Origin of the sequence: Paraburkholderia sp. UCT70 (genome assembly GCF_050434085.1) — a bacterium.
Lineage (GTDB): Bacteria > Pseudomonadota > Gammaproteobacteria > Burkholderiales > Burkholderiaceae > Paraburkholderia > Paraburkholderia tuberum.
In genome coordinates this window covers 1,148,035-1,205,705 of record NZ_JBNPVZ010000003.1, presented here as the reverse complement: position 1 = coordinate 1,205,705, position 57,671 = coordinate 1,148,035, and the positions used below count along the sequence as shown (strand labels likewise).

General features: G+C 61.6%; 41 protein-coding genes and 10 pseudogenes (2 of these 51 only partly in view). 36 read left to right on the top strand and 15 right to left on the bottom strand.

What is annotated here, in order from left to right; all coding sequences use genetic code 11:
• From OKW41_RS23505 to OKW41_RS23495, 3 genes and pseudogenes are all read left to right on the top strand, one after another.
• Positions 1–15: the 3' portion of an integrase catalytic domain-containing protein gene (locus OKW41_RS23505; RefSeq protein ID WP_429447466.1), read on the top strand. It extends 1,494 nt beyond the left edge of the window; only the last 15 of its 1,509 coding nucleotides appear in the window; the start codon falls outside the window, past its left edge; the stop codon is at positions 13–15.
• 483 nt (positions 16–498) lie between these two features.
• A pseudogene (locus OKW41_RS23500) lies at positions 499–801 on the top strand (transposase); the annotation flags it as partial.
• Positions 802–865: 64 nt separating this feature from the next.
• A complete protein-coding gene (locus tag OKW41_RS23495) occupies positions 866–1,585 on the top strand; it encodes an IS6 family transposase (protein ID WP_429574369.1) in 720 nt (239 codons plus the stop codon).
• A 640-nt stretch (positions 1,586–2,225) separates the two neighbouring features.
• On the opposite strand, the pseudogene OKW41_RS23490 reads toward OKW41_RS23495, so the two are convergent.
• Positions 2,226–2,600, bottom strand: a pseudogene (locus OKW41_RS23490) (cupin domain-containing protein).
• 840 nt (positions 2,601–3,440) lie between these two features.
• Between OKW41_RS23490 and OKW41_RS23485 the strand changes: the two are divergent.
• Both OKW41_RS23485 and OKW41_RS23480 read left to right on the top strand, forming a co-directional pair.
• Positions 3,441–3,812 (top strand): hypothetical protein, encoded by a 372-nt coding sequence (locus tag OKW41_RS23485; protein ID WP_429452493.1) that lies wholly within the window; start codon positions 3,441–3,443, stop codon positions 3,810–3,812.
• Between the two features lie 332 nt (positions 3,813–4,144).
• Positions 4,145–5,140 (top strand): dienelactone hydrolase family protein, encoded by a 996-nt coding sequence (locus tag OKW41_RS23480; protein WP_429452495.1) that lies wholly within the window; start codon positions 4,145–4,147, stop codon positions 5,138–5,140.
• Between the two features lie 342 nt (positions 5,141–5,482).
• Here the strand turns inward: OKW41_RS23480 and OKW41_RS23475 are convergent, their stop codons facing one another.
• Positions 5,483–6,172 (bottom strand): transposase, encoded by a 690-nt coding sequence (locus OKW41_RS23475; RefSeq protein ID WP_429574114.1) that lies wholly within the window; start codon positions 6,170–6,172, stop codon positions 5,483–5,485.
• Positions 6,173–6,534: 362 nt separating this feature from the next.
• Here OKW41_RS23475 and tnpA point away from each other — a divergent pair, with 362 nt between their 5' ends.
• From tnpA to OKW41_RS23455, 4 genes are all read left to right on the top strand, one after another.
• Positions 6,535–6,969, top strand: a complete 435-nt coding sequence (gene tnpA, locus OKW41_RS23470) for an IS66-like element accessory protein TnpA (RefSeq protein WP_429571379.1) — start codon at positions 6,535–6,537, stop codon at positions 6,967–6,969.
• Positions 6,966–7,310, top strand: a complete 345-nt coding sequence (tnpB, locus tag OKW41_RS23465; protein WP_429571380.1) for an IS66 family insertion sequence element accessory protein TnpB — start codon at positions 6,966–6,968, stop codon at positions 7,308–7,310. Before tnpA ends, tnpB begins: the two co-directional genes overlap by 4 nt.
• A 30-nt stretch (positions 7,311–7,340) precedes the next feature.
• Positions 7,341–8,909 (top strand): IS66 family transposase, encoded by a 1,569-nt coding sequence (tnpC, locus tag OKW41_RS23460; RefSeq protein ID WP_429571381.1) that lies wholly within the window; start codon positions 7,341–7,343, stop codon positions 8,907–8,909.
• Between the two features lie 692 nt (positions 8,910–9,601).
• Positions 9,602–9,907 (top strand): hypothetical protein, encoded by a 306-nt coding sequence (locus OKW41_RS23455; protein ID WP_429574113.1) that lies wholly within the window; start codon positions 9,602–9,604, stop codon positions 9,905–9,907.
• Between the two features lie 123 nt (positions 9,908–10,030).
• On the opposite strand, the gene OKW41_RS23450 is transcribed toward OKW41_RS23455, so the two are convergent.
• The 8 genes from OKW41_RS23450 to OKW41_RS23415 form a co-directional block, all read right to left on the bottom strand.
• Positions 10,031–10,615, bottom strand: a complete 585-nt coding sequence (locus OKW41_RS23450) for a TlpA disulfide reductase family protein (RefSeq protein WP_429574112.1) — start codon at positions 10,613–10,615, stop codon at positions 10,031–10,033.
• The gene (locus OKW41_RS23445; RefSeq protein ID WP_429574111.1) at positions 10,605–11,660 is read right to left on the bottom strand and encodes a transporter; all 1,056 of its coding nucleotides are present in this window, start codon (positions 11,658–11,660) and stop codon (positions 10,605–10,607) included. The genes OKW41_RS23450 and OKW41_RS23445 overlap by 11 nt, the downstream gene beginning before the upstream one ends.
• A gap of 138 nt (positions 11,661–11,798) precedes the next feature.
• On the bottom strand, positions 11,799–12,167 hold the full coding sequence (locus OKW41_RS23440) for a DUF2946 domain-containing protein (RefSeq protein ID WP_429574110.1): 369 nt from the start codon (positions 12,165–12,167) through the stop codon (positions 11,799–11,801).
• Between the two features lie 882 nt (positions 12,168–13,049).
• Complete coding sequence (locus tag OKW41_RS23435; protein ID WP_429574109.1) at positions 13,050–13,322, bottom strand: hypothetical protein; 273 nt, start codon at positions 13,320–13,322, stop codon at positions 13,050–13,052.
• Positions 13,323–13,969: 647 nt separating this feature from the next.
• Entirely contained in the window at positions 13,970–14,710 is a 741-nt protein-coding gene (locus tag OKW41_RS23430) for an IS701 family transposase (RefSeq protein WP_429574108.1), read from the bottom strand.
• Positions 14,683–15,402 (bottom strand): IS6 family transposase, encoded by a 720-nt coding sequence (locus OKW41_RS23425; RefSeq protein ID WP_429574369.1) that lies wholly within the window; start codon positions 15,400–15,402, stop codon positions 14,683–14,685. Before OKW41_RS23425 ends, OKW41_RS23430 begins: the two co-directional genes overlap by 28 nt.
• Before the next feature lie 269 nt (positions 15,403–15,671).
• Positions 15,672–16,484 (bottom strand): class I SAM-dependent methyltransferase, encoded by an 813-nt coding sequence (locus OKW41_RS23420; RefSeq protein WP_429574107.1) that lies wholly within the window; start codon positions 16,482–16,484, stop codon positions 15,672–15,674.
• Positions 16,485–17,176: 692 nt separating this feature from the next.
• A complete protein-coding gene (locus OKW41_RS23415) occupies positions 17,177–18,151 on the bottom strand; it encodes an IS5 family transposase (protein WP_429574106.1) in 975 nt (324 codons plus the stop codon).
• Positions 18,152–18,488: 337 nt separating this feature from the next.
• On the opposite strand from OKW41_RS23415, the gene OKW41_RS23410 reads away from it, so the two are divergent.
• Positions 18,489–19,511 (top strand): IS30 family transposase, encoded by a 1,023-nt coding sequence (locus tag OKW41_RS23410; protein ID WP_429448106.1) that lies wholly within the window; start codon positions 18,489–18,491, stop codon positions 19,509–19,511.
• 31 nt (positions 19,512–19,542) lie between these two features.
• Here the strand turns inward: OKW41_RS23410 and OKW41_RS23405 are convergent, their stop codons facing one another.
• Entirely contained in the window at positions 19,543–20,136 is a 594-nt protein-coding gene (locus OKW41_RS23405) for a transposase (RefSeq protein WP_429574105.1), read from the bottom strand.
• 439 nt (positions 20,137–20,575) lie between these two features.
• Here OKW41_RS23405 and OKW41_RS23400 point away from each other — a divergent pair.
• The 12 genes and pseudogenes from OKW41_RS23400 to OKW41_RS23345 all read left to right on the top strand — a co-directional run.
• A pseudogene (locus tag OKW41_RS23400) lies at positions 20,576–20,808 on the top strand (response regulator transcription factor); the annotation flags it as partial.
• Between the two features lie 137 nt (positions 20,809–20,945).
• Entirely contained in the window at positions 20,946–21,428 is a 483-nt protein-coding gene (gene gspG / locus OKW41_RS23395) for a type II secretion system major pseudopilin GspG (protein ID WP_429574104.1), read from the top strand.
• A 25-nt stretch (positions 21,429–21,453) separates the two neighbouring features.
• Entirely contained in the window at positions 21,454–22,656 is a 1,203-nt protein-coding gene (locus tag OKW41_RS23390) for a type II secretion system F family protein (protein ID WP_429574103.1), read from the top strand.
• A gap of 21 nt (positions 22,657–22,677) precedes the next feature.
• Positions 22,678–24,390, top strand: a complete 1,713-nt coding sequence (locus OKW41_RS23385; protein WP_429574102.1) for a GspE/PulE family protein — start codon at positions 22,678–22,680, stop codon at positions 24,388–24,390.
• Positions 24,371–25,240 carry a hypothetical protein gene (locus OKW41_RS23380; RefSeq protein ID WP_429574101.1) on the top strand — a complete coding sequence of 290 codons (870 nt, stop codon included), beginning with the start codon at positions 24,371–24,373 and terminating at the stop codon, positions 25,238–25,240. The genes OKW41_RS23385 and OKW41_RS23380 overlap by 20 nt, the downstream gene beginning before the upstream one ends.
• Positions 25,237–25,767 carry a PilN domain-containing protein gene (locus tag OKW41_RS23375; protein WP_429574100.1) on the top strand — a complete coding sequence of 177 codons (531 nt, stop codon included), beginning with the start codon at positions 25,237–25,239 and terminating at the stop codon, positions 25,765–25,767. The genes OKW41_RS23380 and OKW41_RS23375 overlap by 4 nt, the downstream gene beginning before the upstream one ends.
• Positions 25,764–26,330: a hypothetical protein gene (locus OKW41_RS23370; protein ID WP_429574099.1), complete on the top strand. Its 567-nt coding sequence runs from the start codon at positions 25,764–25,766 to the stop codon at positions 26,328–26,330. Before OKW41_RS23375 ends, OKW41_RS23370 begins: the two co-directional genes overlap by 4 nt.
• 191 nt (positions 26,331–26,521) lie before the next feature.
• On the top strand, positions 26,522–27,043 hold the full coding sequence (locus tag OKW41_RS23365; RefSeq protein ID WP_429574098.1) for a hypothetical protein: 522 nt from the start codon (positions 26,522–26,524) through the stop codon (positions 27,041–27,043).
• 125 nt (positions 27,044–27,168) lie between these two features.
• Entirely contained in the window at positions 27,169–29,304 is a 2,136-nt protein-coding gene (locus OKW41_RS23360) for a secretin N-terminal domain-containing protein (protein WP_429574097.1), read from the top strand.
• 3 nt (positions 29,305–29,307) lie between these two features.
• Entirely contained in the window at positions 29,308–29,868 is a 561-nt protein-coding gene (locus OKW41_RS23355; protein ID WP_429574096.1) for a type II secretion system protein, read from the top strand.
• An 8-nt stretch (positions 29,869–29,876) separates the two neighbouring features.
• On the top strand, positions 29,877–30,266 hold the full coding sequence (locus OKW41_RS23350; RefSeq protein ID WP_429574095.1) for a type IV pilin protein: 390 nt from the start codon (positions 29,877–29,879) through the stop codon (positions 30,264–30,266).
• Entirely contained in the window at positions 30,263–30,889 is a 627-nt protein-coding gene (locus OKW41_RS23345; protein ID WP_429574094.1) for a type II secretion system protein, read from the top strand. Before OKW41_RS23350 ends, OKW41_RS23345 begins: the two co-directional genes overlap by 4 nt.
• A 114-nt stretch (positions 30,890–31,003) precedes the next feature.
• On the opposite strand, the gene OKW41_RS23340 is transcribed toward OKW41_RS23345, so the two are convergent.
• Positions 31,004–32,641, bottom strand: a complete 1,638-nt coding sequence (locus OKW41_RS23340; RefSeq protein ID WP_429574093.1) for a c-type cytochrome — start codon at positions 32,639–32,641, stop codon at positions 31,004–31,006.
• A 512-nt stretch (positions 32,642–33,153) separates the two neighbouring features.
• Between OKW41_RS23340 and OKW41_RS23335 the strand changes: the two genes are divergently transcribed.
• From OKW41_RS23335 to OKW41_RS23310, 6 genes and pseudogenes are all read left to right on the top strand, one after another.
• Positions 33,154–34,716, top strand: a complete 1,563-nt coding sequence (locus tag OKW41_RS23335; RefSeq protein ID WP_429574092.1) for a multicopper oxidase domain-containing protein — start codon at positions 33,154–33,156, stop codon at positions 34,714–34,716.
• Positions 34,717–34,728: 12 nt separating this feature from the next.
• On the top strand, positions 34,729–36,351 hold the full coding sequence (locus OKW41_RS23330) for a multicopper oxidase domain-containing protein (RefSeq protein WP_429574091.1): 1,623 nt from the start codon (positions 34,729–34,731) through the stop codon (positions 36,349–36,351).
• A 27-nt stretch (positions 36,352–36,378) separates the two neighbouring features.
• Positions 36,379–44,637, top strand: coding sequence for an SdrD B-like domain-containing protein (locus tag OKW41_RS23325; protein WP_429574090.1), 8,259 nt, complete (start codon positions 36,379–36,381; stop codon positions 44,635–44,637).
• Positions 44,638–44,681: 44 nt separating this feature from the next.
• Positions 44,682–45,119: a hypothetical protein gene (locus OKW41_RS23320; protein ID WP_429574089.1), complete on the top strand. Its 438-nt coding sequence runs from the start codon at positions 44,682–44,684 to the stop codon at positions 45,117–45,119.
• Positions 45,120–45,151: 32 nt separating this feature from the next.
• Positions 45,152–46,039 carry an outer membrane lipoprotein-sorting protein gene (locus tag OKW41_RS23315; RefSeq protein WP_429574088.1) on the top strand — a complete coding sequence of 296 codons (888 nt, stop codon included), beginning with the start codon at positions 45,152–45,154 and terminating at the stop codon, positions 46,037–46,039.
• 129 nt (positions 46,040–46,168) lie between these two features.
• A pseudogene (locus tag OKW41_RS23310) lies at positions 46,169–47,210 on the top strand (IS110 family transposase).
• A gap of 322 nt (positions 47,211–47,532) precedes the next feature.
• Here OKW41_RS23310 and OKW41_RS23305 read toward each other — a convergent pair.
• Positions 47,533–48,249, bottom strand: a pseudogene (locus tag OKW41_RS23305) (IS6 family transposase).
• Positions 48,250–48,317: 68 nt separating this feature from the next.
• On the opposite strand from OKW41_RS23305, the pseudogene OKW41_RS23300 reads away from it, so the two are divergent.
• The 3 genes and pseudogenes from OKW41_RS23300 to ltrA all read left to right on the top strand — a co-directional run.
• Positions 48,318–48,623: pseudogene (locus OKW41_RS23300) on the top strand (TonB-dependent receptor); the annotation flags it as partial.
• A gap of 88 nt (positions 48,624–48,711) precedes the next feature.
• Positions 48,712–49,691, top strand: a pseudogene (locus tag OKW41_RS23295) (IS3 family transposase); the annotation flags it as partial.
• 546 nt (positions 49,692–50,237) lie between these two features.
• Positions 50,238–51,482: a group II intron reverse transcriptase/maturase gene (gene ltrA / locus OKW41_RS23290; protein ID WP_429574087.1), complete on the top strand. Its 1,245-nt coding sequence runs from the start codon at positions 50,238–50,240 to the stop codon at positions 51,480–51,482.
• A 167-nt stretch (positions 51,483–51,649) separates the two neighbouring features.
• Here ltrA and OKW41_RS23285 read toward each other — a convergent pair whose 3' ends face one another.
• Both OKW41_RS23285 and OKW41_RS23280 read right to left on the bottom strand, forming a co-directional pair.
• Positions 51,650–53,719, bottom strand: coding sequence for a recombinase family protein (locus OKW41_RS23285; protein WP_187639680.1), 2,070 nt, complete (start codon positions 53,717–53,719; stop codon positions 51,650–51,652).
• Positions 53,712–53,903: a hypothetical protein gene (locus OKW41_RS23280; RefSeq protein ID WP_187639681.1), complete on the bottom strand. Its 192-nt coding sequence runs from the start codon at positions 53,901–53,903 to the stop codon at positions 53,712–53,714. The genes OKW41_RS23285 and OKW41_RS23280 overlap by 8 nt, the downstream gene beginning before the upstream one ends.
• Positions 53,904–54,545: 642 nt before the next feature.
• On the opposite strand from OKW41_RS23280, the gene OKW41_RS23275 reads away from it, so the two are divergent.
• The 5 genes and pseudogenes from OKW41_RS23275 to OKW41_RS23255 all read left to right on the top strand — a co-directional run.
• Complete coding sequence (locus tag OKW41_RS23275; protein WP_429574086.1) at positions 54,546–54,947, top strand: hypothetical protein; 402 nt, start codon at positions 54,546–54,548, stop codon at positions 54,945–54,947.
• A 17-nt stretch (positions 54,948–54,964) separates the two neighbouring features.
• Positions 54,965–55,333 (top strand): annotated as a pseudogene (locus tag OKW41_RS23270) (TonB-dependent receptor domain-containing protein); the annotation flags it as partial.
• A 55-nt stretch (positions 55,334–55,388) separates the two neighbouring features.
• Positions 55,389–55,745, top strand: a pseudogene (locus OKW41_RS23265) (outer membrane lipoprotein-sorting protein); the annotation flags it as partial.
• A gap of 26 nt (positions 55,746–55,771) precedes the next feature.
• Positions 55,772–56,611: a hypothetical protein gene (locus tag OKW41_RS23260; protein ID WP_429574368.1), complete on the top strand. Its 840-nt coding sequence runs from the start codon at positions 55,772–55,774 to the stop codon at positions 56,609–56,611.
• A 48-nt stretch (positions 56,612–56,659) separates the two neighbouring features.
• A pseudogene (locus OKW41_RS23255) lies at positions 56,660–57,671 on the top strand (c-type cytochrome) (it continues 582 nt past the right edge of the window).

Genomic DNA, 57,671 nt, shown 5'->3' with positions numbered 1-57,671 from the left:
CCAGCCGAAGTGTAAGTTGCGCAAAAGTTGAAAGTCGCCGGGGGCCGCGCGCTCCGCGCCCGGCAAACCACGAAAGAAGAAAAAAAAGAAAGCGAAAACGACAACAATCCGCCGAGTAACATTCCTTCGTGAGGCAACACGACCGGACGTAGTCATTGTCGCCGCCCAGGCTACCGGGTTCGTCGTGCTGCCGCACTGAAAGCGTCCCCGGCATGATAGGTCCCATAAACCTTGACGTGAAGCAGACAGGAAAGCGTAGTGCGGGAAAACCGCATGCTGCGTTTGACGCGGCGGGAGCTGGAAACGTGACCATGGCAACCGGATTGAGGCCCACCGCGAAAGCGAGGGAGAAGCCACCGGGGCCTACCGTGCGCGCGCCAGTTCTCGACCCTACCTTCGGGGGCCGCGTTTCCGGGAGGGGGCGCGGCTAGCCTCTAACACTACAGCCGTAGTTATTTTTTCCTATACTAGGTTAGTACTACTACCTTGTATAGGACTATGAAAGAGATCGCGAAAGCGTGTGAACATGAAATCGATCTGCTGCACGAAAGACTGGCTGGCCTGTTCAGGCGCGCCGAGCCGCGACAGCGTTCGCTGGCTTATCTGAAAGGTCTGCTGGGCGCGGTCGAACGCAAGAATGGCTGGCAACTCGCAGAATGGATCGGCGAGGCCACACCTGATGGCGTGCAGCATCTCCTCGAGCGGGCGGAGTGGGATCCTGACGCGGCTCGCAATGTCCTTCGCGACTACGTCGTTGAACAGCTCGGCGAGCGTGACGCGGTGCTGATCGTGGATGAGACGGTTCTGGTGCAAACAGTGAATGTGATCGGTTAGAGTGCTGCTTCCCCGATCTCATGATTCGATAATGAGCAAGCTTAAAAACATGGGCGATCTGTTCTCAGGCCGTCACTTCAACCGCGATGTGATCATTCAGTGCGTGCGCTGGTATCTACGCTACAAGCTCAGTCTGAGTGATCTCGTCGAGATGATGGCCGAGCGCGGCCTGTCGCTCGCCCACACAACGATCCTTCGTTGGGTGAAGCGTTACACGCCGGAGTTTGTCAAGCGCTGGAACCGTTTCGGCACGCCTGCGGGAACGTCGTGGCGTGTCGACGAAACGTACCTGAGAGTCCGCGGTAAATGGGTCTATCTTTATCGGGCAGTAGATCGGGCGGGTCAGACGGTTGACTTCCTGCTCAGGGCGAAACGCGACGTGAACGCGGCCAAAGCCTTTTTCAACAAGGCAATCAAACATCAGGGGCGGCCGCCGCAAACCATTACACTCGATGGCTATGCCGCCTCACACCGTGCTGTGCGCGAGATGAAGGCCGACGGCCTGATGCCCGAGGGCACGAAGGTTCGATCTTCGAAATATCTCAACAATCTGATCGAACAGGACCATCGTCATATCAAGTCCCGGACCAATGCCATGCTCGGCTTCAAGCGTTTCAGGAACGCCGCGATCACTCTGGCCGGCATTGAGTTGATGCATCGCATTAGCAAAGGCCAATTCAATCTCGCAAAGCTCGGCCTCAAAGATGCCACTGTACCCACCGTATGGAATGCGGTCCTGTCTTATCGATAAGGTATCCTTTTTATCGAGACCTTTTCGTCCAGACAGCCTATTTGCACCAGAACCCTCTGGTGCCGGTCGAATCCACATGCCTGCCATGACGGCCCCATGACGCCATGTAGACCTCTCGCCGGCGCCCTGGATACCAGTCGGACTGCGTGATAGTTGTTAATACAACTATTCCATCGCGTGTACACCGGAGTCAAAAAAAAGATTGTCCGTATGTGGTGCTGCATACATACGGGTAAAAAAGGAGAATCCGAACCATCCTGAAGAGCCACGACGTTGCTCGGGTAGCTTCACGCGTCCGGGTGGGATTGAAGGCATACCACCACGAGCGAGTCCGGTGTTATCAAGACCAGGGCCCGCCGATTGATAACGGGGACTAGCCGTCGCCAGGAAGAAGGGGCTTCCAATCATTTGCTCGACGCTCATGACGGGATTAAAGTCGCGGCCCGCTCTGCCTGGACGCAACCAACTCTGTCGACATCCAGTCTGTGCTCCGGTGTGCATCCGAAGTGGCCCCCTCGACCGGTTCAGGGCGGCTCGACCGTGGGATACAGCGCGCATCCACGGCTCGGACCTCACCTTCTCGAGCACGACTTAACCGCGACGGCTCGGGCTCGCGCCCCTGCCAAAGGGAACCACGACGTCAAAGTTGAACCACGGCGAGAAGCGCCGGCCCGTCGCCGATGACACGACTCTGATGCCCCTTGCCGGTCGTGTCCTCAAGCAGTATCGCGGCTCCTGCCGCGACGCGACGTCGTTCGCCGTCACTGGCCTCGAACTCAATCTCCCCGCTGAGAAAAAATACCCACAGGCACATGGGCGAAGGATGAAGGTCGCCGACCTATCCGCTCGGCAGCCGCACAAATCCGTAGCGGGTCGCTGCCGCGAAATCCGACACGTCAAAGGATTCTGCGGGCGGCGCGAAGTTGCGGGTGAGCAGCTCGATGCTAACCGACGCAAAATGACTTTCGCCGACCGAGTCTGAATAAAGTTGCGAAAATGACAGTGCATACGCCATAGAGCTTCTCCTTTTTCGCGGCCTATATTCCGGTCGGCGTTCGGTGTAACCCGTCAGATTGGAATCTCAGAGGTTTGAGTTACTCAGCGCTTTGCAAGACGTCGGCCGCACAACGACCCGGGTTGAGTGTCCCGCCCGCCGGCACAGGTGTCAAGGCAAGGTGACGTAGCAGCGAGGGCATCGTGCCAGCATGGCGAACAGGCAGATTCCGTTCATAGCAACTCGCATGACGGTCTCCTTCGTATGCAAAGCGACTGGCTCCAACCGGGGTCGATGCAACCCCCGCCGTCTGACCATCGCAATTCCCGTGCCGCTGGTGGCCCTGGCATAGGCGCCTCAATTTCACCATCCGCCGTCATGAACTAAACTGCCGCGCGCACGCGACGTTGTTCCGCGCGCTAACACTCATACGCCGCTGCAGCGCGTGAAGGGAATTCCGCCGCGCGATTCTTTCCGTTTGCAAGATTGCAGTCCGGCGGGATGGTGAGACTTTCAGGAAGCAGTGTGGAATCCCCCCGAGGAGCGCATTGCTAGCGCTGGGATTTATGTCGTCGCTATCGGCTCCAAACATCTTCTGGAACATGAACGTCAGGTCCGTGCAGAGGATGTGCGCAGTCTGGTTTCTGAGCCGCTGACGGGCTCAATTTGTTTGCTTTTCAGTTCGAACCTTCTACTCTTCGATTGAAGCCCCGCCCGCCAATATCGAGGGAAGCTTCGCGTTCCGCTGAGTTGATATGTCTTGCGTCCCGAGTCGGTAGGCCTGCCGCGTGTAGCCAGTGGTTCCAGCGCCGCGATGCACGTTTTCCTTACTGAACCGGTCGAAGAAAAAAGGAGGAGCAAATGAAGGCAACAAGGAAAACTGTCGTCGGACTGTTATCAGCTTTTGCGCTGGTATTCGGTAGCGGTACGGCCCGGACGCAGGAGACTGGAGCGCCGAAAATCGAACAGAAAGTGTTTGTCGATAATGAAAGAGTGAAAGTGGCCGAGAACACTTTCAAGCCGGGAGCGGAAAGTCCGAGCATCGCTCGCCCGTTCCGGGTCGTGCGCGCTATCAAGGGGGGCAAATTCCAGCGCATTTACGCCGATGGCAGAAAAGAGGATGGCCAGTACCAGACTGGCGAGGTAAAGTCCTTCGATGCCAGCCCGTCGTACATCTTCAAGAATGTGGGGGACAGTGAAATCGTCCTGTACATCGTGTACATCAAAAAATGAGAATCCCGCTTTGGTCTGCCGAGAGGGGACGGTTGTTCAGCTGCCCCCCGGTACGCACCACGATTCATTATGACGGCACGCTCAGTATCCCGAAGGGTGCTGCGCCACAAGGCGGTGACTATCCCGAAAGATGTGACATTTCTCATCACGATGGGTTCGTAGGGCTTGCCAACCGCGAGTACCACTCGGGTCGTAACGTCATCGGGCGGTGCCGCGCAGCGCCGCATGGCCAAGATTGGCCTGGCTGCTTGCAGGCCTTGGTAGTTGCCAGTAGCGGACTATGCTGCTGCCACTGGGTCGCCAACCAACACGTGCTTAAAAAGGAGGAGGTCATGCTTCCACGCACAGGTTTTTGGCGCGCTGTCTTCAATGCGTTCTGCCTACTCATCGCTACGCTGCCGGACACCGTACACGCACAGGCTGCGCGCATGGAAGTCATCCCCTTTGAGTCGCTGACACTGACCGACCAGGAATTCTTGACAGGCCGTGAGGACGGCAAGCCGGTGACCATCGCCGGCGAACTGCGCCTGCCGCGAGCGGGCAACGAGCGATTCCCGCTCGTCGTTCTGCTGCATGGGGCGTGCGGCGCCTGCGGCCTTGTCCTCGATTGGGAGCGGGATTTCCTTGCGATGGGCGTCGCGACTTTCGTCGTCGACAGCTTCACGAGTCGCGGTATCGCCAACACGAACGACGACCCATCGCGGCTCGGCCAACTGGCGCAAACGGAGGATGCCTACCGCGCGCTAGCGCTGTTGGTAAAACATCCGAGAATCGACCCAACACGTGTGATGCTGATGGGTTTCTCCAGAGGCGGCCACAGTACGCTTTACGCGAGTCTCATGCGGTTTCAGCGCGTGCATGCAGCTGCGTCAGAGGCCCATTTCGCAGCCTACGTTGCTTTCTATCCGAGCTGTAACTTTCGGTACCGCGACGATGACGACCTCACTGCGCAGCCAGTGCGTGTGTTTATGGGGACTGCCGATAACTACACCTCGATTGTGGCATGCCGGGCCTACGTTGACAGGCTGAAAGCCAAGGGTAAAGACGTTCAGCTTATCGAGTACCAGGGGGCTGGACATACATTCGACGCTCGAGCGTACAATCCGCCGCGAGTGCTGCCACAAGCGCTGACGACCCGAAACTGTCAAGTGGAGGAAGGAGACCACGGGCAGTTCGTTAATGCCAAAACCAAGCAGCCGTTTTCATACAGCGACCCCTGCGTTGAACGCGGCACGACCCTGGCATACAACGAGGCAGCAGCGACGCAAGTCAGGAAGGACATGGCCGAATTTGTCGCGATGACGCTCAAGCCAACGCGCTCGCCATAGCTTTTTGACCCACGCGATGGCCGGAGCGCCAACGGACGGCATCTCATCCCAACCCTCGACTCATGGTGACTGGAGAACGGCTGATGGCTTATGTACCGTCGTGCGAGTTGCTGCTTGAGCATAACCCATAATCAGGCGCTGTCCTGGTCATTCTCAACTGGTTGCGCGTTTCAAGCAGGCTCGGCGCAGCGCGGTTGGACAAGCCCATGGAATGGGAAGGAATCGCGGCGGCTAGGCGTGCGATGCGACCATGTGTGTCGTTGTGCGAAGGTATCGGCGTGGTGCAGGCGAGTGACCGTGGCGCGATGGCCGGCGATGAAACAAAGGTCTCGAAGCAAGTGATCAGCTTCGGCAGTAGTGCCGAAGATTGATCATCGTGTACGCGAGGGTTTTCAATGCGTAGTGTAGGTGGCTGAGTCGCTCGAAGCGCAGCAGCAGGCGCCGGAACTTATCTTCCCACGCGAACACCCGCTCGATTGTCCTGAACCGTTCTTTAAAGATGGCCGGATCGAACAGCGGCTTGCGCCCGCACTTCGGTCCTTTTCTGCCGCGCGAATTAGGGTTGATGTTAGGCACCATGCCGCGATTGAAAATGGCTTTGCGGTTGGGCCGGCAATCGTACACGCCATCCAGGCTCATGACCGTGCCGCGCAGATCCAGCCCCACCGCCCGGGCGATGCTCGTGAGGCGCGGCAGCGCTTCTCGTAACAGCGGCGATTCATTGCGATTGCCCCGTGCTCTGACGAACGGCGCGATGACGTTGCAATTCCGGTCATACAGGGCAACCACCTTGCAGCCCTTGAGCTTCTTGTGGCCGCTGAAGCCGAGATTGTCGCCGCCTTTCTTCGCGGCGGTTGTGGTGCCATCGCCATGGATGATGCGCGTGTCCAGGCGGTGATCGCCATGAAGCCTGAACACCGAAGCCTCGAAAATGGCATCAAGGCATCCGTCCGATTCCCAGCGCCGGAAGGCGCGATAAATGCGTGTGTAATGGATCTCGGGACGGCCATGCCAATCCTTCTCGATGGGCAACTCTTCCACTGGCAGCCGAGATAGAGCGCCTTCAGGATGTGGTTGAAAATCGCATGCGCGCTGAGCTTTCGCGCGGGTCCGCGACGGCCCTTGCTCAGATGCGGCCAGACAAATTGCTCGAACTCTTCGACGCTCAATCTCGTTGGAATCTCTTGCCACGACTGACTTTCGGCCATTTCGACCTTCAAAGCATCGGGATTCTAGCCGATTCGTGCCAGGCGGGTAGAACCCAAGCCGGGGGGCCTTTCAACCGATTCCGCCAGCTGGAAAAAACCCGCAACCAGTTGATCAATACCCGTCCATTGTCCGTAAGCGGCTCGTCCCGACCGTCGTAGGCGGGGACAGGGATACACAGCAAAGTGGTGTCCATCATTTTCGATCTGATGGACACCATTTTGTCAGAGTCTGCAGAGAAGAAGCCGGGCAGTCGTGCGGGCCGTCCGAATTACCCACGGGAGCTTCGCGACCGGCTAGCGGCAGCAGCGTGTAAGCCGGGCGTCTCGGTCGCGAGACTGGCCCGGGAGAATGGCATCAACGCGAACATGCTGTACACCTGGCGGCGGCGATATCTTGCCGAGCAGCAAGCTCCGTCTGCCGGCCTCCTCCCTGTCGTACTGCTGAGTGACGCGCCGACGCAGGTCGTTGCGTCATCTTTGGCCGAACCGCAAGCGCTTGACATGAAGCCGGCGTCGCATGGGGGCACGATCGAGATCCGCATCGGCCGTGCGGTGGTTAAGGTAGACGGACTGGTCGACGCTGACATGCTGCGGACCGTGCTGGGTAGTCTGCGATCATGATTTCTCTGCCAGTTGGTACGCGCATCTGGATCGCTGCGGGCGTGACCGATATGCGCTGCGGGTTTCAGGGGCTGGCCGCAAAGGCACAAACAGCGCTTGAAGAGAATCCACTGGGCGGCAACGTCTACATCTTCCGAGGCCGCCGGGGCGACCTCATAAAAATCCTCTGGGCAACGGAGGACGGAATCTGGCTCCTCGCGAAGCGGCTTGAGCGAGGCCGTTTTATCTGGCCCCAGGCCGACGGCGGCAAGGTCCATCTGAGTTCAGCACAACTGTCGATGCTTCTCGAAGGCATCGATTGGCGACAGCCCCGTCGCACCGCCGCGTTATCGATGTTGTAAACCGCGCGGCAGACTCGTAAACTACGGCGCATGTCGAACGGCGCCGATCTCCCAGACGATGTCGAACTCCTGAAGGCCTTGCTGGCAGAGGCCCGTAGCCTGCTTGCCGAACGCGACGTCGAGATCGAGCAGCTCAAGGCGCAGATCGACAAACTCAGACGCATGCAGTTTGGTCGCAAGTCCGAGCAGTTGCAGCGGCAGATCGAGACGCTCGAGACGCAACTCGAGGATCTGGCAGCCGGACGCGGCGTTGCGGAGGTGCAGCGTGCGCAGGCTCGAGGCGCAAACGCGTGCGCCTCCAATGCACCGACGGACGAAGCGGCTTCGAGGCAAGCGCTACCTGCGCACCTCTCGCGCGAGGATCAGGTGCTTGAGCCCGAATCGGGTTGCCCGGACTGCGGTCAACCAATGCAGGTGCTCGGCGAGGACGTGTCCGAACAACTCGCCCGGGTCGCGGCGGCGTTCAAAGTCATTCGCACGATCCGGCGCAAACTGGTCTGTCCATGCTGCAGCACCATCAGGCAGCCGCCGATGCCCGGTCTGCCGATCGGGCGGAGCATCGCCCATCCGAGCTTGCTGGCGGACATCCTCGTCTCGAAATACGCAGACCACCAGCCGTTGTATCGGCAATCGGCGATCGCGGCGCGCAACGGCGTGACGCTTGACCGGGCCAGTATGGGTCGCTGGGTCGGTCAGTGCGAGGCACTGTGCGCACCGCTGACAGAGGCGCTGCGCCGCTATACGATGGCCGCCACCAAGCTGCACGCAGACGACACGCCGATCCCGGTGCTCGCGCCGGGCAACCGGAAGACCCGCACCGGCCGGCTGTGGGTCTACGTGCGCGACGATCACCGCTCGGGCTCGACGCAACCGGCTTCGGTCTGGTTCGCGTACTCGCCGAACCGGCAAGGCATCCATCCTCAAACCCATCTCGCCAACTTCAAAGGGATTGTGCAAGCGGACGCTTACGCGGGTTTCGACGAATTGTTCCGCGATGGCTCGATACGCGAGGCGGCATGCCATGCCCACGCCAGGAGAAAGTTCTACGATATCCATGTGCGAACGCCGTCCGACACGACGAAAAAGGCGCTCGAATATATAGGCGGTCTCTATGACATCGAGGCCTCCATTCGCGGCAAGCCTGCGGCCGAACGGCTGCGAATACGCCAGGAGAAAGCCAGGCCACTGCTTCAGATCTACGAAGCGTGGCTCAGGGCCAGGCTCGAAACGTTGTCGTCAAAGTCCGACACTGCCAAGGCAGTCAACTACTCGCTTAACCAGTGGCATGCACTGACGCTGTATTGCGAAGACGGCACGCTCGAAATCGACAACAACATCGCGGAGAACGCGCTGCGTTGTGTAAGCCTGGGCCGGAAAAATTTTTTATTCGCCGGCTCGGACAGTGGTGGCGAACGGGCAGCCGCGATGTACGCGCTGATCCGCACCTGTGCACTGAACGACATCGATCCGCGAGCCTACCTGGACTACGTGCTAACTCACATCGCAGACCACAAAATCAATCGTATCGACGAGCTTCTGCCGTGGCGCGTGGCCGACAAGCTGCACACACCTGGCGGTCCGCCGACTTCCCCTACCTGACCGGACAAATCCGGATCACCATCATGCCTTACGCGCACGCGCGCGGACGAATGGCCCAGGTGAGCCGCTTACCATTGTCCGGCAGTGTCCCGGGAAGAGAAGCCGGCAATTCCCTCGCTGACGCCGCAGCGCAACACGCCACGTGCTTTCACATTGATCAGAGTCTCCCCATCCGCAGCCTCCGCACCCGAAGGAACGCCGATCAAGGCGACCAACACGCCAAGCAGTATCGCTCCGACGATCCGGCCTGCGGACGTCATGACCTAGTCCCCTGAAATTGACGCTTCACTTCTGCGTGCGATTTGGCACAATCGCCAGATCATCCGGTCTGCTGCGTGCGTAATTGCCCCGATAGCTTCGACGTCCCGGGGACAACACATTCAACAGTTTCCATGAACTAAGTTAAGACCGCTAGGGAGATGAGACCTGATCCTGGTCAGCGGAACGACTGCAAACGAACGTTGTACGGTCATAAAATACAGCGGCGCGACTGTCCCATCTTGGCCGGGTTCTGCCTGTTGGGGATCCGAAGGACACGACCCGTTCGAGTCAGTCCCGATTCGCAAAATCATACCTCTGCTACAAGACAATCATCTCGGCGGAGTGGTAACGTCGCGTCGACAGAACCCCGCGTTTGTAAGGTCGCTGTGCAACACTTTGATGTCAACCTATTGTCGACGCAGGTGAATGCGATGGATCAGCAGCGTACTGTCATTACCGCCCCCATCCTTTGCGCCGACTCGGCAGTGTGGTTTTCCGCCTATGGGTTCGGCTGGGGATACCGCGCCTTCGCGCTGCCATTTGAAGTCGTTTGCGAAGAGCTTGGCGCTCGCAATGAGACTGTACAACAGGTGCGACTCGCGTTCGAGTTGAACAAACGCCGAATTCTAAGGACCGTGCAACAATATGGAGCAGCATCTGCAACAGGCGAGCGCATAACGCTCACGGTCGCAGATCTTCAGCGTGTGACGCCCGAACTCGACTACTTCGGAGCATAAATGCGGACAGACCGCTCTTGGCCGACCTCCGCCTGACAGCGATCGGCAGCACGCCACCCACACCAGCCATCCGATCCGCTCGTAAGCGGACGGTCATCGTGATCACCGTCCGCCATTTAGCATCTATTGCATCAGGAGTGGAGTGACAATGCGTTGCAGTCGTTCGGACGTCCAAACGGGATATTTGTCGTCCCACCCGTTGTCAACCAGGACGCCCGCCCGGTCGATGGTAAAGCTCACCGGAATGCGCCACATCCGCCCATAGTCGCCCGCCCAGGCACTGCCCAATAGCCCCACCGGAAAACTCAAGCCATCGGCAACCTGGCGTACCGCGTGTAAATCATCCGCTCCGTCCAAGCTGAACCCCAATACTTGTAGTCCTTGGCCTGCGTGGCGCGCGGCGTAGTCGGACAAAAGAGGCAGCTCATCACGACAGGGCTCGCACCAGGTAGCCCAGAACGTAAGGATAACCACTTTGCCCAGCAGATCAGCTGTGCTGATGCTGTGTCCATCAAGGGTGTGTAGGACCAGTGGCGGAGCTGGATGACCCACAGCGAGTGTGGACGCGCGGGTCGCCATAGACCAGCCAGACGTCCCTGCACGCAACGAGAACGCGAGTGCAGCGCGCAACCACGCGCGGCGAGCAAATAGCGCTGAGGGTGCTACACCGGTGCCAGCCGTTGACGGCCGTGGAGGCTTAAAACGCATAGCTCATCCCCACGTTGCCGGTCCAGCGTGGAAACAGCTGATATCCGTCAAGCTTGCTGTATATCGCGCGCTGCACAAAGGCGTAAACCTCCAGATTCTTCCATACATTTACCGTGATGCCCGGACTGAGATAAACCACCGTGCCTGCTGTATTCGCGGTGTCGGCGAGGTCCCCCTGGTCATGGCTTTTATGGGTAAAGTTGACCTGAAGTTGCGGAACCCACTTTGGGTTGGCCTCATAGCGCAAGCCCACGCTCACGCTGGCCAGATTCCCAGGGCGATAAGTTGCGCCGGGATGATCGAGATTTTCCGCGATTGCAGACTGGAACTGGCCGTTAATGAACGCGTCGAAGTTCTGGCTAATCGCTTGGTAATAGTAGGCGCCAACGATCAGGTCCGTGCTGCCGGTGCCGGGTTGCAGGCTGGTGTCGAGCGCCTGGCCGGCGCTTGCGTTGGGCCCGTTCGAAAAGAACACCGGGTTGTGTCCAACGGTTGCGCCGGTGTTGACATTCTGCCCACCGTAACGCCCTGTGGGCAACTTTACGCCCAACTGCAAACCAAGGTTATGAGTAGGCAGAAATCCCTGATAGCTGGCGATGAGTTTAATGTCTCCCAGCCCTTTACTGGTCGCGCCGCTCACATTGTCTGGGGTGAGCTGGTCAGTCGTCGCGTTGCCGTAGGTGGTATGACTACGGTAGATGTAAGGAATAAGAGCACTGAAATTCCAGCTGGCGCTGGGGCTGTAGCTGATGCCCAGATTGATGTATCGATTGATCGTCTGACGCTCAACCTCCTGGCTACCGCCGGCGTCGTTGATACCGGCGGGCTGGGTGTTCGACACCGAACGGGTACCGCTGCGTAGCTGGTTCTGGTTGATAAAGTCGTATTCGACATTGATTCGCCAGCCCGGGGCGGCGGAATAGCCCATCGCGGCATCGGTGCTCAGCGAGCAGCCGCAAGTGGCGCATGCGTGCGCCGCAGCGGGCAAGATACTGATGGCCCACGGCAGCGCGTAGCGCAAAAGGGGGCTCTGTTTGGTTGACATGGATTCCTCTCCGCTTGATACGGATGCGCGCCAACCCCCTTCTCGGGTGGAAGGACGTGCGTGTTTTCCTCAGACGACAGACAGCGGCGACGGCCTGATCACAGAGCAGGCTGAAGCGGCGGCCGGCGAAAACGACGGCTAGGAAAGGACGGGAGGATCGCGAGGCCGGCCAGATGGAAACGAGGCGGCGTGGGGGACAAACACCGGCGGCACCGATACCTGCGTATCGGCCAGCGATATCTTTTCGAAAAGGCTAGCCGGAGGGACGCCCGGAGCCGGCACATAATGCGCGAGGAGATCGCAGTACCCGCATGCCGCGAGCTTGTCCGTGGATGCATGATGTGCAGCCACGGAAGCATCGCTATCAACGGCCGAACAAATGGCACCGAACGGCCCATCGGCGCGGGCCGCGACCATCAGTTGACTCACGAGCGGCGCGAAAACCACAAGCCACATGGCGATGAGGCCAAGCCATGCGACAGAGTGGATGCGGGCGCGAATCTTCATGATGGTCAAAATTTTCCGCGATTCTATCCTCGGGATAGTTCGTTGGTACAGAATTTTCTTTATAACGTTCTACTTCCGGGCGACCGTAAATGCGCCGCAAGCAGGCAGTGCGTCGCGGAAAACCCGGATTCTGTTCGTAGTGTGCTGTCTGTCAGTGGGCCTCCTTCAAAGGCAACGACGCCTTGTCGAGGGACGTTCTATCACGAGCGATTTGCGCGGAACAGAATGCATCCGGGATCGCGATCGACCCTTGATGGGTCGAGAGGGTTTGCGAGGCCGCCGGCACGAGCGTCACCGTAAGGATTGCAAGCAATCTAAAATTGATGCCAGTCTGCCGATGCAAAAGGCTAAGCATGACTGCCTCGAAATCCTGGAACTGCCAGTGTGTTGCAACCACTATGTCACGCGCTCCGGACCAATCCGATGGGTAAACATCCTACAAAGACGGGGGTGGAAACCGCTGTACGTCCTTCCGCTTTGAGGCGCAGATCGTGGCCGAACCGCCCCAGATTGTCGCGAAAGTGAGTCGAGGTATTGAAAGGCCGCTCTTGGCCGGTTTGTGCCCGATCACAACCGATCACGCGGATCCTTCGCCCACGATGGGCAAGGCTAGGGGCACTCGCAAACACAGGATCGCAAAGCATCGTCTGTGCCCTCCCGCGATGACATGGCGCGCCCCGATCGGTGGCACACGACCGACAGGACGTGGTCTCTCGCGACCAGCGACGGCTCAAATCCTGGACGGGCATGCCACGTTCACAATTCCTCGGAGCCACCGGCGTTGATTTATCGCGGGACGACGCCAGTAGGCCGGTCGCTAAAGAGCGATGGACGCCAGCACTCAATACCGGTCACGCCATTTGGAAGCCGTGTTCGCCCTTCCTATGAGCCCGCTGCATGATGCGCCTCCTTGATAGCTGCGTCACGCTCCTTTTTGGCTTCAGCCTTCTTGTGGTCATAGACTTTTTTGGCGGCGGCGACCTTTTTATCGTATGCGCGGTTCGCGACTGCAACCTGCTGGTGCATCCGGACTATTGCGTCGGGATGTTCTGTGGTCCCCGGTACGCTGCTGGCTGGATTGCCCTGCGCCCATGCGGCCGCAGAGATCATTAAGGCAACGGAACCTGTCAGCACTGCCGGAACAATGTGATTCATGATGCCCTCTTCTGGATGCTCTCATCGTTAGAAGCCGCCACGACAGCGTCGCAGTCAGACTGACTTAAACCACTGCTGAAAATGACTACCTGTGCCGGACGCGGTCCACTGGGTCACAATGAATGACTTATACACCGTATTGGTTAATTGGTGAGGCTTCCAACATATGAATGAACGCAACGACTTCAGCCTTGAGGTCGGCGTCGCATCTGACATCCGGTCTCGTCCGACGCGCTGAGCGAACCGGTCGGCCGCCAGTTCGCCACCAATATCGACCCACCGACAGACGCGCAGAGTTCGCACGCAACCGTCGACGACCTTGTGGCTAACAGCACTTTGGCTCCTGCGACCCAAAGTACCGGAGACTTCCCGACAAAGGGATCCCACTGCCGCGTATTTGAATGGCCGCTGCCGAAGGATACTGTTGAAAAAGTCGCTGACCGTCTCTGTCGCGAGGTTAGTACTACAGCCGTAGATACGGCGGAGGCACGCCACCGCGTCGTCGGTAATGACATTGCTGGGCGCGGTATTGATGTCGACGCCGCCGCATTGACCACGACATCACATGCTCAATGGAGCGGAGCGTTCGCCATATCAGTCGACACAGTAGCCGGCGGATCTCCTGAACGCTGAACGGTAGTGAACCTTCAGGTGTTTTTTTTGGCCTGTGCTTTCAGGGCAGAAAGCACCGCGAGCGCCAGCAATGCCAGTGTGATGTGACGGTACCAGCCCTGCCAGCGACGAACCTCGTATTGATCAAGGCCGCATTCTCCCTTGGCCGCCTCAAATCCCACTTCGATTTCCCATCGCCTGCCGGCGACGTTGACCAGCGTCTGACGGGTTACCTTGCTGCGGGGCGCATAGACGACGTAATACGCGTGCTCGCGGGTCTCATCGCGACTGCGCCGCACCAGCAGGTAATGGCCAAAGCGACGCTCCCCGGCACTCAGTTGCAGGCGCCATAACGGCGTGAGTGCCCAGTCATACAGACGCTCGCCTTTTGCGCCGATTCCAGCGGAGAGGCGGCGCCAGGCCTGTGGAGGCAAGGCTTGCGCAATCTTCTCGGCACGTATCGAGGTCGGTCCTTGCCACCACAGCGGTTCGCTCTTTTTGACCGCCAGCACAAATGGTTGCGTGCGCGACTCGAGCCACAGCCGCAGGGGACGGTCACCGCCGTACACCTCGTCGCCGGTGACCCAGCCAGAGGGCACCCCCGCATCCAGCGTCCGTTCCAGCATCCGGCGCGCAAGTTGGGGCTTTGTTGCGAATTCCACGGTGTCGGGCACGCCAGCCGCCCGGCAGCGACGGTTCTGGTGCAAATAGGCTGTCTGGACGAAAAGGTCTCGATAAAAAGGATACCTTATCGATAAGACAGGACCGCATTCCATACGGTGGGTACAGTGGCATCTTTGAGGCCGAGCTTTGCGAGATTGAATTGGCCTTTGCTAATGCGATGCATCAACTCAATGCCGGCCAGAGTGATCGCGGCGTTCCTGAAACGCTTGAAGCCGAGCATGGCATTGGTCCGGGACTTGATATGACGATGGTCCTGTTCGATCAGATTGTTGAGATATTTCGAAGATCGAACCTTCGTGCCCTCGGGCATCAGGCCGTCGGCCTTCATCTCGCGCACAGCACGGTGTGAGGCGGCATAGCCATCGAGTGTAATGGTTTGCGGCGGCCGCCCCTGATGTTTGATTGCCTTGTTGAAAAAGGCTTTGGCCGCGTTCACGTCGCGTTTCGCCCTGAGCAGGAAGTCAACCGTCTGACCCGCCCGATCTACTGCCCGATAAAGATAGACCCATTTACCGCGGACTCTCAGGTACGTTTCGTCGACACGCCACGACGTTCCCGCAGGCGTGCCGAAACGGTTCCAGCGCTTGACAAACTCCGGCGTGTAACGCTTCACCCAACGAAGGATCGTTGTGTGGGCGAGCGACAGGCCGCGCTCGGCCATCATCTCGACGAGATCACTCAGACTGAGCTTGTAGCGTAGATACCAGCGCACGCACTGAATGATCACATCGCGGTTGAAGTGACGGCCTGAGAACAGATCGCCCATGTTTTTAAGCTTGCTCATTATCGAATCATGAGATCGGGGAAGCAGCACTCTAACCGATCACATTCACTGTTTGCACCAGAACCCGGCGAAGTACCATTCTTCGTCCGACACATCCGTTGGGTATGGCCTGCGTTTTTTCATCCTGCCAGGATACCAGGTCCGACAAAAAGTGCCTAACACCCTCTAGAGTGGCGACAACTATTGTGACGCAGGAGGCGGTGTGTGAAATCACCGCATACAATGCACCCATAAGGCGAGGACGAATGAGATCGAGTGGGTGACAAGAGTTAGGGCTTCCTCGCAGAAGCAAGTACACACGGCATGGGTACTCGAACTTCCCCGTCACCCTGATACGCGGTCGCGCTTTGTGACACTGCCTTCTCAATCAAAGCCAGGGCCTCCGGGGATTGAGCCCTCAGGATTGCGGCAATGCGCACGCCGCCGCGCATCAACGCGTGGAAGGGTGTTTCCGGTGCACGGATATGCCATGTCTGAGCGACTTCCTGGACGTTTGGCTCTTCAAAACCCTCTCCGCTCAGCACGCGCTCACATTCATGCCGGTCGCTGAACCGAAAAAATGGAGGTCCCTCCGGAAGTCCGACGTCCAGTTTGCCGTGAAGCTCGATTGCCTTAAGCACCATGTCGAACCCAACGGCCCTGTCGGCTGCGGCCCAAACAGTAAAAGCGATTCTGCCGCCGGGTCGCAGTACGCGAAACGCCTCCGCGAGCGCTTTCTCGGGGTGCGGGAAATGGAACATTCCAAAACTGATACCTACCGCGTCGAAGCTGTCATCAGCGAAAGGCAGGTCCTCTGCGCTGCCGACACGGAACGTGAGTGCAGGGTAAAGGTGTGTTGCGTGTTCGACCATTGCCGCTGCGAAATCGATGCCGATGACATTGGCGCCTCGCGCAGCGGCGGCTGCAGCCAGATAGCCGGGACCCGATGCGACGTCGAGAAAGCGAACGTCGGGCCGGACATCGAGTGCGTCAAGTAGTGCGCCATTCGACTGGGTGGTCAAGTCGGCGTAGTACGCGTGATACAACGGGGCAAGCTTTTCCCAGCCTTGGTGCTCGAAAGCGCTGAATTCGTCTTGTTCCATTTCAGCCTCTCATCGTTCATCATTCTGCGGCGCCGCAGCGCAGGGCCGACGCCTGTTACATCCGTCGTGCATGGCTTTTAGAGTAGTGCGGCGCGAGCACTCGTGCAAGGTCGGGACGGACCCACAAAGCTGGACGCAGTGCCGCCGGTCAAGACCGCGCAAAGCATGGCGACACTGGGCGTATAGAAAGAGATATATTAAAAACAACTGGTTGCGCGTTTCGAGCAGGCTCGGCGCAGCGCGGTTGGACAAGCCAATGGGATGGGAAGGAATCGCGGCGGCCAGGCGTGCGATGCGACCATGTGTGTGGTTGTGCGAAGGTATCGGCGTGGTGCAGGCGAGTGACCGTGGCGCGATGGCCGGCGATGAAACAAAGGTCTCGAAGCAAGTGATCAGCTTCGGCAGTAGTGCAGAAGATTGATCGACGTGTACGCGAGGGTTTTCAATGCGTAGTGTAGGTGGCTGAGTCGCTCGAAGCGCAGCAGCAGGCGCCGGAACTTATCTTCCCACGCGAACACCCGCTCGATTGTCCTGAACCGTTCTTTAAGGCAATACTGATCAAGCCGTGTAAACGCGCCTGATTGCGATGGCGCATGCGTAAACTTTCCGAGTCACCGATGAAGATGGTCATTCCGGTTCGTTTTGTCGCGCCACGGGCGCTCCGTGCGGGCTTTTTGCCCACGTTTCGCCCATTACGGGCGCATCTGTGGCGTAAATCGGTCTCGCGACAGGTAAAGATTCGCCAGCGCGAGCGAGACGAAGGCGCGATTGGCGTTCTTCGCCAGGCCGCGATAGCGCGCCTTCGTGAAACCCCACAACCGCTTGACCACGGCGAACACATGTTCGACGCGGGCGCGAATCTTCGACTTGTTGCGGTTCTTGCGGCGCGCCACTTCATCGACGCTGTCCTTGCGCCGCGTACGTTTGTTCGTGAAGTCACGCGCCTTCGGGGCCTTGCCCTGAATCAGCGCTTTCTGGCTTGCATACGCGCTGTCGCCATAGACCCGCTGCTCCTGCCCATGCAGAAGCTGTGGCAGCGGGTGTTTGTCGTGCACGTTGGCTGCCGTGACGACCGCGCTATGCGCCAGTCCGCTCTGGCTATCCACGCCGATGTGCAACTTCATGCCGAAATGCCACTGCTGGCCCTTGCGCGTCTGATGCATTTCGGGGTCCCGTGCTTTCTCCCTGTTCTTTGTCGAAGAAGGCGCGCCGATCAGCGTGGCATCCACAATCGTGCCGCTCTTGAGCTTTGCTCCGCGTGCCTGCAATACCCGGCTTACCTCGGCGAAGATTCGCTCGCCCAGCTTGTGCTCTTCCAGCAGGTGCCGGAACTTGAGCAGCGTCGTCGCGTCTGGAACCGCCTCACTGCCCAGGTCAATGCCCACAAAACGGCGCAGGCTGAGGCTGTCGTACAGCGCCTCTTCGCACGCAAGGTCGGCAAGGTTGAACCAATGCTGCACAAAATGAATCCGCAACATGCGCTCCAGCGAGATCGGCGGCCGACCGTTGCCGCGTTTCGGGTAATACGGCTCGACGACCACGCACAGTTCCGCCCACGGCACGAGCCTGTTCATTTCATCGAGAAACACCTCGCGTCGCGTAGGTTTGCGCCGCGCTCCGAATCCCGAGCATTGATCGACCGCCATCGCCAGTGTCAGTTGCTTCATCGTTTTTGCTTTTACCGTTGCATGTCCACGCTATAACGCATGACAGCCATGAGTGGTGGACTTGATCAGCATTGCCTTAACAACTGATTGCGCGTTTCAGTCCTGTGCAAGCCGGGGGTTAGTGAGCGACATCCGCAAACACGCGAAACTGGATGGATGATTGCGGAAACTGATGGGTATTGAGATGTCGAGGTCTGCATTATGATCAGGAATGCAGATGGAAATGACGTGACCGCTCATGACGCGATGCGCCATCGGGCAACAGCATGCACCTGCGATGACACCTAGGGCGGCCTCAAATCTGAAGTGCAACACCTGTTTCGTATAAGGTGTTGCGATGCACGAAAGAACTCAGTATCAACAACTTCAGCCTGAAGAGCGCCTGATCATTGCAAGTCTGCATCTGCAGGGTTCGAGTATCCGGGCCATGGCCCGGATACTCGGTCGCTCGCCAGCCACCGTTAGCCGTGAACTGGCGCGAAACAGCTTGCCTGCTGGCTACGCGTCCGTGTCGGCTGAAGCGCTCAGTGCCGCACGCCGCAGCGCGGGTCGCCGCCCCCCAAAGCTTTGCCTGCAAAGCGTCTGCTGGCGCATCGTTCTCACTCTGCTCGAGTGGAAATGGTCACCTCAGCAGATATCGGGCACACTGAAGCGTATGTATCCGACCGACCCAACCCAGCAGGTTTCGCACGAAACCATCTACACGGCTATCTACGCCCAGCCGCGCGGCGAACTGCGCCGTCAGCTCATTGCGTGCTTGCGCCATGGCCACAGCACGCGCATGCCGCGTACACGGGGCACAGACCGGCGCGGACAGATTCCCGACATGGTCAGTATTCATGTGCGGCCGCCCGAAATCGAAGACCGACTGCTGCCTGGGCACTGGGAAGGCGACTTCATCAAGGGTGCCGGCAACCAGTCCTCGGTAGGCGTGCTGGTCGAACGGACCAGCCGTCTGGTGCTGCTTGCCAGGATGGAAGATGCCACCGCCGCTTCAGCGCTGGCCGGCTTCTCCGCCAAACTCAATTCGATTGTCGCGCCATTACGGCAGAGCTTCACCTACGACCAGGGCAAAGAAATGTCGCGGCATCAAGAACTCACCGCCGCAACCGGCGTGAAGGTGTACTTCTGCGACCCGCACAGTCCCTGGCAACGCGGCACTTGCGAAAACACCAACGGGCTGCTGCGCCAGTATCTGCCCAAAGGCACGGACCTTTCGGTCTACAGTCAGGACGAACTTGACGCTATCGCCGACAGTCTGAACAGCCGACCTCGTGCAACTCATGCCTTCCATTCGCCGTTCGAGGTCTTCGCCGCGACCCTTGCTTCAGCAAGTCAACCTCAAGGCTCTAAACATTAAACCCGCTGTTGCGCTTCACTCTTGAAACCGCCTAGCAATAATGCCGCAGGTTGATCAGCGTATAGGCGAGCGTTTTGAACGCGTAATGGATCGCACTGAGACGTTGGAAGCGCAGTAGCAGCCGGCGGAACTTGTCTTCCCAGGCAAAGACACGCTCAATGGTCCTGAAGCGCTCCTCGAAGATGGCTGGGTCGAAGCTCTGCTTGCGACCGCGCTTTGCTCTCTTGCGCCCGCGCGGATTTTCCGGAATGTTGGGAACCATGCCCCGGTTGAAAATGGCCTTGCGATTGGCCCGGCAGTCGTAGACGCCGTCCAGACTGACGCGCGCGCCTTTCAGGTCGATGCCGATGGCGCGCGCCATCTGGCTCAGTCTGGGCAGTGCGTCACGCAGTAGGGGCGATTCGTTGCGGTTGCCCGCAGCGGCGACGAACGGCGCGATAACGTTGCAGTCACGGTCGCAGAAGGCCACCACCTTGTCGCCTTTCAGATGTTTATGACCGCTGTAACCGAGATTGTCGCCGCCTTTTTTCGCCGTCGTCGTCGTGCCATCGCCGTGAATGACCGTCAGATCGAGCAACTGATCCTTATAAAGCTTGCCAACCGAGACCGCAAAGATGGCGTCCATGCAACCCGCCGCCTGCCAGCGCCGCATCGCGCGGTAGATGCGGTGTGGTGAATTTCAGGGCGACCCAGGCAATCCTTATCGATCGGCAGTGCCTTCCACTGGCATCCTATATAAAGCACCTGCAGAACGTAGTTGAATATTCTGTGCAAACTTAGCTGCGGCGGCGGTCCGCGCCGACCACGGATCAAATTGGGCAAGACAAATTTTTCAAACTGCGCAAGGCTCAGTCTCACCGGAATCGCTTGCCAGCGGTGCTTTCCATTCATTCAGGGCATCCATAAATCTGGACTTTAGCAGAACCGGCGCCCAATAGACGATCATCCAGTCCCTGCAAGGCTCGCGGACAAATTCGATCACTAGAAAAAACGCGCAACCAGTTGACAGACAAGAGGTTGCGTCGCCTTGCCTGCTTCCAGGCGCGCCGCTTCAGACGCAGACATGGCAAACGCTGAGCGGGCGCGAGCGAGCGTATTGCGGCTCGTCGCGCAAGGCCACACCAATCGCCAGGTGGGCGAGCATCTGCACCTGAGCCCGAAAACGATCGAGAAACATCGTGCGAGCCTGATGCGCAAACTCGGTGTCACCAACGTCACCGGCCTTGTGCGCATCGCGCTCGATATGGGCGTGCTCGCGCTGCCAGGCGACCCGGACGGGTTCAACGATTTCATCTGAACAGCGGCGGAACTGGAGGGTCTTTACCCATCCTTTTGGTCGGGTCTCCCTACTTCTTGCCGATATCGACCTGAACAAGAATGCATAAAACGGCTTGAGCGTCATCGCAGCCCGTGAGTCGATAGAAGGGGAAAGACGTGCGCAACCCAGTGTTCCCGATTAGGCTCGCGCTCCGTGCCGGCACAGATTGTCGTGCACGCGTTCAAGCGACGCGGCGGCACACCAGCGGTTTCACACTGCTCGAACTTCTTGTGGTCATGGTCATCATCGGCTTGCTGGCGGGTCTCGTCGCGCCGCGCTATTTCGAGCAGATCGGCAAGTCGAACACCAAGATCGCGCGAGCCCAGATCGACTCGTTGGGCAAGGCGCTCGATCAATACCGCCTCGATCTGGGCGCGTATCCGACCACTGAAGAAGGCCTCCACGCACTGGTGACCAAACCGCAGGACGCGACGCACTGGAGCGGTCCGTATCTGCAGAAGGCGGTGCCGCTGGACCCTTGGGATCGCCCCTATCAGTTCCGGTCGCCGGGCGAGCATGGCGATTACGACCTGTTCTCGCTCGGCAAGGACGGCAAGGCCGGCGGCACCGGAGAGAACACCGAGGTCACGTCCTGGTAGTGCGTTGTCAGCAAGGAGAATCGACGTGAAATATCTACTGCGCGTCTTCGATACCAGTGGTTCAGTGCAGACGCTGCACCTCGACTGCGATTCGGCTGCGTCTGCCACCGCACTTGCGCGCGCAAGAGGCCTGCGGGTGGTGTCGGTACGCGCGGACATGCGCGGGCAGCGTCGCCGGCTTAGCTGGTCCGCGATGCCGGGCGCGCGCTTTAACGTCGAACTGTTCGCGCGCGAGTTGGCCGCGCTGCTTGAAGCGGGCGTCGGCGTCGTCGACGCGTTGCGCACGCTGGGCGGCAACGAACGCCGCGAAGCGTCGGCACCGGTGTATCGCGACCTGCTACGGCAACTTGAAGTAGGGCAGTCGCTGTCCGCCGCGCTGGAGCACGCGAGCCACGTGTTCCCGCCGGTGCTCGTTGCATGCGTGAAAGCCAGCGAGCAGACCGGCGGTCTCGCGGACAGCCTGACCCGCTACTCACGCAATAGCGCGTTGCTGCACGAACTGCGCGGTCGGGTGGTGTCGGCGGCGATTTACCCATCGGTGCTTCTGCTGGTCGGCGCGGTGGTCGTCCTGTTCCTGCTGGGCTTCGTCGTACCGCGCTTTGCAACCCTGCTCGAACACAGCGGCCGTGAGCTGCCCTTACTCTCGCAACTGCTGATGGCCTGGGGCGGCATGGTGCATGAGCACGGCGCGGGACTGGCACTCAGCCTCGCCGTGCTGACCGTGGCGGTTGCTCTTGCGCTGCGCAGACCTGCAACGCGCAACTGGATTGCGGACCGCATGCTCGCGCTGCCTGGCATTGGTCAGCATTTCCGCGTGTTTCGTCAATCGCAATTCTTTCGCACGACCGCCATGCTGGTCGATGGGGGCATTCCCGCGGTGCGCGCCTTTGAACTCGCTCGCGGACTGGTGGGCCGTTCCGACCAGGCGGCGGTTGCCGCTGCCATGCAACAGGTGCGCACCGGCGCAAAGATGTCCGATGCGTTCCAGCAAGCCGGCCTCGCCAACGCCATCACGTATCGTCTGCTGACCGTCGCGGAGAAAACCGGCAGTCTGGGTCCCGTCCTCGACAGGATCGCCGCGTTTCAGGAGACGCAGGTCTCGCGCACGATCGATCTGATCTCGCGCCTGATCGAGCCGGCCATGATGATCTTCATCGGCGTGGTGATAGGCGGCATCGTCGTGCTGATGTACATGCCGATCTTCGAACTCGCGTCGAGCATCCAGTAGGCCGGCCTTTGGGGAGCACGCATGGACACGATCATCACGAAACCGGAGACCACCAGCGTCGAATGGCGCGATCAGCTGCGCGCGCTCGGCGAGCGTCATGGGTCCGGCATTCGCGCGCTCGAAGAATTGATGGCGCAGGCGGCGCTGGGCGCCGACGAGATGGTCGCGCAGCTTGCCGGGCAGTTCCGCATGAAATCGATTGGCATGCAGGAGTTGAACCGGCTCGAAGCGGATTTCGATGTGCTGCCGTTCGTCGAAGCCACGACGCGCTTGTGTGTGTGCTTTCGCCAGCCGGATCAGGCCGGCGCTCTGCTGTTCGTGATCGCCGATCCGCTCGATACCCGTACGCGCAGCACCATCGAGCACCGGATGCGTTCGCGGCCCACGGTCCCGTACAGTTGGGCGCTGGCGAGCGTCGGCGATCTGACCGCGTGGCTGGCCGTGCGCGAGAAAGACGTGCGGGCGATGGATTCGCTCGCCTTCGACGATCAGGTCCAGCATGCCGCCGATCCAGCCTCGCTGGCGTTGACGCTGCAAGGCATCAGCAGCGACGACAGCGCGGTGGTGCGGCTGCTCAACTCCACCATCTATGACGCACTGAAGATGATGGCAAGCGACATTCACCTCGAATGCCGCGCCAACGGGCTGATGATCAAGTGCCGTGTGGACGGCGTGCTGACGGTGGTGGGGCGGGCGGAAGGGCGCGATGTCGCGGACCAGGTGTTGTCGCGCGTCAAGGTCATTTCCGAACTCGATATCGCTGAGCGCCGCGTGCCGCAGGACGGCCGCTTCAAGGCGGTATACGCAGGGCGCGAGATCGACTTTCGCGTGTCGATCATGCCGAACCAGTTCGGCGAAGACGCGGTGTTGCGGATCCTGGACCGCTATCAGCTTTCGCAGGCGTCGGGCGGCCTGACGCTCGAGGCGCTGGGTTTCGAGCACGAGGGCACGCGCTTCATGCGCTCGATCGCGTCGATGCCATACGGGATGCTGCTGGTGACAGGGCCGACCGGCAGCGGCAAGACGACCACCTTGTACGCCATTCTCACTGAGATCAACGATGGCCTCGAAAAGATCGTGACGATCGAGGACCCGGTTGAATATCAACTGGGCGACATTCTGCAGATTCCAGTCAACGAGGCAAAGGGGCTGACGTTTGCGCGCGGATTGCGTTCGATTTTGCGGCACGACCCCGACAAGATCATGGTCGGCGAAATCCGCGACCCGGAAACCGCGCAGATAGCGGTGCAGGCAGCGTTGACCGGCCATCAGGTGTTCACGACGGTGCATGCGAATAACGTGTTCGATGTGATCGGGCGTTTCACGAATATGGAGGTCGATCCGTACAGCTTCGTGTCCGCGCTGAACGGCGTGATCGCACAGCGCCTGTTGCGGCAGTGCTGCGCGGACTGCGTGGTGGACGACACGGTCGACGCGGACGCGCTGGTGCGCTCGGGCATCGATCCGGACACCGTGGGCAGCTACCGTTTTCGCCGCGGCGCGGGCTGCGCAGCATGCCGCGGCAGCGGATACCGCGGCCGGCGCGCCATTGCCGAGGCGCTGCGGATGAATGACGAACTGCGCCAACTTCTTTCCGAGCGTGCACCGCTTGGGCACATCAAGGCCGCAGCGCTGCGCTACGGCATGCAGACGCTGCGTACCGCTGCCGTCTCGCTCGTGATGCGGGGCGAAACGACACTCGAGGAGATCAACCGTGTCACCATGGTTGAATAGTCCGCTCGCCATCGGCATCGGTACACGCGAACTGGTCGTGGGTGCGACGACGCCGCGCTGGATGCGTCTCTATCGCAAACCGTTGGCGCCTCCCGAACCTGTGAGCGTCGCTATTGCCGATGAGCAGTGCTTCACCGGAGCAGGCTTGCTTGGCGCGTTGAACATTGCGCTCACTACCGAGCTTGCGCAGACAGGGCAGAAGGGTGCATCGAAGCGCGGCGCACGCATCGTACTGGACGACTTCTGGGCCAGTCACGCAATCTTGCGCGGCGACTTTCGCGCACTGCGCGCACGGGAAATCGAAGAGGTCGTGCTGGCCCATTTCGCCGATCTCTACGGGATCGAAAGCGCGTCGGTGCTGGTGCGCTTTTCGGTGCAGCGGGGCGGCCATACGGTCTTCGCCAGCGCGCTTTCGCGCACGCTGCTTGACGGCATCGATGCCGCGAGCGCGGCGGCAGGCGTCGATATCCGCTGCATCAGGCTGGGTCTGCCGGAAATGCTGAATCGTGTCAAAGGTGTTGAGGGGGCCGGCGCAGCGATGCTGTTGTTCGTCACGGACACGTTGATGCAGGCGGTCATGACCGAAGAGGATCGCTGGGTCGCGTACGACGCGCAGCGTCTCTTTCCCGGCGACGCGAGCGATGCCGCGCGAATCGCGGCGTGCGCCGAGCAGGCGTTCGAACGCCTTGCGAGCCGGACGAGCGGCAAGCGCGAGGATTGCCGCGTCTATCTGTTCGGCGTTGAGATCGATCCGTCGCCATTCGAAGGCCGCTTCGCCGCGACGCAGTGGCCTGCGCAACCGGCGCTTGATGCGTCGGTCGCGCACCGCCTGATGGAGGCCGCGCGATGACGCCCCGCCTGCACATCGATTTCGGCCGCCACCGCGCGCTCACCGCTCCCGCGGGCGTAGTGCTGCTGTGTGCCGCCAGCCTGCTCCTGCTTATGAGCGGCGCCCGGCTCTGGCATGCATACGACGAAAACGACCGCGTACAGGCGGAACAGGACGTGCAGCGGCATCGGCTGCTGGCGAGATCCCACCCCGCCGCCGTGAAGCAGACCCCGGCCGCGAAGCTCGCACAGAGCCAGAGTCTCGCGGTCCTGCGCGAGCTGACCGTGCCGTGGCAAGACCTGCTATCGATCGTCGAGGACTATCCGAAACACGACGTCGCGCTCATCGGTATCGATCAGAGCCCTGCGCAAAGCCAGATCCGCATCACCGCGGAGGCGAAGGACTTCGACGCGATGATCGCCTACCTCCGGTATCTGCAGGCCAGCGTGCTACTGCGCGAGGCCGTGCTGAACAATCACGTCGTCGAAACCAATGAGCCCGGCACGCCGGTGCGCTTCCAGATCACCGCCGTCTGGAGAAAGTCATGAACCGCGAATTGTGGCAAGACAGGTTGCAGACGTTGCGCTTCGAGCTACGGCACTCCCTTGGACTGCCCGGTTTGCTCGGCGCGTTGGCGCTGGGCGCAGCGATGGTGGTCACGACCGCAATTGCGCATGTGGAAGGTGACACGCGCGACCTGCGCGACGCGGCGCCGCTCGTGCGGGCCGCCAATGCCAGGCATGGCGCCGCCACATCGACCGCGGCTATCGATGCAGTTGCACTCAATACGTTTCCCGAACTCTTCCCCGGCTTCGCGCAGAGCGCGGACGACATCGCGACGATCCTCGCCCAGGCACGCGACAGCAATCTGACGCTCGGCTCGGCAGAGTACCTCTTGACGAACGATCCGGGTGCACATTTCGTGCGCTATCAGATGTTGGTGCCCGTGAAGGACCAGTACGGTTCGATCCGGCGTTTTCTGGCCTCGGTGCTCAATCGCGTGCCGAACGCGGCATTGCGCGATATCCATGTTGAGCGGCCCGCCGTGGATGGCAACGTGCTCGACGCGCGCGTGCGCTTCGAGCTCATTTATCGGGCACCACGGCCATGAACCCGGATCTCGCCAGACGCGCGTTGTTCACATTCTGCGTGGTCGTCGCGGCGGGATTGGGCTTTCGTGAGCTGACGTCCGTGAGGCAAACGCAGGAGGCGGCTGCCGCGGTGATTGCCACGCATCGCGACGAAATGCACGCGCGCACGGTCGCCATGCATCGTGAGGGAAGGCCGCATGCGGCGGCCTCGATGTCGGATAAAGCGAGCGTAGCGAGTGCAGCGAATGTGGCCAGTGCAGCTAGTGCAGCGAATGCGGCAAGCACGGCAAATGTGGCTGACGCCGCGAACCCGGCGAGTACAGCCAAGGCGGCTAACGCAGCAAGGCGCCCTAGGTCGGAGCCGACACCACGTGCGAGGCTGATCGCGCTGCGTGCGCCGCTGTCGCTCGCGTCGACGAACAATCCGTTTGCAGCTTCGTCGTGGCTGCCGCCACCCCCGCCGCCCGTTGCTGCACCACCCGCGCCGCCTGATCCCGTCGCGCCACCCACCGCGCCACCAGTACCGTTCACCTACCTGGGCGAGCTCGATGCAAAGACAGCGAAACCGCAGGTTTTCCTCAGTGCCGGCGACCGCCTGTTGATTGTGTCGCCGGGTGATGTCGTCGACGGACAGTATCGCGTCGAGTCGATCTCGGAGAACGACATGGTGCTGACCTATCTGCCGTTGGACCAGAGGCAGGTGCTATCCACGCAAGCGAAGGAAAATAAATGAAAGCCGCACGCAACCGGCGTGGAAGCCGCGATGGGGACGGCGGCTCGACGCTACACCTGCCATCAGAGCCTCTGTCTCGTGACCATGGTCCCGCCATCCATTGGGTTTCACTGAAGCGCTCGTTTATGGCGATCGCCGCTGTGCTCGCCTTCAGCGGCTGCGTGATGAATCCGCCGACCCTGCAGAACGATCCGACCAACGCCGAGTTGCAGCTCAACTATCTGCACGATCGCAATCGTCAGGTCGACGCGCTCCTCGACGAGGCGGACGCGTTGCGCAAGAGCTACCAGTTCGACGCGGCCGTACAGAAACTCTACGCCGCTGAACAGATCGATCCGACCAGCGAACGCGGCCGCAAGATCGGCGCCGCGCTCGATCAGGATCGCCGCGATCTGGCGACCTTGCAGGAAGCGGACCGGATGATGCAGCGCGGTTCGTACATGCTGGCATCCGAACGCGTCCACCGTGTGCTCAACCAGAATCCGACCAATGCGATGGCACTGCAGGTGTTGCGGGAAATCGACGACAAGACCCGGCAGCAACGCGAGGCGAAGGAAGAGAGTATTGCCGCGTCGTCGATCATGCGCACGCCGGTGACGCTGCAGTTCCGCGACGCGAATGTGCGCATGGTGTTCGAGGCGTTGTCGCGCACGTCGGGACTGAACGTCATCTTCGACCGCGATGTGCGAGCCGACCTGAAGACCACGATTTTTGTCACGAATGCGTCGCTGCAGGACACCGTCGGCATGATCCTGATGCAGAACCAGCTCGACAAGAAGCAGCTCAATGCGAATACGCTGTTCATCTATCCGGCGACCCCAGCCAAGCAGCTCGAATATCAGGAGTTGAAGGTGCGCACGTTCCAATTGTCGAATGTCGACGCCAAGCAGATCCAGGGGCTGCTGAAAAGCCTGTTGAAGATCAAGGAGGTCGTGATCGATGAACGCGCGAACAATGTCACGATTCGCGGCACGGCGGACACGATTCGGGTGGCCGAGCAGATGATCGCGGCGCAAGACCTGCCGCAACCGGAAGTGATGCTTGAAGTGCAGATTCTGGAAGTGTCGCACGAACGCATGACCGACCTCGGTATCGCGTGGCCGAATTCGTTCACGATGTCGACACCAGCCTCGGTGAACACGTGGGGCGAGCTGCACCATCTGCCGATTAATGCGTTGAACGTGAGCGGCCTGTCGGCGACGGCCAACTTCAAGCTGACCGATACCGACGCCAACCTGCTGGCGAGCCCACGCATCCGCACGCGCAACAAGGAAAAGGCACGGATACTGATTGGCGACAAGGTGCCGGTAATTTCGAGTTCAAGCACGCCGAGCACGAGCGGGCCTTCGTATTCGCAGATGATCCAGTACCTGGATGTGGGCATCAAGCTGGAAGTACAGCCGGAGGTCTATCGCGATGGCGACGTCGGCATCAACCTCAACCTTGAAGTCAGCAACATCACAAAGACGATTTCCAGCGGCAACTCGCAGACGGGTCTCACTTCGCTCGCTTATCAGATCGGCACGCGCAGTGCGTCGACGAGTCTGCGGCTCAGGGACGGCGAGAGCCAGATTCTTGGCGGCCTGATCTCGGATGGAGACCGCACGACCGCCGACAAGGTACCGGGGCTCGGGCAACTGCCCGTGCTCGGACGCCTGTTCTCGGACCACAACGGCGACCATGTGAAGACGGAAATCGTAATGCAGATTACGCCGCACATTGTGCGTCCGCAGCTTTCCGCCGACGCGGATACACAGGAACTGTGGTCCGGCACGGACGTGAATGTGCACGCCGACCAGTTGCGCCTCGATCCGGTGGCGGCGGACGCGACCCAGCATGAGCCGCTTCCGGCGGTACGCACGCCGGGCAACGTCGGCGGCGGTACGGTGGGCGGCCCGCGTGAACCGCATGCGGGCAGCGCGGTCCCCGGCACGAGCGCGCCGCCAACCAGTTCGTTTGGGCAACTGCCGCCTGCACCGCGTACGACGCCGCCGCCATTGCCGTACGGCGGCCGCTTCTCGACGCTGCCGAGCGTGCCAGCGCCACCGCCAGGCCCCGTGCCCGTACCCGGAGCGGACCAGAGCGCTGCCGAGGCCGCGCCTTCCGGCGAAGCTAACGCTGCAGCAGGCGCCGCGCAGGCACCGGTTCAAGCGCCTGTGCAGGCGCCTGCGCCAGCGCAGGCCCCACCGTCGACCCTCGTGATGCCGCCAGGCGACATGCCGAGCGACAACCCGCTCCGTCCGATCGAGAGGGGCTACTGAACCATGGACACCCCACGGCCTGCCGCTTTGCGCACGACGACACGGCGCGATCAACACGGCTTCACGCTGATCGAGCTGGTGATTACACTCGCGCTGGTGGGCCTCCTTGCGCTCGCGATTATGCCGTTTTCGGAGCTGATCGTGCAGCGTCAGAAGGAGACTGAACTGAGCGCCGCGCTGCGCGAGATTCGCACGGCGCTCGATGCGTACAAGGAAGCGAGCGAGACGGGGCTGATCGAAAAAGAGGCCGCCGCATCCGGTTATCCGCCGTCGCTCACCATTCTGGTGACGGGCGTCAAGAATGCGAAGGACCCGAAGGGCGGCTTGCTGATGTTCCTGCGCCGCGTGCCGCGCGATCCGTTCTTTACTGGCGGCCCCGATGTCGCACCGGAGGACACGTGGGATACGCGCGCCTTCGGCGAGGCGCCGGATCAGGCGGATGCCGGCGGCTCCTCCGACAGCAGCTCCCCCGATAGCAGCTCCGCGGCCAGCAAGGATGTCTTCGACGTGTCGGCGAAGACCGGTCGGGTAGGCATCAACGGCATCCCCTATAGACAGTGGTGAACCGAATCATGACATCCTTCCGGGCAAGTCAGGCGCGCGGCTTTACGCTGATCGAGCTGGTGGTGGTGATGGCGATCATCGGGCTGTTGCTAACGATCGCATTGCCGCGCTATATGCACAGCATCGAGCGGGGCAAGGAGCAGGTGCGTCAGCAGAACGTCGCGGTGATGCGCGACGCGATCGACAAGTATTACGGCGACAACGGCCAGTATCCGGAAACGCTCGACGAACTGGTCGCGAAGCACTATCTGCGCGCCATTCCCGTTGACCCGGTCAATGGCGATGACAAGTGGGCCGTCGTCGCTTCGCCGGACGACAACAGGACGGGGGTTTATGACGTCATACCGGCGAGTAGTCCGCTGGCGGCGCCGGCTGAGACATCCGGAGCCGTCCGGTGAACGCGGCAGCTCTCGCACGCGGCGCGGCGCGTATTGCGAGACGCCGCGCCCGCTGGCACAGGCCGGCGACGTCTCGCCAGCGCGGTCTCGTTCTGCTGGCGCTTCTGATCGCGCTGATGCTGATGTCGATTGCACTGGCCGGCGCCATGGACGTTTGGTGGCTCGAACGCAAGCGGGAGCAGGAGCAGCAGTTGCTGTTCGCCGGAGACCAGTACCGTCTTGCGATTCTGCGCTACTACCGCGCCGGACGCGTTCTGCCGCCGTCGGTTGAAGAACTGCTCGTCGACACACGATTTCCGATGGCGCTGCACCATCTGCGGCGGCCCTATCCCGACCCAGTCACGGGAAAAAACGACTGGACCTTCATGTTGCATGGCGATCGCATCTATGGCGTGTACAGCAGTTCAACCGACGCGACCATCAAACGTGCAAACTTTCCCCGTCGATACGAGGATTTCGAAGGCATCGAGACGTACAACGGCTGGCGGTTCTTCTATCTGCCGCCGGTCGTGCGCAACTTCATCACCAATGAGGTGCCCGCAGCACCGGCGAATCCCGCGTCATCCTTGAACCTGATGAACGACACGCTGCCGCGTTTTTCGAGTCGGCCGCGGCTCCCGTGACGCGCGGCCGTGCATCGGCAAATGCTGGCGGCGACCCAGAGCTTGTTATCGTCAATCGGGCCCGTTGCCGTTCAGCCCGGACGCGTCCGGACATGGAACCTGACCGTCATGACGTCAAGGAACCGTCCAGCCGCCCTCCGGCGAGACCGCGTCAGATGCTTTCGCAGGAAGCCTGACGAAATAGCCGCCTTTCGACGCGAAGCGCTGCGCGGGCGCGAGGCTCAAGCGAGGGAAATAGCCGTTTACCAGACGACGGCTCAGCATGTTTTCGAGCTGTTCGATCAGATAGTCGCGATGAAACAGGTCGAGCATGCCGGACAACGTATCCGACACTATCTGGCAGGCGAGGTACGTGTCGACCTCCACGCGTTCGTTCAGTATTGGCACGTGCCGTATGTTGAACCAGGCCAGCGGAAAATTCATCGCAACGTGTCTTGGCGCGGGAAGTTCGAACGGGTAAGTGACCAGCGCTGCCTGCCGCCAGGCCGAGGGCAGAGGGGCATGTTCGAGGCCGCCCATCAATCCGGACGCATACACGGAGGCGCGCGGCGCTGCTGACGGCAATGCGGCCAGCGCGCCTGGCCGCAGCCACAGGACCAGCACGTCGTTCTCCCTGATGTTGCTCAATGCGCGGTTGATTTCGCCCGCTGGGGCGTCGCTGTCGAGCGGCCGGTCGAGCGGTGGCGGCTGGCCGGAGGCCGCGAGCTGCGCCGCGAGATGCGCGGCCGCATCTTCGCCTGCGTCGCCGCGCTGGAAGACCTGGATCACCCGCGGTCCGGCGGACGATTTCCCGCTCGCCTGCGACGTGGCCGTCGCGAGCGCGAGACGCGCTGCGATCAGGTCGGCTTCAAGCAGCACGCCCCTAAAAAAATAGACGTTGTAGAAGTCCTGTTCCGCGATGACCGGTACATCGACATTCGGAAACAGACAGGGGAGCGCCTCGGTTTCGCAAAATCGATGCACGGGTGCCCACGTCTTGCCGCCGATGCCGGAGATGACCGCGAACACCGGCTCGCGTGCGAGCTTTTCATGAAGCTGGCTCTCCCACGTTTCGGGCAGCCCCTGCAGTTCCCACACATCCAGTTGCCAGCGCCGCTTCACCCGATAGAACACGTTGCGCTCGCTCTGCATTGGCTTGATGCCGCCGCGCAGATAATCGTTCTGGTCTGAGAAGAACTGTCGCAACACAGCGAGCATGCCGTCGCGGCTCGCTTGATCCGCGTCCGGCGTAACGATTGTCGCGAAGTGAAGCGTGTCTTCGGTGACGCCCGGAGAAAGCGTGCTGGAGAGTCCGCGCAGATAGCCGATCAACTGGATCATGGTTGTTTCGTCGACGTCGAAGCGCGGCATCAGTTCGCTGAGCGGGCGGCCGTCCCGGCCGATGCCCTGGCGAATTGCCTGCGCCAGTGTCCGTTCCGTGTATGGCTGATGCTTGAGATTGACGTATCCCGGCAGGTACCGGTAATCCATATCGTCGTTCGCGCTGCTTGCCGGGCGGAACAGATAGTGGCCCGCAACCGGTGGAACGACGATTTGCCCTTCCGCGGTGCCGAAGCCGCTGCGACGATGGCAATTGACGCACGCCGCAGCGGCGCCCCTGACGACGAGTCCCGCATCGCGCTGCCCGACCAGCAGGGCGCCTGACGGCAGTATGCCCTCGCGATACAGCGCCTCGGCCGACGACGTATCGGCCGCACAGGCGGGGCGGGTGATCAGCAGGAACGCAAACAGGGCTGAAATCAGCGATCGCATTTTTGGCATTCCGATTGATATCCCTTGTTGACCACCGGGTCGATGGCGCAGTTGGCCACGTGTTGCCGGCCTGGGCTGATTGCGCAGGTCGACCGCAGCGGACCGGTTTGTCGTGATGGTGATCGCGGTTGAGCGGCTGCAAATCTGGGGGGATTCCCCATTCCGTTGTCGGGTTATGCCTATACCTTTGTGCAGGCTATTGCCAGTCGCGCAGTTTCGCGCGGACTCGCCGCCTCACGCATGTATCGCTTGCGCTGCAGGCGAGGCGGAGATTTCCTACCGTGCTTTGGGGCGTTCCATCCCATGACACGAGCCTTCGGATTCACGACACTGAGTTCCAGATTCGTGTGGCGGCTGCGGCTTGACATGCAGGGTCGGCGCGCGCATGGCGACTCCGCAGGTCCAGGCTCGGGCTTGCGATCACCTCAGACGCATGCCACGTGTTGCCGCAGGATCCATGCAGCATGCCAGCGTGCGTCGCGCAGGCAGATCGTCCGTTCGCAGGGGGGGTTATGTTGAGTACTCGCTTGTTTCGCCTTGGGTTGCCGGCATTTCTATGCCTCGTCATCTCGATACCGGCGTTCGCGCAGTCGTTCCGCGTGCAATGTCCGAACGGCACGACACTGCATAAATCGCTCGACGGCAAGGTCGACTCCATGGTGTCCGGAGATCCGAACCGGCCAACTGCCGCGAACGCGAACCCCCAGATCAAATGCCAGCACATTTCCGGCGGCGATGGCTACGCAACGATGGCCGATGGTCAGCAGATCTATCTGTTTGCCTTCGGCCCTCTGTCTGGCCTGTCGGACATTTCGATGGGTCTGCCGGGCACCCAGCCGGCGTCGGTGTTCAACGGACCGTTCGTCGGGCCGACGTTTCCAGGTGAAACCGCGGCCCCCAACAACGCGGCTATCAAGGAGCCTGCGTTGATGATGAACGATGGCGTGCTCGCGGGGCAGGCCCCCGCGCCGACCATGGCGCTCGACGAGGATGACGAGTTTTACCTCACCTTGTCGAACGTCGGCATGATCATGCGGCCGGACCTGTTCGAGCAGCACACGGTGCATTTTCACGGCTACCCGAATGCTTCGTCGTTCTTCGACGGGGTGCCCGACGCGTCAGTGGCGATCAACATTGCGGGCAGCTTCACCTATTACTACACCGCGCCCGACGCCGGCACCTACTTCTGGCATTGCCACATCACGCCGCCCGAGCATCTGCAGATGGGCATGGAAGGCCAGATCTTCGTGCGCCCCCGGCAGAACCGCCTGAAGCCGGGCGCAAACCTGTACACCGCGCTGCACGACTACGAATACCCGTTGCAGCCAATCAGCGTCGCGGCGACGGCGCACTACCCGAACGTGTCGTTTCCGCCGGAGGATTGCCGCAAGGACGTCCTGTGTTCGACGCCGCTGCCGCGCCGGGACACAGGTGCCTTGCAGGCGCCGGGCGTGCTCTACGCCTATAACGATGGCGACGGCTCGACGCGCTACGACGTCGAGTATCCGATCCAGATGATGGGCTTCGACCCGAACTTCCACTTCATCGGCATGACCTTCAACCCCGAGCCGTTCGCAGACATGAAGGACAGATATTTCATGCTAAGCGGCCGCAGCTATCCGGATACGATCGGCGTGCCAGGCTATGCCGGACTGCCCACGGCCACGACGAACCCGACGGCGACCGGTGCGATCACGACCATGGATTCGGACGGCGTGTCGCGCGTATCGCAACCGATGCCGAGCCTCATCACGATCAACAAGAGTGCAGGGCAGACGCGGGCACTGCTGCGGGTGTCGAACCTGAGCGTCACTGAATATCACACGCTCGCGACCGAAGGCGTGCCGATGCTCGTCATCGGCTTTCATGCGCGCCTGTTGCGCGACATGGCCGGCGCGAACATGTACTACACGACGAATTCCCTGACGATCGGGGGCGGCGAATCCGCAGACGTCATCCTCGACGTGACGAATATTCCCCAGGGCACGTACTTCCTCTACACCACACAGCTCGATCACCTGTCGAACGACGCCGAGAATTTCGGCGGCATGATGACTGAGATCCGGGTCTTATAGGAGCGCCCGGTAATGTACTCATTGAAGACATACGGTGCGGCGGTCATCCGTGCGATCTTGGTCGTGCTGGTGCTGGTGGTCTCAGCCGGTCTGTGGTGCCGGGGCGCACGCGCGGCGGTCCCGGGCATCACGGGTGGCGCGGGCACTCCGACTTTCAATCTGGTCGCGAGCGCCGGGACGACTTCCCAGCCGGACGGCGCGTCGATCTACACGTGGGGCTACGGCTGCGGCAAGGCCGGAGCCTCGGCCGGGCTGATCACCGCGGTGCCGCCAGCGGGCTTCGTGCCTGCGGCGCTCGCCGGCATCAGCACGTGTCCGGCCATGCAGCTGCCCGGCCCGACGATGGTCGTCACCGAAGGCGACACCGTGACCGTCAACCTCACGAATGAGCTGCCAGTGGCGGCGGGCAATACGTCGCTCATCTTCCCCGGCTTCAAGGTAGGCACGAGAAACGGCATGGCGGGCGTGCTGACGCGCGAGGCGCAGCGCGGCGCCACCGTGACGTATTCGTTCCTGGCGACGAAGCCCGGCACCTATGTTTACCATAGCGGCACGCAGCCGGAGCTGCAGATCGAGATGGGCCTTTACGGCGTAATCGTCGTGTTGCCGAAGACGCCGGCCGCCGTCTGTCAGTCAAACGCACTCGGATCGCAGACTGACTACCGGCTCTCGAGCGCCGCGTATGACTCTCCGCGGACCTGTTACGACCGCGAATATCTGTTCCAGCTGATGGAAATGGATTCGACGATCCATGCCAATGCGCTGGAACAGGTCAGGGAGTGCGACGCGGCCATCGCCGCGAGTCCGCAGGCGAAGTGCGGGCCCATTGTCGTGAAGACCGAGCCCTACCACCCGAACTATTTCCTGATCAACGGCCGCTCGATGCCGGACGACATGGACGGCCCATTTTCGCCCGCCTATCCGAGCCAGCCGTACAACGGCAATCCGCACCTGCATCCGGGCGAGACCATGCTGATCCGCGCAGTGGGACAAGGCCGCATCCAGCATCCATTGCACATCCACGGCAATCATGCGCGCGTGCTGGCGCGGGACGGCAACATGCTGCTTTCCGCGGTCGACCAGCAGAGCCTCGCCGGACCGCTGATCTTCACCTTTCCGACCGTGTCGGGGCAGACCGTCGATGCGCTCTTCCAATGGAGCGGCAAGGGACTGAACTGGGATGTCTACGGCCACACCTACGCCGGCGCGCCGGCGGGTCCGAGCAGCGTGGGCAATGGCGACCCGCAGCCGTGCTATCCGGACGTCAACGGCTTTTTCACGCGTGCGAGCAATCCTCCGGCGACCCCTGGCGTCACGCCGAACTATGGCGAATGGTGCGCCGACCACAACAAGCCGATCCCGATCACACCGACTGATCCGAATATCGTCGCCAACGGCCTGTGGTATGGCGGAACGCCTTACCTGGGTCTGCAGACCATTCCCAGCGGCAGCGCGCAGTTCATCTCGACGCCGCGTCCGCCGGGATTTGCGAGCCAGAACCCCAGCGCCGGTTACGCATTCATGTGGCACTCGCACGACGAGCGCGAGATAACAACCAATGACGTCTTCCCGGGCGGCATGATGATGATGATGATCATCGATCCGCCGGCCGCGAAGATTGACGAGTCGCAGTGACCCGAGCGCGCAAAAGGAGTCTTAAGCATGAGATCCCTGATCAATCGACTGACGTCGAAGTCAGCATGTGTCTGCGCTGCGCTGATGTGCCTCGCATCTCTCGCGTCTGCGCAAACGGTCACGACGGTCAACCTGACTGCGCAGCGCATGACGACGACCCTGACGGACGGCTCGACCGTGCCGATGTGGGGCTATTGCACGAACGACGCGGCGCAGGGCGCCGCGCTCGGCGGCGGCAGTCTGCGCAACGCCAACGTCTGTTCGCGCACGGCCGCGGGATCGACCAAGGCCGTGCCAAACACCATGTGGGCGCCGGGGCCGACGATCGTCGTGCCGGTCGGCAACAAGCTGAGCATCAATCTCACGAATAAGCTGCCTGGCGGCACCTCCACGTCGCTCGTGATCCTCGGGCAGATCGGCGGCAGCGCCGGCCAGCCGACGCGCGACGTCGCCGGGCCGATCGTCCACCCGGCGGTGACCACCACGACGTGGCCCACCAACACGCCGGTGCCCACGGGCTCGAAGGGCTTCGTGCCCCCGCTGCAGGCCGCCCGCGCGCGCGCGTTCGCGCAGGAGGCAAGCTCAAGCGGAACCGTGTCGTATACATGGAATACCAATATCGCACCGGCCGGCGCGAACCCGACGTACCTGAAGCCCGGCACCTACCTGTACGAGACGGGCAGTCATCCGTCGCTGCAGGCGCCGATGGGTCTGTACGGCGTACTGGTTGTCACGTACGCGCCGCTGTACGAAGTCGAGGCCGCTGGCACCCCTGATGCCGAGATCCATCTGTCGAACGACCCGCGCGCCGAGGGCAAGGCATTCCCGGGCGCATACCGGAGCGCCGGCCCGGCGCTCGCGTCGCTGGACGATGTGCCTTATGACATGGACGCCGTGCTGCTTTTCTCGGAGATCGATGCGGTCCAGAATGCGGCGGTGGATGCCGCTGCTGTCGCGGGCACGAGCGAGGCGATCCGCTGGAACGATCCGCAGTGCGCGCAATCCCAGAAGCCCGCGATGGTGGTCAACGGGGTCGCCCAGGCTCAGATTCCCTGTTATCCGGCCGCCGTCAACTATGCGCCGACGTATTTCCTCGTCAACGGAAAATCGTATGACCAGTCGAATCCAGCGGGGACTTCGGTGGCGCTGCCCGACCTCCGGGGAAGCGACAACAACGCGCTGAGCGGCAACGTGCTGGTGCGGATGGTCAACGCTGGATCGCGCACGCATGTGCCGTCGATCGTGGGGCAGCCGTTCCAGCTGATTGCCGAGGATGGCAATGTCGCGCCGGGCATGCCGAAGATCCAGAACGAGGTGAACATGCCTGCGGGCAAGACGATCGATGCGATCGTCCGGCCGACGAAAAATGCGACCTCGTACACCGACGCGGTGTTTGCGTTCTTCGACCGCGCATTGGGCCTGACGACGGCCAATGAGACAGCGGGCGGCTTCGAGGGCTATATGGCCGTGACCACCGCGAGCAATGTCACGGCCAGCCCCAGCGGCTTCATCGCGGGGGTCAACAAGGCGATCGGGGGCAGCGCGCGGCCGGCTGCGGCGGCGCAGGCGAATCCGGACAATTACACGCTGGCGCCGAATGCGACAACCTTTAGCAATAACGTGCTGACGAATGACATCGGCGTGACCAGCGTGGCGATCAAGGGCGTGACGCCTGCCGCCGGCACGACCTCGACGACGCTCGCGCTTGCCCACGGCAGCGTGACGCTCAACAGCAACGGCACGTTCACCTTTACGGTCACGGCCGCGCCGACCACCACGCCCGCAAGCGATACGTTCACGTATTGCGGTAACGCCGGGGCCGCGTGCGCGCTCGTTACGCTGGCGTTCGAGGCGACGGGCGCAGCGCCGACTGCCACCGGACGGCAATACGACAATACGGTGGCGAGTGCCTTTCCGAGCCGGGTATCGTCGCTGCTGAAAGTGCCGCGCGGCGCCGGCCTGCTGGTGGGGGCGTCGGATCCGGGCAATTTCCCGATCACCGCGAAGCTCTCGGGCACGGCGCCCTCATGGGTCACGCTGAATCCGGATGGCTCGTTTGCGGCCACGCCGTGTTCGCCAGCGCCGGCCACGTGCACGTTCCAGTTCGTGGTGGTCAATTCGCAGGGAACGTCGAGCGCGGCGCAGACGGCCACGGTCGTGTTCCCCGCCGGCAGCGGTTTGCCAGTGAACCTTGTGGACGCGCAGAGCGGGACCGCGTTGCCCAATGATTACGGCTGGATCATCGAAGAGGATCAGACGTGGCATAACCCGACGCCGGGCGTCACGCCGCCGGTCGTCAACGGCGCGCCGCAACCGAGCCTTGCGACCAGTTTTTTCCGCAGCTACATGCCGGTGGTGGCCGCCGGCTGTACCGGACCGCTCAGTTGCGGCGACGCGCAGACGAACGGCGGGACGGCCGCGGGTGCCAAGACCCGGTCGATGCCCTCCGACGTCGCGCTCGACCCGACGAAGTGGTATTTCATCTCGATCTTGCCGGGTGACGCAGCGAACCCGTTCATCGCCGGTTATGCCAATGATCCCCTGGTCAACCCGGGTTGCCTGACGCCGAGTTCGTCGACCGCCAACGACGCGAAATGTGGTCACACGATGAGCGGCGTATCGGTCCCACCGCCTGCCGGCGGCACGTATCAGACCGCGACGATCAAGGTCGAGCCGAATCCGCTAAAGCCGGCTCAGCTGTCGATCTATATCTTCGAGGACAGCAGCCCGACCAACGGCGACCCCGACGCCATCGAACACGGCCTCGGCGGCTTCGAGATCGCGATCTGGGACGTGGCGGGCCGCAGCGGCGACCCGATCGGCCAGGTCACGTATGACACCTTCAACCAGCCGCTGACGAACGCGCTGCTCGGCACGCCAGGCTGCCCGAACGTCTATAGCCCGACCGCGTCGGGCGTGCCGTCGACGCATCCGAGCTATGCGGGCAAGGATCTGACCGGCGTCGTCATCACCTGCCCGAATGATCCGAAGGATCCGGCCAACCCGTCGGCGGACTACGCGCTGCAGGGGCAGGCGCTCGTCAAGAACCTGATGCCGGGACGGTTCGACGTGATCGCGCACCCGGGCGCGGCGCGCGAAGGCGCAGGGGAGATCTGGTATCAGGTGTCCACGCTCGAGGGGACGCCCGCACAGGATGCGTTCACGAAATCCGGCGAGCCACCTTACTTCCAGGAGTTCGGGCCGCCCGGGTTCCACACGTTCATCGGTTTTGTGAATCCGGCCCATATCGCGCAGCAGAACGTCATCGCGACGCACGTGCCGGTCGGCGGCGTGCCGCCTGCGAATCCTAACGGTGACACGGAAGGGCCGCCGGTTACCGGACCGATACCTCTTGCGACCACGTCGGTGACCGGCCGCATCACGAGCCTTCACATGTCCCGGCCGGTCATGGAAACCTTGTGGGACTCCGCATCCCGGGCGGCGCTGGCGTCGTCCACGTGCTTCGTCGGAATAAACCAGCAGGGCGAACTCGGCCTGAATATCGGCTTTGCCGCGTGCGATCCCAATGGCAACTTCAAGCTGGATAACATTCCCGTCGGTTCCTACATGCTGGTGGTCTGGGATCAATGGCTCGACCAGATCATCGCCTCCAAAGCCGTGGAGGTCACAGCCAAGCCGACTCCCGACTCGAACGGCAATCCCGTGCCCGCAGGGCCGATCGCGATGGGGGATGTGCCGGTATTCAGCTGGTTCACGCGGGTCGAAGCCAGCGCGTTCACCGACTCGAACGGCAACGGCGTGCGTGACGCGGCCGAACCAGGCATTGCCCAGGTGCCGGTGCGTATCCGCTACCGCGACGGCTCCGTCTCGAATACCCTGCTTACCAACTCCGACGGCAACGCGGTGTTCAATGAACTGTTCCCGCTCTTTAACTGGTATGTGGTTGAATCCGACCGGACGCGTTACGCGAGCACAGGCGTGAACGTGACGGTCGACGGCGGTGGTCTCGCCGATTGTGTGACGTATAACGCCACGACCGGACAGGGAACGCTCGGCGGCAGCAACCAGAACAGTTCGCAGCCGTGCTCGAGGACCGGCGGCATTCTGAATTCATCGTATGCATGGACGGATCCCATTTCGGGCAAGACGTATGGCGCCGCGCCGCAGGGCGCGCCGATCGCGACAAACCGTGTCGATCCCCCGGGCGTGCAATACGAAGGACTGCAGGGCTTCATCAACCAGACCCAGATGCTCGACTGGGGCAAGCGTCCGTTCGCCGCCGGCGAGAATGGGGGGATCGAGGGGATGGTTGTGTACGCATCGACCCGTGGTTTCGACGACCCGAGTCTCGAGGTTCAGTTCATGTGGGAGCCGGGCGTGCCACGGGTGCAGATCAACCTGTACCGCGAGACGCCGAACCCGGACGGCACCACGGGGCTGACGCTCGTCAACTCGACCCGAACCACCAGTTGGGACGACTACGCGAACGGCACGAAGGCGAACGGAACGCCTAACATGATCTGTCCCGGCCAGGACGCGGCCGATCCGTTCCTGTCCTACACGCTCGGCACGGCGAACCAGTTCAGATGCTATGACGGCTTCCACCTGTGGAACCAGGTGCAGCCTGCCGTGTACGACGGCGCATACGCGTTCTCGACCGATTCGGCGGGCCATCCGCTCGCGCCGGGCAAATACGTCGTTGAAATGATTCCGCCGCCCGGCTACGAGGTCGTCAAGGAGGAGGACAAGAACATCCTGATCGGCGATGCGTGGGTGGCGCCCGCTGCCCAGCAGTTCGCTGCGCTCTCGAACATCTTCATTATCCCCGACCAGGCGCAGGTGGCCGCCTATTACAACCCGGCGAACCCGAACAACCCGACGACGAGCCTCGGTTTTCAGGGGGCCAAGCTGCAGTTTCCGAGCTGCGTTGGCACGCTGCGAACGGTACCTGATTTCATGAGCCTCTTCCCGAGCTCGGGCCAGGTGGCGCCGTTTGCGGGCGCGACCAAGGCGCTGTGCGACCGCAAGGAAGTCACGCTGAGCGACCAGATGACCGCGCCGGCGAACTTCTACGTGTTCAGCAATACGCCGGTGGCAGCCCACTACACTGGGCTGATCCTCGACGACGCCGCGAGCGAAATCAACGCTGCGTCGCCGGACTTCGGCGAGAAATTCGCCGCCTCGTATGCGCCCGTGTCGATCCGCGACATGAACGGCGTGGAAATCTCGCGTACGTACTCGGACCAGTGGGGCACCTACAACGGCATGACGCCGTCCACCTGGCAGGTGAACGTGCCGAACCCGGCCGGCTACTCGCCAAACATGCTCGTCACCTGCATGAACGATCCGGGGCCCATGCTCGATACGCGTCCTGGTTCGCCGACGTACGGCCAGATGATTACCGACCCGCTTTTCAATCCGTCGTTCAGTAACTTCTGCTATACGAACCCGTTCATGCCCGGTGCGACGGTGTATCTGGACACGCCGGTGCTGCCGGTGGCGGCGTTCGCGGACGGTTATAGCCCGCCGGATTGCGATTACCCCGATGCCACTCCCGCGGTCAAGCGCGTCGACGGGGACAACGTGGGTCCGTGGGTGGCGGCCGCCGATGGCACGCATACGCTGCGCATCGCCGCGCTCGGCGATGCCGACGTGCCGAATCCGGTGTACCAGGGTCCGTCTGCGACGGCCGCGCCGTTCAACCAGCGTACGGTCAAGCGCCACTACGGTTTCGGTTCGACCCCGGGCACCGCCAGCGTGAACGGCGTGCCGCTCACCAACGTGTCATGGTCGGACGGCCTGATTACCGGCAGCGTCGCGAGCGGGACGACCTCGGGTGAACTGTCAATCACGAACGCCAACGGCACGAACAGCGTCGATGCCGTGACGGTCGACATCGGAGGCAATGCGCCGGTGGTGGTCACGCCGGCGGCGGCACCGACCGGCAGTGGCCATGCCGCAGGCTTCCCGCATCCGATCCAGGATGCGATCGACGCCGCGCGGCCAGGCGACCTGATCATCGTCGACGCCGGCGTGTATCCAGAGCTCGTCATCATGTGGAAGCCGGTCCGGCTGCAGGGCGTCGGCGCGGCTTCGGTGACAATCAACGCGGCCAAGTATCCGACCCAGAAACTCGACGACTGGCGTCCGCGCATCAACCAGCTGTTCGGCCTCAACCCCACTGCGCCGAGCAATAGCGGTGGAACCGCCGACACAGGTGGCGCCGGCGAACTGGTGAGCAATCCGCAGATCGATCCGTTGCCGACCCAGCTGCCGATCACAGGTGGCGTGGTCCTGCTCGAGCCGACCATCCTCGCCACGGAGGAGGGCGCGGGCATCACGGTGCTGGCGAAGGGCGTCGGACGCGACGGCGTGACGCCGCTCACGGCGAGCGACTGCAGCACCAACCCGAACTCGCCGATGAATGCGGGAAGCAGCTATTTCCAGGTGACCTCGTATAACAACGGCGTGCCGAGTGCGACCACCTTGACGTCGACCGGCTGGAAGATGTCCGACTCGAACTTCCTGTGTGCGTTGTCGCGCATCGACGGGCTGAGCATCACCGGCAGCGACGCGGGCGGCGGTATCTATGTGAACGGCTGGGCACATGGCCTCGAAATCGCCAACAACCGCATTTTCAGCAATGCGAGCGCGATGCACGGCGGCCTGCGCGTCGGCAGCCCGTTCGAGGAAGAAACCCCACCGGCAGACGGCTATGGCTACGACAACAACGTCCGCATCCATCACAACTCGATCACCCGTAACGGGACGGTCGAGCCGACGCCCGCGGCGGGCAGCGTGAACGTCACCGGTTCCGGCGCCGGCGTGGCGATCTGCACCGGAACCGACAACTACGCGGTCAACTACAACTTCATCTGCGGCAACTACAGCAACGGCAATGGCGGAGGCATCGGAGCGATAGGGGTCAACATGAACGGCACGATCGCGCACAACAAGATCCTGTTCAACCAGAGCTGGCAGCAGACGGCAGCCGTGCATGGTGGTGGCATCGACATCGAAGGCGACCTGACGGCCGCGACCACGCTCTCCAACGGGACCGGCAACGTCACGATCGACTCGAACCTGATTGTCGGCAACTTCGCGCAGGGCGGGCATGGCGGGGGCATCCGCCTGCAACAGGTGAACGGAAACGACGTCGTGACGAACCCAAGCAACCCGGCGAAGTGGTACCGCGCCACGGTTACCAACAACATCATCGCCAACAATGTCGCGGGCTGGGCCGGCGGTGGCATCTCGCTCGTCGATGTCCTGAACGCGGCGATCCATGAGAACACGATCGCCAGCAACGACAGCGCAGCGATCGCCGGCGCGCTGTTCGGCACCAGCGGACGGGGCCCGACCACGGCTTACCCGAGCCCGGCCGGCATCAGCACCGAGATGACTTCGGCGGCCCTGCTCGCAGCCTTGCCCACGACCGCGACCGGCAACGTGCCCGAGACGGCGACCAAGGCGCATAACAGGTACTCGAACCCGGTGCTTTTCAACGACATCATCTGGCACAACCGGTCGTTCTTCGTCGACGCGAGCACGGGCGCAGCCAACGTCTGCTCAAGCAACAACGTGGCCGACGCGGGGCATAGCTGCACCGTGTTGCCGGTGTCGCCCGCGGCGGGCGCCTGCACCGGCACCCCGGCGTACTGGGATATCGGCACGGTCGGCGACAGCTCGGCGGCTGTGTCGAACTTCCGGCTGACCGATCTCAACGATTCGGTGGTGTCCGCGGGAGGCTCCGTCTATGACGGCACGACCGGCACCGGCATGTCGACCAGCAATCCAGGCCTCGCGAAAATCTACTGCAACGGGCCGCGCGCCAACCCGGCGTTCAAGTTCGAACCCGGTCAGCCGTTCCTGCCACCGTTCAGCCTGGCGGCCGGCGTGACGCTGGACGAGGCAGGCAACTTCGTCGACCTCAAGTATGGTCCGCTGTCGCTGTCCGATCCGCTGCAACCGGGGTATGTCGCGTATGGCGACTACCACGTGACGGGCACCGGCGCTGCGTTCAACCAGGGAACGCTGAAGGACCCGCAAAGTCAGGTCTCGGCAACGAGCTTCGACTTTGGCGGCGCCGCGCGTCCGGCACCGGGACGCGTGTCGGGCGTGGATATCGGCGCGACGCAGGTTACGGTGCCGGGGGCTCTCGCGCTCACGCCGCTGTCGCTGCGGGCGGCCCTCGCTGCAGCGTTGCCGAAGCTGAATGCCGCGGCGTTGCCGAAGCTGAATGCCGCGGCGTTGCCGCCGGTGAGGGGCGCGGCGTTGCCGCCGCTGTCGCTGCCGGGCGGCATACTACCCGGGACTGCGCCATGAGGCAGGTGACCTTGCGCGCGTTGCGCACCTTGAGCGGAGGCTTCGTGCTGGCGGTGCTGGTGGCGCAGAGCGCATGCGTTGCGCCCGCCGGCACCGGTGCCGCGGACCCGCGCGATGCGGCACATGCGTGGCGGGTGCGCCGGGCGCCGTATTTCGACAGTACGTGGGGCGTCGATATTGTCGGCGTGCGGCTCGTGTCCTCGGGGTGGATGCTGCAATTCAAGTACCGCGTGACCGATCCCGAGAAAGCCAGGACGCTGCTGGACAGTCACGAGAAACCGTACCTGATTGATGAAGCAAGCGGGGCGAAGCTGGCTGTGCCGGCGCTTGAAAACATCGGCGAGTTGCGGCAGGTCTCGGCGCCCGAGCGAGATCGTACGTACTACGTCATTTTTGGGAATGCCAACAAGATCGTTAAGCGTGGAAACCAGGTGCATATCGAGATCGGCCGGTTCGTCGCGAACGACCTGACCGTCGAATAGACGGGCAGCGCTCAGTGCTGATAGGGGCTCAGATGATGAAACATGCAGGTATCACTTCTCATGGGACGCGGCTCGCGTGGGCCGCCGGCTTCGCGCTCGTCCTGGCGGGTCCGGCGCCGGCCGAGCCGGCTGGCATCAGCGCCGCCCAGGTGGTGGCGAAAAATGTCGCAGCGCGCGGCGGCCTCGACGCGTGGCATGCGGTGCATTCGCTATCGTTCGTGGGCAAGATGGATGTGGGGCGGACCCACCCCGCGCCACAAGGCACGGTCGACAATCCACCGCAATCGTCGCCGAAACGGCACATGCTGGAAAAGGCGATGACCGACAAAAGTGGCGTGATCCAGGGCACCGTGATCGCGTTGCCGTACCGGATCGAGATGAAGCGGCCGCGCAAGGTGCGTTTCGAACTCGACTTCGCTGGCAAGACCGCGGTGCAGGTTTACGATGGCACGGCCGGGTGGTACTCGCGCCCCTACCTTGGCTATTCCACCGCCCAGCCGTTCACGCCCGCTGAACTGAAGCTCGCCGCCGACCAGCAGGACCTCGACGGCCTGTTGATCGACGCTGCCGCCAAAGGCAGCCAGGTTGCGGTGGAAGGTGTCGAGCCTGTGGACGGGCACCGTGCATACAAGCTGAAGGTCACACTGAAAAACGGCGACGTCCGCCATGTCTGGGTGGACGCGTCCACCTTTCTCGACGTCAAGGTCGACGGGACCCGGGAGGTCGGCACGCGCGCACGCACGATGGTCACTGTATTGCGCGACTATCGCAAGGTTGACGGCGTGATGATTCCGTTCGAAATGGAGACGCTCGGCGAGGGCTTGAGGCAACCGGAAAAGATCGTGATCGAGAAAGCGACGGTCAATCCGGATCTGCCTGACTCGCGCTTTGCCAAACTTCAGATATCGGGCCCGGGTTAAGCCGACTGCGGTCTGCTAGCCCGACCTTCGCAAAACGGCTCTGATGTGATGGACGACTCCCGCTAAGCGGCGAAAGGATTTATGCCAAAGTGGAGAAGTCGTGACGTCCACGGCAAAGGAGCATTCGTCATGAACATAGCGACTGTTGGACTGGATCTGGCCAAGAATGTGTTGCAGCTTCACGCAGTGGATCCGCAAGGTCACATGGTTGTGCGCAAGCAGTTGAGACGCACGGGTGTACTCCGGTATTTCGCAACGCTTGACCCGTGTGTGATCGGCATGGAAGCGTGCGGCTCGTCGCACTACTGGGGCCGCGAGCTCGCGAAGCTCGGACACACCGTTCGACTGGTTGCCCCGCAGTTCGTGCGGCCTTACGTAAAGAGCAACAAGACCGATGCGGCCGACGCCGAAGCAATCTGCGAGGCGATACAACGACCGAACATGCGCTTTGTACCGGTCAAGACGCAGGCGCAACAGACAATGTTGTCGCTGCATCGCGCACGCGCCGGGCTGGTCAAGTCGCGCACAGCACTGGCCAACCAGATCCGTGGGCTTCTGGGCGAATTCGGTATCGTGCTGCCACAGGGTATCCGGCTGCTGGGGCAACGGGCCATGGAGGCGCTTTCCAGCCGTAACAGTGAGTATCGCGAACCGTTCCGGGCGTTAATCCATATGCTCGTCGACCACTTGCGCGAGCTTGGCAACAAGGTGGCCGAACTGGAAGGTCGTATCCGCGCAATCCACCGGACCGATGCGCCCGGGCAACTTCTCGAAACCATACCCGGTCGGCCCGCTCACCGCGTCGGCCCTGGCAGCGTCGATCGGCGACGCCCGAGCCTTTCGCAGCGGCCGGGAACTTGCTGCCTGGCTGGGTCTGGTGCCGCGGCAACATTCCTCGGGCGGAACCGCACGCCTGCTGGGCATCAGCAAGCGCGGCGATACGGCATTCCGAACACTTCTGATTCACGACGCCCGTGCGGTTATCCGCATGGCAGCCGCCAAGACCGAGATGGCTGATTCATGGCTGATGAAACTGTGCCGACGCCGACACAAAAACATCGCTGCCGTGGCGCTCGCGGCAAAGAATGCACGGACGGCATGGGCCATGCTGATACGAAACCAGGCCTTTCAGGCTAGCCATGTACCTGCACGATCCAGCGTGACGGATTGACAGATTCAGCGATTAGCAGCGAAACAGCTTTCACTTCCCAGAGGTTGCTTGAGCAGACTTCAATTGGATGACAGAACGGTCGGACCGTGGTGGGCCAAACCCGCTGTGCACCAAGGGCAACCAAGCCCGAGGCTCTGATGGGGTACCCATTCGCGGATATTCATCGTGGGCCCGCAGCGAGTGCTGCCAACTGAGCCCGGATACATGGCTGCAATCTCGACCCGATGCCAGAAAACTGGGACTGCTTGACAACAGGGAGTCGTCCATACATGGTGCAAATAGGCGGTCTGGACGAGATTTTTGTTATAGAAAGGATATCTCATCAAGCAGACAGGACGGCCTCCCAAACTGCGGGCGCAGCGGTATCTTTGAGGCCGAGCTTCGCGAGGCTGAATTGGCCCTTGCGAATACGATGGACCAATTCAATACCTGAGAGAGTAATCGCTGCGTTCCTGAAACGTTTGAAGCCGAGCATGACTTTCGTCCGGGACTTGATGTTGCGGTGGTCCTGCTCGACCAAATTATTGAGATATTTCGAGGATCGGACGTTTGTGTCCTCAGGCAGCAAGCCATCGGCCTTCATCTCGCGCACGGCGCGGTGCGAGGCTGCATAACCATCAAGCGTGATGGTCTTCGGTGGTTGGCCTTGATGTTCGATTGCCTTCCTGAAAAAGGCTTTTGCCGCCTTCACGTCGCGCCTGGCGCTGAGCATGAAGTCTACTGTCTGGCCCACCCGTTCCACCGCTCGATAAAGATAGACCCACTTGCCGCGCAGCTTGAGGTAAGTCTCGTCGACACGCCACGACTGCCCGGTGGGCCTGCCAAGGCGGTTCCACCGTTTCACGAACTCCGGCGCAAAGCGCCGCACCCAGCGCAGGATCGTCGTGTGCGCCAGCGACAGACCCCGTTCCGCCATCATCTCGACCAGATCGCGCAGGCTAAGCTTGTAGCGCAGTTACCAGCGAACACACAGAATGATCACATCGCGGTCAAAGTGAAGGCCTGCGAACAGTTCGTCAAGGCTCTTCAGCTTGCTCATCGTCGGTTCTCAATTCGTTCAGCCTGACACCTTAACCGATTCGCCCCCGCGCTATTTGCACCAGAGCCGTCAATTGGGACCTGCTCGCTCAGGCGGCGATCGAACGCATCGAGGTGATGCCTGGGTCCAATCCGCTGTTCGGTTTGAACACGCTAGGTGGCGCAATCGCAATCACCACGAAAAACGGCCGCGACAATCCCGGCGGCAGCGTCGAAGTGGAGGGCGGTTCGTTCGGACGCCGGAGCGTGGTTTTCGAACAGGGCGGCCAGCACGGTCACTTCGACTATTTCGTCACCGCCAATGAGGAAGCTGATCAAGGCTGGGCCGATCACAACCCCAGCCGCGTGAAGCAACTGTTCGGCAAGGCGGGATATAAGAGGTGGGCGCGCAAATTCGGACAGTCGGATAAGTGGAACGCTCGGGGCCTGAGCCGGCGATAATGCCGACAAAGGAACCAGGAAGATGACGAAGAGAACCCGACGGACGCACTCAGCCGCGTTCAAAGCGAAAGTGGCGATGGCGGCGGTCAAGGGCGAGCGGACGCTAGCCGAATTAGCGCAGCAGTTCGATGTGCACCCGAACCAGATCACCGAATGGAAGCGGCAGTTGCAGGAACGTGCCGCCGACGTGTTTGGCGCAGGCGGCACGGCGTCGAGCGAGCCGCAAGTCGATTTGAAGGAGCTACATGCGAAGATCGGCCAGCTCACGCTGGAGAACGATTTTTTAAGCGGCGCGCTCAACAAGGCGGGATTGCTGAGCGCAAAGCGATGATCGATCGTACACACGCATTGCCGGTCTCGCAGCAGGCGCGACTCGTTGGTATCGCAAGATCGAGCGTGTATTACCGGGCGCAACCGGTGAGCAACGCAGACCAGTTGCTGATGCGCCGGATCGATGAACTGCACATGGAGTTTCCGTTTGCCGGAGCGCGGATGCTGGCGCGACTGCTGCGTCGCGAGGGACACGAGATTGGCCGTCGGCACGTGCGCACGCTGATGAAGCGCATGGGTATCGAGGCGCTGTATTGCAAGCCGAATACGAGCCGACGCAATGCGCAGCACAAGATCTGGCCGTATCTGCTACGGGGCATGACGATCAGTCGGGCAAACCAGGTCTGGGCACTGGATACCAGTTATATCCCGATGGCGCGCGGCTTCGTGTATCTGACCGCCGTGGTGGACTGGGCCAGCCGGAAGGTACTGGCCCACCGCGTAGCGATCACGATGGAGGCGATGCACGCTGTCGAGGCGTTGGAAGAAGCGTTCGCGAAGTACGGGCAACCTGAGATCGTCAATACCGACCAGGGCAGCCAGTTCACCGCGATAGCGTTCACCGAGGCCGTGCTCAGCCGGGGCATCCGCTTGTCGATGGACGGCAAAGGTGCCTGGCGAGACAACGTGTTCGTCGAGCGCGTGTGGCGAAGCGTGAAATATGAAGAGGTGGTGTGCTACGAACGCGACGGTTCGAAGTCAGAGCCGTTGCGATGCTTTATCAAAGATGAGGGCGGGCCCCTCGGAGTCGGCGTGCAGGAGCAGGCTTCAAACCACCACAAGCTGCGCGAGTTAAGAGCTCGCGTGGTGAGCGTTGATGGAAAAGGCGGAGCGCGACTCCGTCAGGTGAGGGTCAGGAAGACGAACGCGAGTGAACCACTGATGACGTGTCGAAACGTATTAACTGAAGTCGAAACCGGGATCTTGACTTCTATCCCGCGACAAAGGTTGGGGGCTTACCTGCTTGCTGCCCAACTGGCTTCCGGCATGAAGGCGGCGTGACCTTGATCCAGGCTTTGGTAAGGAACGTAGGAACCTGTCGTCCCGATGCTAAGGGAGAAGCCCAGGCGGATAGCCTCCGCGAGGGTGAGAGTACCGATGCGGGGCACAGGGGCGGAGGCGTTCGTAGTAGGGTTGAAGGCTCTGTAATGGAGCTGGACCGAAGGAACGCCGTCGTCCGGCCCGACCATGTGAGCAACCCGCAAGGGGAGGACCCGCATGGATAAGGCAAAGCCGTTTGATATCTCCAAACGTGAGGTGTGGGAAGCGTTCAAGCGGGTGAAGGCAAATCGCGGAGCAGCGGGCGTCGACGGACAATCGATTGCCGAGTTTGAAGAGGACCTGAGTAACAATCTCTATCGACTGTGGAACCGGCTGGCTTCGGGCAGCTACGTTCCGCCTCCTGTACGACGCGTGGAGATTCCGAAAGCCGATGGCTCGACCAGGCCGCTCGGAATTCCCACTGTGTCGGATCGCATCGCGCAGATGGTGGTACGGCGACATCTCGAACCGATTCTGGAACCCGTGTTCCATGACGACTCGTATGGTTATCGCCCGGGCCGCTCAGCGCATCAGGCTCTCACGGTCGCGCGTCAGCGTTGCTGGCGTGCGGACTGGGTGCTCGATCTCGATATTAAAGGGTTCTTCGACAATATCGATCATCAACTTCTGATGCGTGCTCTGCGTCGGCATACGAACTGCAAGTGGGTGCTGCTGTACATCGAAAGATGGCTAGTGGCTCCGGTTTGCATGCCGGACGGCGCGCAAGTAGCGCGGAATCGAGGGACGCCACAAGGGGCGGTGGTTAGCCCCATACTGGCCAACCTGTTCCTGCACTACGCGTTCGATCAATGGATGTCACGAAATCATCCGGGCGTCCAGTTTGAGCGTTATGCCGACGATGTCATTTGCCATTGCAAGAGTGAGACGCAGGCGAAGCAATTGCGCGAAGCACTTGAAGCGCGCCTTGCGGCTTGCAAACTGCAACTTCATCCGGATAAAACCAAAATCGTCTACTGCAAGGACGACAACCGACGTGGGCGCTATCCGGTGCAACGCTTCGATTTCCTCGGCTATTGCTTTCGGCCCCGGAGCTCGATGAATCGCGCAGGAACGTTGTTCGTCAGTTTCTCGCCTGCAGTAAGCGACAAGGCCGCCAAGTCGATGCGTTTGCGGATGCGTCGGTGGCGGCTGCACAGTCGCAATGACCTTGAACTCGTCGAAGTCGTTCGATGGGCACAGCCTGTACTTATGGGCTGGGTTCGGTACTACGGACGGTTTCGGCCTTCCGCTCTTCATGGAGCCCTACGTACGCTCGATTCTTTCCTCGTGCGTTGGGCTCAGCGGAAATACAAGAAACTCCGCACGCACAAGCTGCGAGCGTGGGATTGGTTGCGGCGTCTCAAAATGCGGCGACCAACCCTCTTTGCGCATTGGGCGCTGGGGGGCACGGCTGGACGATAGGAGCTGTATGAGTCGAGAGGCTCACGTACAGTTCTGGGAGGGCCTGGCGGTGCGATTCCGCCGGGCTACTCAACTATCTGAAAGCCTATGAATCGGTAGGCCACGCCCGGCGCTCAATCGGCGATTACATCAATCTGTACAAGTGCGTTTCATACTGCCCAACCTCGCTATGTTGTTGATAAATCTAGAGAGCCCTGTTGTGTCGTTGGTATTGTGGGGTGTCCACGCCGTGCGCGAGCCCGTCCGACGAGTTCGGTAACTGCGTCCCCGGTCAGCGAATTGCGATTGAAGATCCATGGCCCGTTGGGTAACGGATGTTCGGCTGGGATCTTGTTGCGCTCAACTGCGAGCCTGAGCGTTCCGGGGCTCACACCGATGAACGCCGATGCCTCGGTCAACGTCATCCATCCTTCAGCAGCACGTCGTTCGCTCGAATAGACCGGGATCTGATGGTGGCTGCGCAACGCGGTGACTCGCTCCTGGGTCCAGAAGTTACCCCGGCCGGTTCGCAGGTCATTGCGATTGAGTACGCCGGCGATCACCAGATCCGGACAGATACGGACAAGCTGGCGCACGGCATCAATTGCTTCACGTGACGTATGCGTAGTGTTCTCTCCGCGGCGCCGCCGCGGCACGCGAATCTCGGTATGTACTCCGCCCTTCCAGTGAATGACGAGCACGATTTCGCTCGTTGCGTCGTCAACGTCAACGACGACTTCGTGGATCAGGGTGCGCACTATGCGCTTCTTCAGGCGGGCGTCGGCCTGCGGCCAGATCGATTCCAATGCAGTGGCAAGATCGGCAAACTCCTCTGGCTGGGTAGGCGGTATCTGGCCGGATGTGCGCGACTGTTGCTCGATACGCGATTCCAGTTCCTCTACGCGTAGTAGCGCATGATTCCAGCGCCGCTCCAGTTCGTCGGCGACGAGCCGGTTCTCGGGGTCAGCAGCATCGTACTGTTTCTGCGCGCGTTGCGCGGCGTAGCGTGCAGCCTGAAGATCCCGCTGCAACGCGGCCAGCACTTCGTCCTGCTTCAGGGTCTCTTCTTCGCGCGCCACGATTGCTGCCTCAATTGCCGCCGGTTGAACGACCTGCAAGACCGCCTCGGCGATGGCCGCGTCCGCGCGTGTGCCACCGAACGCAATACAACGCGGTTGCCCCTTGTCCATCCAGCCGCGATGACAGCTATAGCGCAAGGCGTCGTGCCTGTTACCCGTGTAGTGTAGCGTCAGCTTGCTCGCGCAGCGCCTGCAGCGCAATAGTCCCGCCAGCAGGGCCTCACCGTTCTTCGGGGCGCCAGCGTGTCCGGCCAGACGCAGGTTGCCGCTAATGGCACACTGGATCCGTTCGAATTCGTCCCAGTCAACGTACCCTTCGTGGGCATTCGGAATGAGCGCAAGCCACTGATCCCGTGGTTTGCGGCGATCACGTTTGCGTGGTTCCCCAGCCTCGTAATGGATCGCGCATTCGGTTTTGCCATAGGCATACGTGCCACCGTAGATCGGGTTGGTCAGGATCCGGTACACCGTGCCGTAGCTCGGCCGTTTCCATTGGATTTCGCCGCGCGGCATGCATGCCGGCAACTGCAGGCCGTGCTCCAGGAACCATAACAACGTCTGACGCACCGAACCAATCGCGCCGAACTGGCGGAATACTGAGCGGATGGCGTCCTGCACGCGCAAATCCGGATCCTTCTCCAGGCGCTGGTCTTCGGTCTTGCAGTAACCCACCGGCGCCGCGACAATGAGTTCGCCGCGTTTGGCCTTCTCCCGACGAGCTTCGAGCGAACGCTGACGCAACAGATCCAGCTCGTATTCGTTCAGGCTGCCCTTCAAGCCGAGCAGCAAACGATCGTTGCTCTGCCGCGGTGAGTAGACGGTCTCCTGATCGACGAGCACCGTGTCGACGACGCGGCACACCTCAACCAGTTGCTGCCACTCGCGACTGTTGCGCGCGAATCGTGAAACCTCGCGAGCGGCAACTGCGCCGACGTGCCCAAGACAGACCTCTGCGACCATCCGTTCGAAGCCCGTGCGCGTTTGCGTTCCGGCCGCAGAGCGTCCCAGATCCTCGTCGATCACCTCGATCTCGTTCCAGCCCAACTGATGCAGACGATCCTGCATCGCATACTGCAGCTTCTGGCTCTCCAGATTGTGGCTGACCTGGTAGGCCGACGACTGGCGCACGTACAGCATGGCCTTGCGCGCCAGATGCTGCGCCCGAATCTTGTCACTCATCGCGCACCTCCGGCTCGTGTACGGCGGCGAGCAGCCCGCGACGGTGTTGCCGCAGCAGCTGCGCCAGCAAACGCACCGTCTGCTGCCGGACCTCTTGCGGCAGGTGCTCCCATTGTGGTGTCTTCGGAAAGAGACGGAACAGGTCGAGTTGACCGCCCGGTTGGGGGTTTGTCTGGCGTCGCATCAGCACCTCCTGTACGGAGCAAAGGATGGTGCTCGGCTTGTACCATACCGCGCGGCGTGGCAGCAGGCGCCTGCGCCAACAGGTACTTCAGTTCCCTCAATGCTTCACAGCTGACGGCGGGAGACGTTGCCGAGGTAATGCGACAGCAGGCAACGGGATCGAACATCCATTGCGGCACCTCCAGCAAGCCCGCCGTGTCGAACGGCTCTCGCCCACAGCGCAGCACTGACTCGGCGTTCTTCCTCTCTATCGTGGTGAAAATCCATACCGTGTGCCCGTACCACGGGTGCCAGCGGTAGAGAACCTCCTTTGATTCGCCGATATGGGCGTTGTGTTGACGGCTTGTACAACCAGAGACGGCCTCATTCGAGTCTGGAAGACCGCACGCCGGATGAGGCATACTTCGCAACACTGCCTGCGATCAAATTGGCAGCATGACTGCCCCGGACGTTCCACTTAAAAATATCGAGAACCTGTCCGAACAAGCGAGGCCACCTCTATACGGACGCACGCAGCACGGTCGAGCTGAGCCTTACCGCCGCCGACAACGAGTTGCAGGGAACGCAGACTATTCCGCGCTCATTTATCGGCAATCCTCGCCAGGCGTACACCTACGCCGACGTGAATCAGAATCGCGCGATCATGCTGAATCTCTCGGGCAAGCATGATTTGAGCGATGCGTTGCAGTTTTCAGGCAATGTGTACTACCGGCACTACGACAACGATAACGTCAGCAGCAACGTCAACGCAGATTACGGGTCCATCGATCCCGCTACGGGTTCTGTCGATAATGTACCCGCGCTGAACAGGCATTCTGTGATCGCGCAGGACAGTTATGGTTTTGCATTGCAGCTGAGCGTTGCCGGCAAAGTGGCGGGGAAGGACAATCAGTTGATGGCAGGTGTCAGCGGCGATTTTGCCCGCGCTCGCTTCACGCAATACGCGCAGGACGCGCAGTTCACCGCGGATCGACAAACCGTCGGAACCGACGGCTACACATTGCAAACCGACGCGGCGACGCGCAACAGCAATCTCGGCGTGTAAGTGAGCGACACCTTTCATTGACCCGCACGCTTTCGCTGACGGCCTCCGCACGTTATAACCACGCCAGCGTCGATATAGAGGATCGTAGCGGCATGCAGCCTTTGCTGAATGGTTCGCACAGCTTTTCACGGGTCAATCCTGCACTGGGCGTAACCTATAATCCAGTTTCCTGGCTGACGGCTTATGCAAACTACAGCGAAGGCATGCGCGTGCCGACCGCCATTGAGCTGGCCTGCGCCGACACGGCCGCGCCTTGCTCGCTTCCCAACGATTTCATTGCCGACCCCGCGCTGAAACCAGTCATATCTCGCACTTTCGAAGCGGGTGCACGTGGAACACTGTCCCCGGCGTTTCATTGGGGTGCAGCGTTGTTTCGCACGGACCTGCACGATGACCTCGCGTTTGTCAGCAGCAATGGGGCGTCGACCTCGACCGGATACCAGCCAGGTCGCGGTGCAGGGCATCGATACGGTGGAGGGACACCGCGCCTCCAAGCTCAAGCTGACGATGAAAGATCACACCGAGCGCCATGTGTGGGTCGACGCGACGAATTTTCTCGAACTGAAAATGGATGGCGACCCGCGCAAGCTCGACGGGCGCATGCACAACGTCGCCGTCTACTTCCGCGACTACCACGCGGAAAGCGGCCTGGTCGTGCCGCATATGCTCGAGACGGTGGTCGCGGGTGTGAAGCAGACCCATCAGATGACGGTTCAGCACGTGACGGTGAATCAGAACGTCGACGATTCGCTGTTCGCCAAGCCACGACTGGCCATGGTCAAGGTGCCGGCTCAATAGCGGCGGCAGCACACGGGGAGAAGGTCATGAAACGGATCGCTTTGTGGGCGCTCGCGGCGAGCGTCGGCGCATTCGCGTTGGCGCAAACGCCGGCCGCGACGGCGGACGCCAGTCTCGGCACGGACGAGGTCGTCGCGAGGAACGCCGAGGCGCGCGGCGGCGCGGATGCCTGGCGCAAGGTCACGTCGATGGTGTGGGTCGGGCACGTGGATAGTCCGAATGCGCCCGCGCCGGATCTGCCGTTCGAGCTCGCGCTGAAACGTCCCGACCGGACTCGCTTCGAGACCACGGCGGCCAACCAGATGATCGTGCACGTGTTCGACGGCAAGGACGGCTGGAAGGTGCGTCCGTCGGGAGGCGGCGGCCCCGATGTGCGTCCCTACACGAGCAATGAAGTGAAGTTCGCGCGCGACGAGCAGGTCATCGACGGACCTTTGCTGGATCACGCGGCGAAGGGCATCAGCGTCGCACTCGAAGGCACCGACAAGGTCGAGGGACGGGATGCCTATCGTCTGTTGCTGCGCCTGCCCTCCGGTGCGACGCGCCACGTGTGGGTCGACGCGCAGAATTTCCTCGACGTGAAGTACGACCGCGAGGCGCGCGGCCCGTCAGGCCGGCCCGCGACGATCGAGGTGATGTATCGCGACTTCAGGGAAGTGGATGGCGTGCGAATACCGTTCGTCATCGAAAGCGGCGCCGTCGGCATGGATAAGAAAGACCGGCTGGTGATCGACAATGTCACGCTCAATCCGCCGCTCGACAGTTTCACGTTCGCCAACCCGGTTTCGCAGGGTCGGCGCGCATCCGTCAAGATCGGCGCCGATGCATCGCCGGCAAGCGGCGCGCCGGTCCGGCCGGTTCGCTAGTCATGCACACGGCCGGGTTCGTTGCCGTGGCATGCACGCGCGCTTGCCGTGCTGCTGTTGATCGGCGTGCAGCAAGCGAGCGGCGCGCCTCCCATCGATGCCGGAGAGTCGATCTACCAGCGCGGCATTGCAGGCTCCGGAGAAGCGGTTGAAGCGACCCACGATGGCGGCGTGCGCATGCAAGGCGCCGCCGTGGCATGCATGAATTGCCACCGGCGCAGCGGGCTCGGCGCGCGCGAAGGCACCAGCACGATTCCGCCGATCAGCGGGCAGTATCTGTTCCACCCGCGCATCCAGAATCCCGAGGAGCTGGACATACCCTACGTCGACGGCATGCGGGCCAATCGCGAGCCGTACACCGACGCGACGATCGCCCGCGCGATCCGTGAAGGCGTCGACTCCGAAGGCAAGCCACTCAGCTATTTGATGCCGCAGTTCACGCTGAACGACGCGGACATGGCGGCGTTGATCGGCTATCTGAAGCGCCCGACCGGCGCAGGGCGCCGGACGTCACGGACACCGTGCTGCACTTCGCGACGATCATCACACCAGATGCGGACCCGGTAAAACGGCGCGGCATGCTCGACGTGCTGGAACACTATTTCGCCGACAAGAACGCCTCGCCGCTCGGCGCAACGCCGCCGCTGCACACCTCGCGCAAGATGATGTTCATGGTCAACCGACGCTGGGAATTGCACGTGTGGGAACTGCACCGCGCGCCCGAGACCTGGCACGAGCAGTTGAAAGCGTATCTGGCGCAGCAGCCCGTATTCGCGGTCTTGTCGGGGACTCGGTGGCAAGAACTGGGCGCCGGTTCACGACTTCTGCGAGCAGGAAGCGGCGCCGTGCCTCTTTCCCAACGTCGACGTGCCGGTCGAAACGGGACCGCGACTTTTACTCGATGTATTTCTCGAAGGGTGTCCTGCTCGAGGCGGGACTAATCGCGAGGCGCATCCTCGACGCGAATAGCGGCTCACTGGCCGGCATGGTGAAAACCGTACGCCAGGTGTATCGCGCGGGCGACAGCGGCGAGGCGGCTGCGCAAGCGCTCGCGAACGCT

What these genes read in the sequence shown, in the direction of transcription:
- OKW41_RS23385 (WP_429574102.1), top strand. Translation starts at nt 22,678, where the DNA reads ATGGACACGATCATCACGAAACCGGAGACCACCAGCGTCGAATGGCGC.
- OKW41_RS23415 (WP_429574106.1), bottom strand. Translation starts at nt 18,151, where the DNA reads ATGAAGCAACTGACACTGGCGATGGCGGTCGATCAATGCTCGGGATTC.
- OKW41_RS23365 (WP_429574098.1), top strand. Translation starts at nt 26,522, where the DNA reads ATGTCGGATAAAGCGAGCGTAGCGAGTGCAGCGAATGTGGCCAGTGCA.
- OKW41_RS23330 (WP_429574091.1), top strand. Translation starts at nt 34,729, where the DNA reads ATGTACTCATTGAAGACATACGGTGCGGCGGTCATCCGTGCGATCTTG.
- OKW41_RS23435 (WP_429574109.1), bottom strand. Translation starts at nt 13,322, where the DNA reads ATGAATCACATTGTTCCGGCAGTGCTGACAGGTTCCGTTGCCTTAATG.
- OKW41_RS23340 (WP_429574093.1), bottom strand. Translation starts at nt 32,641, where the DNA reads ATGCGATCGCTGATTTCAGCCCTGTTTGCGTTCCTGCTGATCACCCGC.
- OKW41_RS23275 (WP_429574086.1), top strand. Translation starts at nt 54,546, where the DNA reads ATGCTGAATCTCTCGGGCAAGCATGATTTGAGCGATGCGTTGCAGTTT.
- OKW41_RS23455 (WP_429574113.1), top strand. Translation starts at nt 9,602, where the DNA reads ATGGATCAGCAGCGTACTGTCATTACCGCCCCCATCCTTTGCGCCGAC.
- OKW41_RS23445 (WP_429574111.1), bottom strand. Translation starts at nt 11,660, where the DNA reads ATGTCAACCAAACAGAGCCCCCTTTTGCGCTACGCGCTGCCGTGGGCC.
- OKW41_RS23405 (WP_429574105.1), bottom strand. Translation starts at nt 20,136, where the DNA reads ATGGACGCCATCTTTGCGGTCTCGGTTGGCAAGCTTTATAAGGATCAG.
- tnpC (WP_429571381.1), top strand. Translation starts at nt 7,341, where the DNA reads ATGTCGAACGGCGCCGATCTCCCAGACGATGTCGAACTCCTGAAGGCC.
- OKW41_RS23370 (WP_429574099.1), top strand. Translation starts at nt 25,764, where the DNA reads ATGAACCGCGAATTGTGGCAAGACAGGTTGCAGACGTTGCGCTTCGAG.
- tnpB (WP_429571380.1), top strand. Translation starts at nt 6,966, where the DNA reads ATGATTTCTCTGCCAGTTGGTACGCGCATCTGGATCGCTGCGGGCGTG.
- OKW41_RS23325 (WP_429574090.1), top strand. Translation starts at nt 36,379, where the DNA reads ATGAGATCCCTGATCAATCGACTGACGTCGAAGTCAGCATGTGTCTGC.
- OKW41_RS23260 (WP_429574368.1), top strand. Translation starts at nt 55,772, where the DNA reads ATGAAACGGATCGCTTTGTGGGCGCTCGCGGCGAGCGTCGGCGCATTC.
- OKW41_RS23335 (WP_429574092.1), top strand. Translation starts at nt 33,154, where the DNA reads ATGTTGAGTACTCGCTTGTTTCGCCTTGGGTTGCCGGCATTTCTATGC.
- OKW41_RS23480 (WP_429452495.1), top strand. Translation starts at nt 4,145, where the DNA reads ATGCTTCCACGCACAGGTTTTTGGCGCGCTGTCTTCAATGCGTTCTGC.
- OKW41_RS23495 (WP_429574369.1), top strand. Translation starts at nt 866, where the DNA reads ATGAGCAAGCTTAAAAACATGGGCGATCTGTTCTCAGGCCGTCACTTC.
- ltrA (WP_429574087.1), top strand. Translation starts at nt 50,238, where the DNA reads ATGGATAAGGCAAAGCCGTTTGATATCTCCAAACGTGAGGTGTGGGAA.
- OKW41_RS23350 (WP_429574095.1), top strand. Translation starts at nt 29,877, where the DNA reads ATGACATCCTTCCGGGCAAGTCAGGCGCGCGGCTTTACGCTGATCGAG.
- OKW41_RS23360 (WP_429574097.1), top strand. Translation starts at nt 27,169, where the DNA reads ATGGCGATCGCCGCTGTGCTCGCCTTCAGCGGCTGCGTGATGAATCCG.
- OKW41_RS23485 (WP_429452493.1), top strand. Translation starts at nt 3,441, where the DNA reads ATGAAGGCAACAAGGAAAACTGTCGTCGGACTGTTATCAGCTTTTGCG.
- OKW41_RS23280 (WP_187639681.1), bottom strand. Translation starts at nt 53,903, where the DNA reads ATGCGACGCCAGACAAACCCCCAACCGGGCGGTCAACTCGACCTGTTC.
- OKW41_RS23410 (WP_429448106.1), top strand. Translation starts at nt 18,489, where the DNA reads ATGCACGAAAGAACTCAGTATCAACAACTTCAGCCTGAAGAGCGCCTG.
- OKW41_RS23285 (WP_187639680.1), bottom strand. Translation starts at nt 53,719, where the DNA reads ATGAGTGACAAGATTCGGGCGCAGCATCTGGCGCGCAAGGCCATGCTG.
- OKW41_RS23315 (WP_429574088.1), top strand. Translation starts at nt 45,152, where the DNA reads ATGATGAAACATGCAGGTATCACTTCTCATGGGACGCGGCTCGCGTGG.
- OKW41_RS23425 (WP_429574369.1), bottom strand. Translation starts at nt 15,402, where the DNA reads ATGAGCAAGCTTAAAAACATGGGCGATCTGTTCTCAGGCCGTCACTTC.
- OKW41_RS23440 (WP_429574110.1), bottom strand. Translation starts at nt 12,167, where the DNA reads ATGAAGATTCGCGCCCGCATCCACTCTGTCGCATGGCTTGGCCTCATC.
- OKW41_RS23355 (WP_429574096.1), top strand. Translation starts at nt 29,308, where the DNA reads ATGGACACCCCACGGCCTGCCGCTTTGCGCACGACGACACGGCGCGAT.
- OKW41_RS23375 (WP_429574100.1), top strand. Translation starts at nt 25,237, where the DNA reads ATGACGCCCCGCCTGCACATCGATTTCGGCCGCCACCGCGCGCTCACC.
- OKW41_RS23420 (WP_429574107.1), bottom strand. Translation starts at nt 16,484, where the DNA reads ATGGAACAAGACGAATTCAGCGCTTTCGAGCACCAAGGCTGGGAAAAG.
- OKW41_RS23450 (WP_429574112.1), bottom strand. Translation starts at nt 10,615, where the DNA reads ATGCGTTTTAAGCCTCCACGGCCGTCAACGGCTGGCACCGGTGTAGCA.
- OKW41_RS23430 (WP_429574108.1), bottom strand. Translation starts at nt 14,710, where the DNA reads ATGGAATGCGGTCCTGTCTTATCGATAAGGTATCCTTTTTATCGAGAC.